Here is a 56,982-nt window from a genome sequence, read left to right as displayed (position 1 = left end):
TTTCGCAACTTTTTCAGAAAAATCGTAATACATTTGGAACACAAACTTTTCATCAGCTGCTTGGTCTTTTAATTCAGAATAGAGACTCGAATTTGTTTGAATTTCATGATAGGTCCATGCACGGAGCTTTGGATCTTCCGAAATAGCTTCTACAAGAATATCAACAGCACCTACAAGACAAGCTTCAGGCGTGTCAAAACCTTCACAAACAAAATGAGTTGCTTGATTTTCCAAATCTGCTACGTTTTGTAAAATAAGACGTGCTAGTGGGAATAATCCAGCTTCACGAGCTATTGTGGCCTTTGTGCGACGTTTTTCTTTATAAGGTAAATACAGTTCTTCCACATCCGCTAACTTTTCTGCTTCTTCAATCGCTTGACGGAGCTGATCGGTTAATTTCCCTTGTTCTGCAATCTTTGCTAAAACCGTCGCCTTACGCCCAGCCAGAGCTGTTAAAGCCTTGTCACGATCAATAATTGATTTGATGACCACTTCGTCGAGGTTTCCTGTTGCTTCCTTACGATATCGGGCAATAAAAGGAATGGTATTTCCCTCTGCAGTGAGCGTCAAGACCGTATCAATTTGTTTTAAACTAACACCCAATTCTTGGGCAATTTTCAAATATTTTTCTTCCATAGACACTATTATAGCACGAAATCGGCCTTGGTTGACAACAGAAAAAAGAGCTTTTAAATTCTCTTTTACCTCAGGTTTGTGACTCCTACTAGAAATTTTGGGGGAATTTTATTTGAATGGAATCGTGTCTAATTCTTGAAAACCATACCATATTTTTATACAATGAGAACGTTAGAAAAAGAGAGGAGCACTATGTTGATTGTATTAGCCGGAACGATTGGAGCAGGAAAAAGCTCATTAGCTACAGCTCTCGGAGAACATCTTGGAACCGATGTTTTTTATGAAGCCGTTGATCAAAACCCTGTTTTGGACTTGTACTACCAAGATCCTGAGAAATACGCATTTTTATTACAGATTTACTTTTTAAACAAACGATTCCAATCCATTAAAGAGGCCTACCGAGCAGATAATAATATTCTAGATCGTTCTATTTTTGAGGATGAGTTATTTCTAACTCTTAATTATCAAAATGGCAATGTCACAAAAATGGAGCTAGAAATCTATAAAGAATTATTAGCAAATATGTTGGAGGAACTAGAAGGGATGCCTAAGAAATCTCCAGATTTATTGGTTTACATCGATGTATCTCTTGAAACCATGTTGAGTCGAATCCAACTGCGTGGTCGCTCCTACGAACAGGTAACAGCAAATCCTGAACTTCTTGAGTATTATAAACAGGTCCATTCTGCCTATCCAATTTGGTACCAAGATTATAAAGCCTCTCCTAAAATCCGAATTGATGGAAATCAGTTCGATTTTGTAAACAATCCACAAGATTTAGAAACTGTGCTTATGACAATTGATCATGAATTACACCGTTTGGGGCTTTTAGAAAAATAATTCTCTAAATAGAAAACAATCCAAGCAATCATAGCTAGGATTGTTTTTTTATTATAAGCGTGTGTATCCTGGAATACGTTTCATCACTGATTCAATAACAACTGCCCCAATTAACAGGGATAACAATTCACCTAAACCTGTAGTTAGCCAAGTCAAGAAGAAAGGTGCTTGATACATGATGTTTAGTTCTAATGCAATGGTAAACATCGTTGCAGCAAAGAAAAATGAAAAATAGAAAAATGCTTTGTTCATCCAGCCATTAAAAAGATATTCTTTTTTATAGCGTTCAAACAGAAGGACACCGATACTTACAAAGAGTAAGGTAGAGAGTCCACCAACCAGTAGATCAACAACCCCATATACCATCAGATTGGAAATCATACATCCAATTGTCACAGCAAGAATATATTTTTTATGATAAAAACCTAAAAAATTCAACATTTCTGAGATTCGGAACTGTACAGCACCAAACGAAATGGCATTTAAAGGTGGGGTAACAGTTAGTGCAATATAAATTGCAGCAACAAGAGCAACTTCCGCCAAATCACGGGCGGACCATTTAGATGTATTCATCCTGATTCTCCTTTAGCAAAATGCTTGTAATATGCTTGGGTAAAGTGAGTAAGCCCCAAGGGTTGTTGCACATAACTATCAACAACGTTGATAAGTATAGCATATTTTATAAAAAAATGATAGACTTGACGTATGAAAAATATTATGAAAAAAACATTCCAGAACGAAGTTATCCTTTATTTAATATTTGGTGTTGCTGCAACCTTAGTGTATATGGTCGCCCGGATCCTATTATTTGCCTTTCTCAATCAGGTAGTCCTTGTTGCTTTTCTTGCTAATGTTATCGCCATATTGTTTGCTTTTATTACAAATGACCAAATCGTCTTTCGGCAAGAATCTAGGGGATGGAAGAAAAGATTTCTTAAGTTTGTATCTGCCAGACTTGTTACTATGGTACTAGATATGCTTCTGGCATTTCTCTTAGTACAGGCTTTCCCAGGCATTATCGGTCAATTTGTAAACAATGACCTTTCCCTTGTCAATGCCATTGCAACACTCTTCTCACAAGTCTTAGTGATTGTACTCAATTATGTTTTGAGTAAACTGTTTGTATTTAATAGTAAGAAATGAGGCTCCAACTGGAACCTCATTTTTTACTAAAAATGAAGAAAAAATATACGACTGTCAAACTTCATATAAAAAACGAGCACCCTCCAACTAGAGGTTACTCGTTTTTTTATATTTTGATTTAGCACGCTTAAAGATTGAAACAATATCTCCGTCTCTTGACTGGATATCACCTAATTTTAATTTGTGAACACTTGCATTAACGACTGCACCTATGATTAGAATCTGGGCCATAAAAATAAACCAGACCATAAATACAAGAAATATTGCTGCTGTTGCCGAACGGAAATCTGATAATTTATTTGCATAGTTATCCAAATACAGTGAAAACAACTTACCAGTTGTTGCCATAATAAATAGAACAAAACCAGCCCCAGGGAAAACATACCAAATTTTAGGTATCCGAACATTTGGCGAAAAATAATAGAACATAATCAGTGCCGCAAACAGTGCTAGGTAGGCAATCGGTTGTGTTTGTCCTAAAATAATATCCAACCAACCATTTTCCAGATTGAAATATTTATCTATATAAGAAAAAATGGCTTGACCAAATGTCACACTCGCTATGCTCAATCCTATGATTATTTGCAAACCAATCCCCAAAAAGATACCTACTAGCCGACCAACAATGACATCACGATGATTTTCCATACCATATGCCTTATTAACAGCCTTTTGTAAAATCATCATACTATTTGAAAGGGTCCATAAAGTCGTAAGAATAGCAATACCTAACCAAGAACTTGAGGGTTTAGTTAGAATATTGGTCACAAAATTTGAAACAGTCGGATAGATTTTTTCAGGAATAAATTCTGCTAATACTGATAGAATCGCATCCACATCAAAAGGAAAATAAGGCAATAAATTGGCTAAGGTCAACAGAATCGGAAAAATGGAAATCAGAAGATAATAAGCTACCGCCACACTCGTTATCTCAATTTCCGCCGATTTGTAATAGGAAAAAAAGGTTGAAAAGAATGTTTTCAGTCCTTCTAGTTTTTTGAATTTGCTCATTCATTCAACCTCATACTTTCCTTCTCTAATTGATTTATACTCAATGAAAATCAAAATCAGACTCGCTCCAAAGGTTTGGGGAACCGTTGGAGGTTGTAAATTGAGCAAACGTAGTTCGTGTCGATATGATGCAAATAGAACCCTGTTACTTTTTTATTTAAAGGTAACAGGCTGAAAGGCTCCACTGGAGCCTTTCACTCATCAAATCAAGTCAACAACGTCGGCTTTTGATTTTCGAAGAGTATTAATACGTTCCTTCTTCACCTTGACTAGTCAAGATAAGTGGACCATCTTTTGTAATCACAAATTGGTGCTCATATTGACAAGATAAGCCACCATCAAGTGTTTTGTGAGCCCAACCAGTCTTCATATCCGTATTGATTTCCCAAGTCCCAGTGTTTATCATTGGCTCGATAGTCAAAACCATGCCTTCACGCAAGCGAAGACCACGACCCTTTGTTCCATAGTGGGGAACCATTGGTTCCTCATGCATGGTTGGACCAACGCCGTGACCCACCAAGTCACGAACAACACCGTAGCCAAGACCTTCCGCATATTCTTGAATGGCTGCGCCAATATCACCGATACGATTGCCAACAACGGCTTGCTCAATACCGCGGTACAAACATTCCTTGGTTACATCCATCAAGTTTTGCACTTCTTCAGAAACCTGACCGACTGCATAGGCCCAACAAGAGTCTGCTACTCCACCACGGTAGGTTTGAGTGATTTTCTTCATAGCCTTGACATCATTAAAGTTGAGCTTAGAAACATCAACTACCGCTTTGTCTAAGGGCTCACTCAAAACCATATCAACCTTCAATAAGTCACCTTCTTTTAGCTCGTAGTGACGTGGGAAAGCATGAGCAACTTCATCATTCAATCCACAACACGTCGCATAAGGATAGTCCATTAATTCACCATCAACTCCAATTTGAAGTGGCAGAACATTTTTCTCCTTACATATTTTACGAACATACTCTTCCACTTCCCACATGTCCACACCTGGCTTGATGATGTCACGTAATCCAATATGGATTCCTGACAAAACTTCACCAGCTCGACTCATGGCATCGATTTCTCGTTGTGATTTAATTGTAATCATTGATTTTCCTCGTACATTTCTAAATTAAAATCTGCCTTTTTCAAGCTAAATTTCAAGTAATTTCTCATTTTATGACTATAACGGTCACTTCCACGATAGTGGTTAATTTGCACAAAGCCAGCTTTTCTAGCCACCCTTTGACTAGCCACATTTTCCTCATGAGTGATAATTACCAACTCTTTTAAGCCAACTTTATAAAAAGACAGATACACTAAATTTCGTACTGCCTCTGTCATCAACCCTTGTCCCCAGTGGTCCTTTTTAAGAAAATAGCTTAGCTCCGCAGTTCGTAAATGTTCATCCAACTTTTCTAAACAAAGAGCACCAATCATTCGACCAGAGTTTTTTTCTATTAATGCCCAATTTCCTAATGGCGAACGGATAAATTTTTCAACCATTGTCGCAACAGCAATCTCTTTGTCCTTCAAAACTGGAAAAATAAATGGAAGATTCTCAGCATGCGACACTATTGTATAAAAATCCTCACCATCCTCGTAAGAAAATGGTCGCAAAACGAAATGATCCGTTTCAAAACATGCAAATTTAGCTAACTGTATCCAAAGTGTCATAGTGTACCCAAGGGACTGAGAATTGCTCCCATCCCCAATATATTTCATTTATTTAATCATTACATTCTAAAGATGCAATTCTCTACTAGATCAACTAGTCCTCAATCAACTGAATATCTGCACCAAGCTCTGTCAACTTTTCAATAATATTTGAGTATCCACGCAGAATAAACTCAATATTTGTAATTTCTGTTCGACCTTGAGCCATTAGACCAGCAATAACCATCGCCGCACCAGCCCGTAAATCTGTTGCTTTAACTGAAGACCCTATTAGTTGATTGGGACCTTCAAAGGCAATATGATTGCTTCGTGTTGAAATTTTTGCTCCAAGATTAGCCAATTCCTGCACGTGTCCAACACGTTTTTCATAAATTGTGTCCACGATAGTTCCGGTACCTGTAGCTTTAAGGAGTAAGGGGGTAATAGGTTGTTGCAAGTCTGTCGCAAAACCTGGATAAGGGGAAGTTTTGATATTGACAGCCTTTAATGTTTCTTGTTTTTCAACAAAAATACTGTCTTCAGAGATTGTCATGCGCACACCCATCTCTTGCAGTTTAGCGATGTAACTCTCCAAGTGTTCGTATAGAACATTATCTACAGTAATTCCTTCACCAACTGCAGCAGCTAAGGCGATATAAGTCCCTGCTTCGATACGATCAGGAATAACTTGATGGCGAGTTCCTTTAAGGTGATCTACACCATCTATTGTAATAATATCTGTACCTGCCCCGCGAATACGAGCCCCCATATTGTTTAGCAGAGTTGCCACATCAATGATCTCAGGTTCACGTGCTGCATTTTCAATAACAGTACGACCTTTCGCTTTAACAGCAGCTAAAATCGTATTGATTGTTGCGCCAACACTGACAACATCCAGGAATATATGAGCCCCTTGAATCCGTTGTCCATTGGTTGCTAGGCGCATATGTTCACCCTCATAGTTTGTCTCAGCTCCCATAGCAGCGAAGGCTTTAAGGTGCAAATCAATCGGACGTGGACCTAGATCGCATCCACCAGGTAAGCCAACGACTGCTTTCCCATAACGGCCTAAAAGAGATCCGTAAAAATAATAGGATGCACGCAGACTATTGATTTTCCCAAATGGCATTGGCATATCTTGAACACCACGTGGATCTATTTCCAAAGTCTCTCCATCTCGCTTGACGGTTGCCCCCATCGTCTCCATGATATCAATTAAGCTATCAACATCCGAAATAGCAGGAACTCCATCCAAAACGACAACATCCTCTGCAAGAATAATGGCAGGAATTAAGGCAACGACAGAATTTTTGGCACCACTAACCGTAACAGTCCCTTTCAATGCCTTCCCACCATTAATTACAATTTTTCTCATACTATCATTCACTTTCTTAGATTGCCCTTTGACCTAACACATCAATAGGTTGATGGTTTTTTATCAGAATACGTATAAAAAGACATACGTTTCATTCTAACACAAAGTCAGTGAAAAATCTAGTTTTACAGTATTTGAAAACGGACCTGGCATTGGAGCCTGGTCCGATCAACTAATGGATAATTGTTATCATTCATTAAAAAGTTGTTGAATTCTAAATTCAGCATCAAGTAGATAGTTCTCTAATTCCTCACTCGTCAAATAAGGCACTCGACCATAAAAAACATGATCAATGACTTGTGCATCATTACTGTTGAAGAGCCAATCTGAAGTTAGAAATTTCATGGCCTGATCTATCGGTGTCAGACTTCCATCCGCATTTTGTGGTTGCCCTTTAGTAGTAAAGAAAACAGCTTTCTTTGTTGAGAAGAGCTTGCGAGGCTCATCAGATTCAAAACTATAAGCAAATCCGTGCTGAAATACACGATCTACATAACCCTTCATTATCGCAGGCATACCATTCCACCAACTTGGAAAAATATAAACAAGCAAATCACTCTCTGCAATCAGATCCATTTCTGTTTGGACATCTGGAGGAAAACTAGTTGCTTCTCGTACAAATTTTCCATTTTCAATGTGAATAGTATCTTCTCCTCGAAGAACTGGATCAAAACCCAATTTATACAAATCTCGGACAGTTACTTCTGCTCCATTTGCTACCAAGGCCTGCGTTACTCTATGAACGAGGGCGTGGGTAAAACTTTCTTTTCACGGATGTGCAAAAACAAGTAAGGCTTTCATAAATATCCTCACCCAAATAATAAATATGTACCTACAAGATAGCTGCTTTCAACTCTTCTACCTTATCCAATTTCTCCCATGGAACATCAATATCCGTACGTCCCATGTGACCATAGGCTGCAGTTTGTTTATAAATTGGACGTTTTAGGTCAAGCATTTGAATAATACCAGCTGGGCGCAAGTCGAAAATCTGACGAACAGCTCCTTCTAATTTGCTCTCAGCTACTGTACCTGTACCAAATGTATCGATACGAACTGAAACTGGGTGAGCAACACCGATAGCGTAGGCCAATTGAACCTCAGCCTTTTTAGCCAAACCAGCTGCTACGATATTTTTAGCGATGTAACGCGCCGCATAAGATGCAGAACGGTCCACTTTGGTCGCATCCTTACCAGAGAAGGCGCCGCCTCCGTGGCGAGAGTAACCACCATAGGTATCAACGATAATCTTACGACCTGTCAGACCAGAGTCACCTTGAGGTCCACCAATAACAAAGCGACCGGTTGGATTGATAAAGTATTGTGTTTGGTCATCCAAATATTGAGCTGGAATGATTTCCTTTATCACACGTTCAATGACATCCTGACGAATTTGCTCTTGACTGACTTCCGGATCATGCTGGGTCGAAATAACGACTGCATCCACACGAACGGGTTGGTTGTCTTCATCGTATTCAACTGTTACTTGTGACTTAGCATCCGGACGGAGATAAGCAATTTCACCAGATTTTCTCAACTCAGCCAAACGACGCACCAATTTGTGACTAAGTGAAATTGGCAATGGCATGAGTTCAGGAGTTTCATCAACTGCAAAACCAAACATGAGCCCTTGGTCACCTGCACCAACTAAATCTAATGGATCTAGACTAGCATCTTGACGAGCCTCCAAGGCTTCATTAACACCTTGCGCAATATCTGGAGACTGCTCTACAAGTGATGGATGAACTCCTACTGATTCTGCCGCGAAGCCGTATTCCCCTTTGGTGTAGCCAATCTCCGCAATCGTATCACGTACAACACGATTAATATCTACATAGGCAGTGGTGGAAATTTCACCAAACACATGAACGCTACCAGTGTAAACAGCCGTCTCAGCTGCCACGTGCGCCTCAGGATCTTGTGCTAAAATAGCATCCAAAATCGCATCTGAAATCTGGTCTGCAATCTTATCCGGATGACCCTCCGAAACAGATTCAGACGTAAACAATTTACGTTCTGACATAAAAATGTCCCCCTTAAAATAAATTGTTATCAAGGTTACAAAGAACTAGTAGGAGACTAGTTCTTTGCGAAAGACTTTTGTCTTGAGCAAAGTAAAATTTCCAGATACATAACGAGAAAGCGATAACTTCTAAGTATGTCTGCGAAAGTTAACTAGTCTGATAACTACCTTTTCGGGACTTAATAACGTTTCTAGTATAGCATATATTCAGTATCTATCCTAGCATTTTCTAAAAAATAAAGAGGGAGTGGGAAAGAACTCGACCAGTCCAAAAAGAGTCACCAACGAGACTTTATTTCTAGTTGTTGAGCTAACACAGTCTATTCCCAGACATCAATTTTTGTGAGCTGACTGCCGTCAGCTTATATCTCCCACTTTAAAAGGTCTCCCAGACCTTTTAAACTCCCACCCCCGCACAGCTCAAACTGTCTGGGAGACAGTTTGAGGTTGGAGATAAAGCGAACTTTGTACGCAACAGTCGTAATGGTCAGATTTGGAGTGTGAAACACGAACTGCTGAGATTTGCTGTGCAAATCTTATCTCCTACCTTTAACAGTCTCCCAGACTGTTAAAGCCAATCAACCACTGCGCTGAGATGTTGACACAAACTCTGAGAAGCGAGGTTGGACTTTCTGCCCAGCCTCCTAAAGTCTAAATAAACTCCGCATCAGCAATCGCCTGTTTCACCACCTCTAACGGTAGATGAACAAGCTCACACCCTTTTTCATCATATAAATACCGCGCATAGTCATCCATACGGTATTCATTAATGTAGACCACCCGCTTGCAACCTACTTGAAGCAATTGTTTGGAACAATTGAGACATGGAAAATGGGTCACATAGGCAGTAAAACCTTTTGGAATTCCCCGCTCCGCTCCTTGTAAAATAGCATTAACTTCCGCATGCAAGGTCCTAACACAATGACCATCAATCATGAGACATTCCTGATCCAAACAATGTTCAGTTCCTGAAACAGACCCATTATAGCCTGTCGCAATAACCTTATTATCCTTAACCAAAACCGCACCAACCTTGGCTCTCTTACAGGTCGCCCGATTTGCAATCAAAAGTGCTTGTGCCGCAAAATACTCATCCCAAGCTAAACGATTTGTTGACATAAGACCTCCTAATCCACCATTCCATAAATTTCAGCTAAGTCTTGGGCTGTAATGATACCAATGACATCCTCCGGAGAATCTATTTTCCCACTCTTTTGACGACTCACAAGAATGGTCGTACGCTTACGGCCCTCAAAATAATTGATCACTTGATAAAGTGTTTCTGAGGAAGGGAAAACGATAACCTGAATACTATCTTCTTCAAAAACAAGAACATCTGCTAAACTGGCTTCCACCAATTTCTCACGAATAGAACCAGCCTCTTTACTGGCTTTGGCTAACCAATTGGTCAGTCCCTTGTCAGAAACCAAACCTTGATAGGCTCTTCCCGAAAAAATCGGAAACTTAGAAAAATGCTTACGATCTACAATTTCTAAAGCCTTTATTAATTTATCCTGAACATCAAAAACAATTGGTTTGATTTTTTGTGTCCTTTGTAAATAATGAGCAATGGTAACTGGCTCTTGGTATTGGGAAATAACTTTTTCCAACACATCAATCAATTCTTGTGACGGCTGAGCCACCTCTTTCAGTCCTGTTCGTTTTTCATGAACCATTAAATTCCGTAACTGACGGGCAACATAAAGTTTGTCCCAATTTGCCTCAATGGGATTATGGGGGCTTAGTTCTTTAGCCTTTGTTAACATCGAACCAACGTCAGCATAGTCTCCATCTGCTACACCACAGACTTTCCTTAAAACCTTATCCAGGTCATTAAATAACTCTAAAAAACGGGTTTCATTCATATTAGTCTACCATTAGCGATTTCAAATAAGCATCCACCATCCGCTCAGTCGCATCAACTGAATCCAAATGAGTTCGTTCATAAGAGTGACTAGACTCAATACCTGCTCCCAGTAAAGCATGCTTAACATCTGCACCCGCACGCATAGCAGCCGATGCATCCGAACCATAGTAAGGATAGATATCCAGCTTATATGGAATTCCCTCTCTCTCAGCAAGAGAAACTAAATGCTGACGAAGTTCATAGTGATAAGGACCTGAAGCATCTTTTACACAAATCGAAACCGTGTACTCGTCCGTCTGCTGGTCATCACCCATCGCTCCCATATCTACAGCCAGATACTCCACAACCCGATCTGGCAAACTTGAATTAGCACCATAACCAATCTCTTCGTTATTTGAAAAATAAAAATGAGTGGTATATGGTAAAACAATCCCATCTTCTTTATAAACCTTCAACAAATGAATCAAAATAGCTGCAGAAACCTTATCATCCAAATGGCGGCTCTTAATAAACCCAGTTTCTGTCACAATTGTTCTTGGATCGAAGGAAATAAAATCACCAACTTCAATCCCCAAGGTACGCACTTCGTCAGCAGTGGTCACTTTTTCGTCCAGCCGGATTTCCATATTGGTCTGGTTGCGCTCTGCTGTACTAGCATCACGATAGACATGGACAGACGTTTGATGCATAAGAATGGTACCTGTGAAGGTCTTACCATTTTTAGCACAATGTATCAAGCAGTTTTCACCTTCAATCGAAGGATAACCAAAACCACCCACCAAATCCATTTTTATACGACCATCCGGTTTGATTGCCCGAACCATAGCTCCCAATGTATCCAGATGAGCTGTCAAAATACGGTGCTCCTCATCATTTTTCCCCGGTACCGTTACCAAAACACCACCTTTTGGTGTTTTAGTCGCCTCATAACCGAAACCTTCAATCTCTGCTTTGATGTAATTCATAATATCCGTCGTATATCCAGTTGGTGACGGAGTTTGAGTTAATGTCACGATGTAATCAAGTGTCTTCATGAAAACCTCCTTATTTGTAATCTATTATATCACGTTTTAAGCGATTTTTTTGCTATAATGAAGTTATGAAAACATATCAAAAAATATATCTTCTTTTGAAAGAAAAAGAGGACTACATAAGCGGTGAAGATATGGCTCAGGAGCTAGGCATTTCACGAACATCCATTTGGAAGGCTATTCGCCAATTAGAAACCCTCGGTTTAACCATTGAAGCAGCCCGAAACCGTGGCTATAAACTGGCTGAAGGGGACTTACTCTTACCTGAATTGATTGCACAGGAACTTAACCTTCCAGTCCATCTCAATGGAAGCAGTGACTCCACCCAACTGGATGCCAAGCAAGGCATTGAACTAGGACATAGTAGCCCAGCCCTCTACCTTGCACCACACCAAAATAAAGCAAAAGGACGATTCGGTCGACCATTTTACGCCTCAAAATCTGGTGGTATTTATATGTCACTTCGTCTATCGCCCAACGTCCCATTTCTTGCATTCAAACCATACACTATATTAGCTGCGGCTGCTGTGGTAAAAGCCATCCAGTCCCTCTGCGACTTGGATGTTCAAATCAAATGGGTCAACGACATCTATCTTGGACGCAAAAAAGTGGCTGGAATCTTAACCGAAGCAATTTCTTCGATGGAAAGTCAAACAGTAACTGACGTCATTATCGGTGTCGGCATCAATGTTCATATTGACGATTTCCCAAAAGAACTACACCATATTGCAGGCAACCTTTTTGAGGAACAACCACCCTTTACCCGCAATCAACTCATCATAGCCATCTGGAAAGCTTTTCTTGAAACAGATGAACATGAATTAATCACACTTTACAAAGAAAAATCACTTGTTGTCGGTCAACAAGTGAGCTTTGTAGAAAATCAAATTGAATTTAAAGGCAGAGCAATCGCCGTTACAGATACAGGTAATTTAGTGATTCAACTAGAGAATGGAAAAGCAAAGACAATCTCCAGCGGGGAAATCAGTCTTACTTCTTGGACTGCTTCTCCACCAGTTGAATAAATTTCGTTACTTTATAGGCAAAACGGAGGTTTCGATAGCCAATATAAGCATAAATTCCAGCTATTAAATAATCGCCTGTCAAAATAGAGGCATTCATAAAGTATACTGCTAATATTGTCGTAATGGCTAAAAAAAGAAATTGAGAAAGTTTCATAAAGTAGATTATACCAAAAAATCAGTCCTTCAGCTGATTTTTTATATGCTTTCTATGTAAAATTATGACTCTGCAAAAACAAAAACACCAAAATGTCAGGTGCTTTTGTAAGGAGATTATGAAAAATATTTAGGATTAATCATAGTATAAATCATCCAAACAGATTGCGCATCCGGCCAGAGACCGATATTGCTGTAGAAGTGGTCAAACCAAGCGCTCAATCATTTCGAATTTCAACTGCGTCGGCCAGAAATCCAAATTCTTCTGGAACTGGGCTGGTTTCGGTTTCAATTTCTTGTGTTTTTTGCCCTTTTGCCTTAGCCGAAAATTCTGCTCGTATGCTAACCCAATCCTCTTGAGCAATGGCTAAAATCTGTGGCGAAAAACCAGCTGCCTTGCTGAGAATGTTTCCAAACATAGTGTTGAGATTATCACGTTTCATAGTCTGTTCGGCATTGAGTGGGGACTCAAAAGCAAGTATAGCATGGTTTTCATTCGCAGCGACTGGTTGAGAACCAACAAGCAAGGCACGATCTGCTCCAGATAAGCTTTCGATGATTTCTCCCCATGCATTTTGCAAACGCGTCAAATTTTCACGCGCCAAGGCTGGATTTTCCATAGCTTCCTGCAAAATAGCATGAACCTTGCTGGTATCCAATCGGTACTTCTTCGGAGCCTGTGGCTTGCGTGAAACTGGCTTAATAGCACTTGGTTGACTAGATAATTGACTTAGTTGTTTCTGCAAATCCGCAACTTGTTCTTGAAGATGAGCAAGTTGGCTGACCAAATCAGCTGGCAGCTCTGCGATTGCTCCCGAAGGTGATCCTTCTTCTGCCAAACGAATTGTCATCATCTCCGCATAAATTTTCGGTTGAGGGCTAGACTTGATGTCTGACAAACCTTTTGTCACCATCTCAATCATCGTAAAAATCCGATCCTGAGCCAGAGCTAGATTTTCCGTAAAACCAGTGGTCAAATGGGTATTTTCACCACCCGTCTGTACAATGAGGAGATCCCTCAAATAATGCAAGAGGTCTGTGGCAAAACGGCTCATACTCTTTCCTTGATCAAACAAGGTTTGTAGATGTCCAAGTGCTGAGGCGCTATCTGCCTGACGGAGACTAGCCACATAATCATCCAAGGCACGTAAGCTGATGGAACCTGTAATTTCCTCAGCAATATCCACAGTTACCTGCTGATGTTGACTAAGACTCAATGCCTGGTCCAATATGGACAAGGCATCCCGCATCCCACCTTCTGCCCGACGTGCAATGATGGTCAATGCTTGTTCATCAAAGGCAAGGCCTTCCTTGGTCAAAATTGCAGCCAAGTGCTCCTGAATGTCCGTCACCTTGATGGACTTAAATTCAAATCGTTGCACCCTTGACAGAATGGTAGCAGGAATCTTGTGCAATTCCGTAGTTGCTAGAATAAAGACCACATTCTCCGTTGGTTCTTCTAGGGTTTTCAATAGTGCGTTGAAGGCCCCTGTAGACAACATATGAACCTCGTCGATGATATAGACCTTATAGGTTGCAAGACTAGGCGCATAGGTCGATTTATCACGAATATCACGAATCTCATCTACACCATTATTGGAAGCTGCATCAATCTCAATGACATCTTCCAAACTTCCTTCCGTAATCGCTTGACAAATATAACAGTCGTTACAAGGTTCACCATCAACCTGATTGGGGCAATTCATGGCCTTGGCAAAAATTTTCGCAGCCGATGTCTTACCCGTTCCACGAGGACCAGAAAAGAGATAGGCATGGCTAATTTTCCCCTGCTCAATAGCTTGCTTGAGCGTCGTTGCGACCACCTCTTGCCCCACCATCTCCCCAAAGGTCTGGCTTCGGTACTTCCTATATAAAGCTTGGTACATTAGCGTTTTTCTCCAAACATAGCAAAATTCCAGTCCGTCTTCTCCACTAAGAGTGCGACGAACTGCTCAAGGTATTCCTGGTCAATGGTATCGTAATCAGCGACCAACCTAGAATCCAAGTCCAAAACGCCCAATAATTGGTCGTTTTTCACCATTGGCACCACAATTTCCGAAAGAGCTGTCGCATCGCAGGAAATATAATTGTCATGCAAACGAACATCCTCTACGATAATCGTCTGGCGTTTAGAAGCTGACTCACCGCAGACTCCTTTTCCAAGTGCAATATGAACACAGGAAACGCCACCCTGAAAAGGTCCCAAAATCAATTCACTACCATCATACAAGTAAAATCCTGTGAAGACAGAGTTTGGTAGAGCTTGATTAAGTAAGGCAGAAGCATTTGATAGATTGGCTAAAGCATTGGTTTCACCCTCTAAAAGAGCCTCCAATTGGGCCAACAATAATTGATAGTTTGAAATTTTTTCTTGTTTTGTCATACCATTATTATAGCATAGATAGAGGAACTTTTATAGTTCGAGCAATACAGAAAAAGGCTTTCGCCTATTTCCACATCCAGTATATCAACAAGGCGTCAATCAAGACACCTACGGCCCAAGCTAGTTGAAAATACTTTTTCTGAGTTTTATGACGAAAATGGGTACCGCCAGCCCAAGCACCTAGACCACCACCAACATAGGTCATCAACAACAAGGTCTTTTCTGAAATTCGGTAAGAACCCTTTCTAGCCTTTCCCTTGTCAAGTCCATAGACCAAAAAAACGATCAGGTTCCAAATCATTAAGAACAATGCAAATCCCTGCTTTACAGACATATCCCCTCCATATCAGTAACATTTATTCCTAACTTTATCACATTTAAAATCGAAGAGCAAGAAAAAAACGACTCAATAAATGAATCGCTTTTTATAAATTTTGAATCGTATTTTGTAGCCATTGTAACTGTGATTGATTGCGTTCAATGGCCCGTGACAGAATTAAATATTGCCCATAAGGAACACATTCACCATCAGTTCCCAAAAAAAGTTCCTCTTTTCGTTTTTCAAGATGACGCAAATGCTTTTCAATAACCTGAATCTGATAGGTTAATAATTCGGAAACTCTAGGATCTGAGCGATCTTCTATAAAATACATTTTTAAAGAAAAGATATCTTTTTGGTGAGGTGTAGATTCATTTGGAATCGCAAGCCATTGTTCCAAAACTTCTCGTCCTTTTGCAGTTAATTCATACTGCTTTTCTTTTTCGTTTCCTGGAACTGCATGGCAAGTTATCTAACCATCTTGAGTCATCCGTTTAAGTTCAGGGTATACTTGACTGTGAGCTACTTGCCAAAATTCTCCTAAATCTCGTTGAACAAAGTCAGTAATCTCTTTTCCAGTAACCCTACGGTTGCAAGTTGCTACTATTCCTAAAATGATATGGGGTAAAATTCTGTCTTTCGGCATTCTAACCACGCTCTCTTAAAATACTCTCCACCTTTGTATTGATTAAGTCGATGGCAACTACATTTGAAACACCCTCTGGTATCACGATATCCGCATAGCGCTTAGTCGGCTCAATAAACTGGTGGTACATAGGTTTTACAACAGTTGTAAATTGCTCTATGATACTATCTAAGCTACGGCCACGCTCCTCCATATCACGTTTTATACGGCGGATAATACGAATGTCATCATCAGTATCCACAAATACTTTGATGTCCATTAAATCCCGAAGACGTTTGTCTTCCAGTACTAAAATTCCCTCTACAATAAATACATCCTGAGGTTCTTGACGATAAGTCCTTTCTGACCGTGTATGCTGAGTATAATCATATATCGGAATATCCACTGAACGCCCAGCCAGTAATTCATTCAAATGATAGATCATCAAGTCTGTATCAAAGGCTAGTGGATGGTCATAATTGGTCAATATCCGTTCTTCAAAGGTTAAGTGGGACTGATTTTTATAGTAGGAGTCATGCTCAATCATTGAAATACGTGCATTTGGAAAGTTATTTAAAATGGCACGAGAGACACTTGTTTTACCTCCACCTGAACCACCGGTAACGCCAATTATTATTGGTTTTCGAGTCATTATCATCTCCTTCTTTCTCAAGTTTGACACCTTTTTTTCATTACTATTTTATCACGAAACATGCTATAATGGAAAAAATAATACAATAGAAATGAGACATTATGATTGATTTTGGCATAATTGGCACTTCTCCTATCACTCATCAGTTTATCAAAGCAGCACTTCAAACGAATAAATATCAATTTAGAGCTGTTTTTTCTCGAAACCATGATACAGCTGAATCCTTTACAAAACCATATGAAAAGGTAGATTTGTTTACTGATTTTTCATCATTTTTATCTTCTGAAATTGAACTTGTCTACATTGCTAGTCCAAATTCCTTGCACTACCAGCAGGCAAAGGCCGTACTCTTGGCTGGAAAACACGCTATTGTTGAAAAGCCAATGGTATCAACTCCAGCAGAATTTGAAGATTTACGCCAAATTGCCTCTGAAAAAGGGCTATTCTTGTTTGAAGCAGCTCGAAACTTTCAAGAAGAATCCTTTCAGACGATTCGACAATTCTTGGCAGATAAATCCATTATCGGTGGGCATTTTTCTTATGCCAAATATTCTTCAAAAATGCCTGAATTGCTAGCTGGAAATACTCCGAATATCTTTTCAGCTGATTTTTCAGGTGGCGCACTCATGGATCTTGGCGTCTATGCTGTTTATGCTGCCATAGGTCTTATCGGTGTCCCACATACAGCTCGTTACGTAGCCCAACAATTACCATCTAGTGTTGATTTAAATGGGGTTGGGCAACTAGTCTATGAAAACTTTACTGTGGGTATTCAAGCAGGAAAAAATATGACCAGTCATCTACCTAGCGAAATCTATACTAGCGAGGGTACTTTGACCTTAAACGCTTGTCAGCATATCAGCTCTGCTATTTTTACAAAAAATAATGGGGAGCAATACCAACTCCCTCTTGCTTCGAAGGACCAATCAATGATTGAAGAAGCCATGCATTTTGCACAAGTCATCGAAGAGGCAAATCACCCATTGGCAGATCAGTGGTTAGATGTTGCTTCAGATGTTCACCGGACCCTCTATCTGATGCGTCAAGACGCAGGAATTACATTTAAGGCGGATACTCATGAAAACTAATTTCCCTTCTGTATGGCAAGAAATGCTGGAAAAAGCTGGTTTTGATAGCTTGACTGATATTCAACAACAAGCATTTGAGCCGATTTTTACAGGAAAAGACTTACTTGCAATCAGTCCAACTGGAACAGGAAAGACCCTAGCCTACCTCTGGCCAAGCCTACTTGCTCTTACCCCCAAAAAATCCCAGCAATTATTGATTCTGGCTCCAAATACAGAATTAGCTGGGCAGATTTTTGAAGTGTGTAAAGGCTGGTCCGAAGCTATCGGATTACAAGCACAGTTGTTCTTAGCAGGATCCAGTCAAAAACGACAAATTGAACGATTAAAAAAAGGGCCGGAAATCTTAATTGGTACACCTGGTCGCGTGTTTGAATTGATTAAATTAAAAAAAATAAAGATGATGAATATCAATACCATCATCTTAGACGAATTTGATCAGCTATTCTCTGATTCTCAATATCATTTTGTAGAAAAAATTATCAACTATGTTCCTCGCAATCATCAATTGATCTATATGAGTGCAACTGCTAAATTTGATCGGCAAAAGATTTCACCTACTGTTGAAACAATCGATTTATCGGAGCAAAAATTAGACAATATTCAGCACTATTATCTGATGGTTGAAAAACGTGATCGACAAAACTTGTTGAGAAAATTTGCAAATGTGCCAGATTTTCGAGCATTGGTCTTCTTTAATAGCTTATCTGATCTTGGTGCAACTGAAGAACGACTAAACTACAACGGAGCCAATATAATTTCTCTCGCTTCTGATGTCAATGTCAAGTTTAGAAAGGTCATTATTGATCGATTTAAAGACCACCAGATCCAGCTCTTACTAGCCACAGATTTAGTAGCTCGTGGGATTGATATCGATAATTTAGAATGCGTCCTCAATTTTGAGGTTCCTTTTGACCAAGAAGCCTATACACATCGGGCTGGTCGAACCGGTCGAATGGGTAAGGATGGAGTGGTTATTACCCTTGTTTCAAATCCAAATGAACTCAAACAACTAAAAAAATATGCTTCTGTTCAAGAAGTTATCTTAAAAAATCAAGAGCTATATAAAGTATAATCTTTTCACTTTCTATTGGTGCGACGCTATTTATCAACTGGATAACCATCAATGTAATACACAATGAACATCAAAAGAGTCCCAGTTTCAGCTATCTGGGAAATCTTAAAGGCTGGAAATATTGCAAACTGTGTTCATATCATTAAGCCGACGATGATATTACACTGTTACTTTCTCATTTCCATCTCACCGCTACTCTTACCCAAACTGATAAAATCCAAAAAAGAACAGAAGTTCAATCAAGCTTCTGTTCTTTTGTTTAGTTATTATTGCGTTGGCATAGTTGCCGATTGTTGATCATAATAAACAAACTGTGTATTTAGATTAGTACCTAAACTTTCTGAAACGGTGACCATACTGTATCCTTGAGAAGTTAAAAAACGCAATACCGAATCCAAGCTCTTAACAGTTTCCTTATGAATATCATGCATCAAAATAAAGGAACCAGGACAAGCATTTGACTTGACTTGATTTAAAATCGCCTGCGGATTGTGTGAAGACCAGTCTAGTGTATCTACATTCCAACAGATGGATGGAAGATTCATAGCGTTTGCGACTTGCTTATTTACTGCACCATATGGAGGACGTACCAAACGTGATCGCTGACCAACTGCTTTTTCTATAGTAACTTGCGTTTTTTCAACCTCTTGACGAATGGTATCCGGAGAAAGTTTGGTTAAATTTGGATGACTCCAAGTATGGTTTGCAATCTCGTGACCTTCAGCTTTCATCCGTTGTAAAATCCACTCATTTCCTTCAATATTTTGCCCGATGACAAAGAAGGTAGCCTTCGCATTGTATTTCTTCAACAAATCCAATACCACTGGTGTCGTTGAGGAATTCGGACCATCATCAAATGTTAGAGAAATATTTCTTGCAGTCTTTCTTCGTTCTAATTCTTCTAACTCTTGCAAATATTCTTTATAACCTGCCACATCTGCTTCAGATAGATAGTTACTGTTTAGAACAGGGTATAACTCCGATATGGGAATTGAAAGCGTGGTTTCTTGACTACCTTGTACGATTTTTACCTTTAGTTGGCTATCTTCATATGAGAATGGTAAACGGTCCAAATCAATGTCACCCATCAAGTTTAGTAGTTGTGTTTTTTCGCTGTCTGACAAAGAGCTTTGATCTAGCTTTTCTTTTAATTTATTAGTTAAAATCTCTCTCGCGGCATCAGAATCTGTAAAAAAGCGTTTCAACGTGAAGAGTTGCTGATTTTCAGTAAGCAAGAGCTCCCCGATGGATTCTTCGCCATCCTTCTCAATTTCAAGTGTCGAAAGATGATATTCCTCGCTTTTGATTACCAGAGCCCGAACCTTTCTAAAGTTAGTTTTCCCAAGCTGGCTACTGACCAAAAATATTCGATTAATATTACCCGTAGGCTTAGCTTCCCCTAATTTTTGATGAACATACTCTACCATTCTATTCTCAACTAAACCAATTTTCTTGCCAGCATCATCGGTTGGAATGGAAGCAACAACATGAGTGGAGCCCACATTTCCTGTTCTCAAGTTCGTTTGACCATGCTTTAAAAAGACACGTTCCTTTCTTCCAATGAACTGGGTTATTTGATTTTCTTGAACACGATGGTAAATCATTAAACTAAAAAAACAAATCATACCAACCAACAGTAGATTGGTTAGTATCAGTAATAATTTCTTCAAGCGAGATTCCTCTTTCATATACACTTAAATCTACACTATAATATACTTTATTTCTTATCAAGTTGTAACCCCAATCAAAGCAAAAAAATCAGCCCCATTCTCGTCAAAATGTTAACAATCGGTGCTGATTCTTTAGGTATTTCTTGATTAATCCGCTCGAATAACCTCCACACGGTATCCATCAGGATCTGTAACAAAATAATAACGACCTGGACTTCCTGGCAAGCCTTTTATATCTGTCGTTGGATAGCCCAATGCTTTGTGTCTCGCATTGTCCCCTTCTAAGTCATCCGAAGAAAGAGCTAGATGTGAGAAGCCATCCCCTACGATATATGGACCATGATCATAATTGTAAGTCAATTCAATCTCAAAGTCATCCCCTTCAAGTGCTAAGTAAACCAAAGTAAACTTGTGCTCTGGATAGTCCTTGCGACGGGTTTCCTTAAATCCAAATCCCTCTTCATAAAATTTTTGAGATGCTTCTAGGTTTTCAACACGCAAACATGCATGTAGCATTTTTTTACTTGCCATAATAAATTCCTCCGACCATTTAATACCACCAGTATACCATACTCTCTATGAAAAATCCGATATTCAAAACTAAAAAAAACCTGAGCGAACTCAGGCCTTAGATGAATTATGCTTCCAAGTAGTACTCTTTCACAATGTTCAAGTTTTCATCCAATTCGAATACAAGTGGTGGGAAGTTTGGAATTTCCACATCCATGATTTCGTCATCAGACAATCGTTTGATGTGTTTTACAAGGGCACGGATTGAGTTACCATGAGCACCTACGAACACGTTTTTACCGTCTTTCAATGCTGGAGCAATTTTATCTTCCCAGAATGGAAGAGCGCGCTCAAGCGTAACTTTCAAGTTTTCTGCATCTGGAATAACTGAGTCATCAAGATGTGCATAGCGACGGTCAGTGTGTGCTGAATACTCATGATCTTTAGCCATTTTTGGTGGCAAAGTATCATAAGAACGACGCCAGATGTGCACTTGCTCATCACCAAATTCAGCAGCAGCTTCTGCTTTGTTCAAACCTGTCAAACCACCGTAGTGACGTTCGTTCAAACGCCAAGTTTTTTCAACTGGTACCCATAATTGATCTGCAGCTTCAAGAGCCAAGTTTGTAGTCTTGATAGCACGTTTCAAAACAGATGTATAAGCAAGGTCAAATTCGATACCTGCTTCTTTGATTAATTTACCAGCATCAATTGCTTGTTGTGTACCTTTTTCAGACAAATCAACATCAGCCCAACCAGTGAAAAGGTTAGCTTTGTTCCATTCAGACTCACCATGGCGAGCAAAAACCAATTTTACCATTATATGGATTCTCCTTTAAATTTTGAGGTTCCCCTCTTGTACTTTTCTATTTTACACGAATTGGTCAGAAAATGCTAGTTTTTCCACAATCTGTTTACGCTTACATTTTTCTTTCTTGAAAATTCAGTCGTAGACCTAGCTTTCTTCTTAGGATTTACGAAAAAAAGTGATATAATGGTTAGGCTGAGCACGACTGTTCTGATTAGATTTCAAGGAGAATTCATGAAGAAAGTAGCTATCGTGTCTGCATTTCGATCTGCTATCGGCAGTTTTGGAGGCAGTCTAAAAGATATAAACATTGCTGAACTTGGCGCACAGGTTCTCGAAGCAGCTTTACAAAACAAACAAATACCAGCTGACGTTGTAGATGAAGTTATTTTTGGCAACGTCCTTTCTGCTGGTCACGGACAAAATATTGCACGTCAAATTGCTTTACGCGCGGGTATTCCAGAGACCACTTCTGCTTATGTGGTCAATAAGGTCTGTGGCTCTGGACTCAAATCAGTCCTTCTTGCGGCTCAATCCATCCTTCTTGGCGATAACGACGTCGTTGTTGCTGGTGGTATCGAAATCATGAGTCAGGCGGCCTACTTATCCAAATCAAGCCGTTTTGGGAGTAAGTTTGGTCATATTACCTTGGAAGATTCCATGTTAAAGGATGGTTTGACAGATGCCTTCAATGACTATCACATGGGTATTACCGCTGAAAATGTTGCCGAACGCTATCATGTCAGTCGCGAAGAGCAAGATGCATTTGCCCACACCAGCCAAGAAAAGGCTGCAAAAGCTATCGCTGAAGGGCGTTTCACTGAAGAAATTGTTCCAATTAGGCTGAACAGTCGAAAAGGCGAAACTATTTTTGCCACAGATGAGTATCCTCGTCTGACGCCAATTGAAAAATTGGCAACACTCCGTCCAGCTTTCAAAAAGGATGGAACTGTCACCGCAGCCAATGCTTCTGGCATCAACGACGGCTGTGCTGTCTTGGTACTCATGTCTGATGAGAAAGCAAGTGAGCTAAATATTCAGCCACTTGCTTATATCGAAGCATACGCAACTAGCGGTTTAGATCCCGCATTGATGGGGCTTGGACCTATTACTGCTAGCCAAAAAGCGCTACAAAAACTGAATAAAACAGTCGAGGATATCGATCTATTCGAACTCAACGAGGCATTTGCAGCCCAATCAATTCCAGTTGTCAAACAACTCGGCATTGATCCTGCAAAAGTCAATGTCAATGGTGGAGCAATCGCACTAGGTCATCCAATTGGAGCAAGTGGCAGCCGGATTTTGGTTACCCTAATCCATGAATTAATCAAGCAAAATAAAGAGCTCGGACTCTGTTCACTCTGCATTGGAGGGGGACAAGGAATTTCCCTCATCATTTCCAATGCTCAGACAAACTAACCTAACCAATAACAAAGGAAACATTATGAACATCGGTATTGATAAAATCGGTTTTGCGGCACCTGATTATGTTTTAGATTTGGCAGATTTGGCCCAAGCCCGCAATGTTGACCCCAATAAATTTAAAATTGGTCTTCTTCAATCAGAAATGGCTGTAGCTCCTGTTACTCAAGATATTATCAGTCTTGGTACAAAGGCTGCTGAAGCCATTCTAACGGAAGAAGATAAACAAACTATTGATATGGTTATTGTCGGTACAGAATCTAGCGTAGATCAAAGTAAGGCAGCAGCTGTTACCATTCATGGATTACTCGGCATCCAACCTTTTGCCCGTTCCATCGAGATGAAAGAGGCTTGTTACGGTGCAACTGCTGGCCTGAGCCTCGCTAAAAGCCACATCTCTCAATTTCCAGAATCTAAAGTCTTGGTTATTGCCAGTGATATTGCCAAGTACGGAGTTGCATCAGGTGGCGAACCTACACAAGGTGCCGGAGCTGTTGCCATGTTGGTAACCGCAAATCCACGTATCTTGGTTCTCAACAACGATAACGTCTGTCAGACACGTGATATCTATGACTTTTGGCGTCCAAACTATGACAAGTTCCCACGTGTTGATGGTAAATTTTCAACTGAACAATATACCGATTGCTTGACAACAACTTTCGACTATTATCGACAAAAAACAGGCAAAACACTTAAAGACTTTGCTGCCATGTGCTTACATATTCCATTCTCCAAGCAAGGCCTTAAAGGATTGCAAGCTATTGCTCAGGATGAAGAAACTCTTAGTCGCTTGACCGAACGTTTCCAGGAAGCTATCGTCTACAATAAAGTCGTCGGCAACATCTACACTGGCTCTATTTTCCTCTCTCTTCTTTCCCTTTTGGAAAATAGCAGAGCGTTAGAGGCAGGGGATCAAATCCTCTTTTATAGTTATGGTAGCGGTGCTGTATGTGAGATTTTTAGCGGATCCCTTGTTGAGGGTTATCAGAACTACTTAGAAGAGAATCGTTTAGAACAACTCAATGAGCGTACAAAACTCAGTGTAGAAGAATATGAACAAGTCTTCTTTAAAGAAGTGTCTCTTGATGAAAACGGAACATCTCTTGACCTACCAGTAGACCAAAGTCCCTTTGCCCTTATCAAAGTGGAAAACCACAAACGTATCTATCGTAAATATAGTCGAATGAATTAGCTTTCAGACAAGGAACTGAGGTGTAGGCAGTACTAGAGTACGGCAAGCCGAAAGTGACGATGTATCAAAGCTAATTCAAATGACTATAGAAGCCAAAATGGCGCCCTTTGGCTCTCACCAAAGGGCGCTTTCTTGTAGAAAGAGGAACCTATGTCAACTTTTTCCGGATTTTATAAAAAATCACGCCAAGAACGCATTGATATTCTCCAACAGAATCGTTCCCTATCCGAAGATAGCTTAGACATTCTATACAAAGACGAAAACCTTCCAGAAGCAATTGCAGGAAAGATGGCAGAAAATCATCTAGGAACATTTTCCTTACCTTTTTCTGTACTCCCAGAACTCCTAGTGGATGGACAGACTCGTTCTGTACCCATGGTCACTGAAGAACCTTCTGTGGTTGCAGCTGCGTCTTTCGGAGCCAAAATCATCGCTAAATCTGGCGGTTTTACAACGACTATTCATAACCGTATCATGATTGGACAAGTTGCACTCTACGCTATTTCGGACCATAGCAGAGCGACACAGGCGATTCTTGACCAGAAGGAGAGTATTTTAGAAACTGCCAATCAAGCACACCCTTCTATTGTTAAACGAGGGGGCGGTGCAAGAGAATTGACTGTTGAGAGTAAGGACGAGTTTTTGATTGTCTATCTTCAGGTTGATGTACAAGAAGCCATGGGAGCCAATATCCTCAATAACATGTTAGAAGCTATTAAGGATGACTTAGAAGAGCTCAGCAAGGGACAGGCTTTGATGGGAATCCTCTCCAACTATGCAACGGAGTCACTGGTCACCGCCCAATGTCATATCACCATCTCAAGTCTGGCTACCAGCTCTGCCATTGCTCAAGAAACTGCTCAAAAAATAGCCCTGGCAAGCAAACTGGCGCAAGTGGACCCTTATCGTGCTGCGACACATAACAAAGGGATTTTTAATGGTATAGATGCTGTCGTTATCGCTACAGGAAATGACTGGCGGGCAGTCGAAGCCGGGGCCCATGCTTATGCCAGCCGTGATGGACAATACAAGGGCCTTTCTACTTGGTCCATTGATGACGATCACTTGGTCGGCTCCATCACTCTACCTCTTCCGATTGCCTCTGTCGGTGGCTCTATCGGGCTCAATCCAAAGGTAGCAGTTGCTTTTGACCTTCTCCAACAACCAAAAGCACGCCAATTAGCTTCTATCATCGCTTCTGTCGGTCTCTGTCAGAACTTTGCTGCCCTGCGTGCTCTTGTTACTTCAGGGATTCAGGCTGGTCACATGAAGCTTCAGGCAAAATCCCTAGCGCTACTTGCTGGTGCCGTAGAACATGAAGTAGACCAACTAGCCCAACTTCTGCGGAAAGAAAAGCACAGCAACCTAGAAACTGCTCAAAACTTATTAGCAAAAATGAGAGAACATTAAAAAAGAGGGACCCCCCTCTTTTTTAATTTATTATTTGCTCCATACGGAACTTTTGTGGTTTCATTCCTTGGCGTTCATAAAAACGGACAGCTCCTTCATTGTCAGCCCATACATCCAAGGTAAGATTGTGGCACCCCTGCTCCTTAGCATAGGAAAGAGCAAATTCATACAGTTGCTCACCAATTTTTTGACCACGGACAGAGCTGGCTACACACAAATCATCAATGAATAAGGTCTTGATTGGTTCTAAAACATCACCGCTTGTAGTCTTAAACTCACAAAATAAATGCCCAACCACTTGTCCCTCTAGTTCAAAGACAAAAATAGGCTTATCTGGATTTTCCAAAAGTGCTACTAATTCAGCCTCAGAAAATTTTTGACCTCCACTTTTAAAAATATCTGGTCGTGCCTGGTGATGCACCTGTAAAATATCTTGTAATAATTCATTTAAAACTGGAATATCAGATGGTCTGGCTTTACGGATTGTCATAAAAAACCTCCCCTTTTTTATATTTTCTATTATAGCACATGTATAGCACATGTTTATTTTTTAACAAAATAGGTCTGCAGACCGATGAAGAATCTGAAAATTCATGTATACTATAAGTGTATCCTAAAATTTTTCATAAATCTCCAAAAAGAATCAGCCCGCCAAGGCTGGTTTTTTTATTGTATTAAAACGAGAATGTGTAATATAGAAAATTACCAAAATTTCGCCCTTCTTTGACGCAAAAGGCTTTTGCTTCATCTCAAACCTCCCAGAGTCACTCCCCTGACTCTTTGACGCAAAAGGCTTTTGCTTCATCTCCAACCTCCCAGAGTCACTCCCCTGACTCTTTGACGCAAAAGGCTTTTGCTTCATCTCCAACCTCCCAGAGTCACTCCCCTGACTCTGGGAGCCCCAAAACACAGAAAAAAGCCCATCACACAAGCTAGAAAGCTTGATATGACGGGCTTTTTCACGTTATTCCTCGCTCTTTTATTTCTAGGCGAGGGATAAAACAGTCTATCCCCAGACTGTTTTATTTTACTGCATCCTTAAGAGCTTTACCAGCTTTGAATGCTGGAACTTTTGAAGCTGCGATTTCGATTTCTTTACCAGTTTGTGGGTTGCGACCTTTACGTGCTGAACGCTCACGAACTTCAAAGTTACCGAAACCGATCAATTGTACTTTTTCACCAGCTGCGAGGTAGTCAGCTACCGCTCCAAATACAGCATCAACAGCTGCTGCTGAATCTTTTTTAGTCAATGAAGTTGCTTCTGCAACTTTTGCAATCAAATCTTGTTTATTAGCCATTTGCTAAGTCCTCCAATTGTTTTCGAGTTATTACTCACCTTAATATAGTACCGGATTTTGGGCATTTGGTCAAGTTTTTTCTATCATCTTTGCACTTTTCTATAGATATCAATAACGATCTGGTCATTGTATAAATCAATCGTATTCACTTTTCCATAAAGTCCAAATTTATTCTCAATAGCAGGTAGTTGAATCTGAATCGTCGCGTTTTCAGCATCTATTTTTACAATATCCGGTAGTTTATAATTTTTTTGAAGATAGGTTAACACTTCTCCTTTTGGTAATGAAAGAGTCCCTGCTGAAATTTCTTGTACTGCTAAAGAAATACTACCATCTTCTAAACGACTGGGAAAAAAGTAGATATACAAAGGAATATCCATCCCCAGAAGCTGATAATCGCCTTCAAAAATCGCTAACTGGCTTGTCAAGTAAACCTTATATTGAAAGGTGTCTGTTTGATACTCTTTCAAATACTCAGCAATGGTAGCATTTAACTGCTCCTTATTGGTCTCAAAACGACCAACCTTTGCATCTTCACTATTTGTTGGAACCAACTTTGTTAAATCCTCACGCTTACTCTCCATACGACTGATCACAACAATACTTGTTCCTAAAACCATAGCAAGCAGGATTAAAAAAAGCCATTTCCAACTATTTATTTTTCCATTCTTCTTTTGTGACACGAATTTTCTCCATTACTGCTTGCTTTATAATTTCATATCCCGTGTTATTAGGGTGAAAACTGTCTTCCCCATATAGTAAATTATTTGCTATCTTAGAAGTATTCACACTAACTCCTTGTTCCCCTTCTAAGCCCTTATACAATAAATCATTGATAGGCACAAAGTAAACCCCTGAGAATTTCCGAGTTCGTGATTCTGTTTCTTGATTCCATTTATCCACAACCAATTGCATATCTGTCAGTTCCGGAAAATTCAAATAGAAGGGATTATAAATTCCAATAACATAAATAGGAAGGTTGGGATTCTTTTCACGAGCACGACGAATAATCTTTTCAAGCCGTTTACCATACTCTGTTGCTGGTTTATCAAAAGTTGAGACATCCAAATTGGTAAAATTTTTTAATATAACCTTCCGCAAATCATTGCCACCAACAGTAAGGGTCATCACATCTGCGTCTTTTAATGCTTCTGCTAAATCTGAGTCCTCTTTCATTCGCTTGTAAATCTGGCTACTAGTATTGCCTGAAATCCCAAAATTTCGGTAGGTCACCTGATAACCAAACTCATTTGTAAATGAGTTTGCTAGTAAAGTAGCAAAACCTCCCTGACCAGTTGTATCACCAACTCCTTCTGTCAACGAATCACCTACGGCAAGATAGTAAAGGGATGGTTGTTCGACTTTTGTACTATCTTCTGCAGTCAACTTTGAACTAGCCTTTGGAATTACCAAATTTGCGAGGAAAATAGAAAGCAATAAACTCAGAAAAAAGAAAACAAGGGCCTGAATAATTTTTCGATTATTCATAGTGCACTAGAATGGCCCAAGCATCTTCCCCTGTATGGGTCTGAATGATAGAACCTGTTTCTAAAACTGAAATGGGAGCTTGAACATAGGGCTGTAATTTTTCTTTCATTTCATTAGCAAACTCTGGGCCACCTGCATAGGAAATACCAATTTCAGCAATTTTCTTATCCGCAATCTTATTGATAAACTCATCGAGCCATTTTTTAAACGTTTTTGCTCCACGTCCCTTAACAACTGGCTCTAGCTGATGGTTTTTCATTTCCATAATCACACGAATATTAAGTAATGAACTGATTAGTCCTGTAACACGACCAATTCTACCACCTTTTACCAAGTTTTCAAGAGTGGAGACACCAATATAGAGCTCCGTTTTTGTCCGCACTCTTTCAATAGCTGCAAGAATCTCTTCTTTACTGGCTCCCTCTTTTGCAAGACGAGCTGCTTCAACAACTTGGAACTTAGCGGCTTGGTCAGTAAACGTTGAGTCGACAACTGTCACATCTACTCCCGAAAGGACTCCTCCTTGACGAGCTGCTTCAACAGTACCGGATAATGCATGTGACAAAACAATTGCAATAATCTGACTACCATCTTTTGCCAAGTCTGAAAATGTCTCTGCAAATAAACCAACCGGTGGCTGACTGGTCTTGGGCAAATTTTTTGAATTTCTCATCAAGTTTAGAAATTCGCCTTCTTTCAAATCGCTATCTGAGTACAAAACTCCGTCTATCAAGACAGATAATGGCACTACCGTAATCCCTAATTCTTCCACCAGTTGCGGTTCAATAGTGGTGCTCGAATCCGTTACAATCTTGACTGTTGACATAATCTTTTCCTACATTTCTCATCAAATTACTGTTTCTATTATATCAAATATTGTATTAAAAATGAACTAGGAGAAACGAAAATGACGACTAAATACTCGAATAAAGAGTGTTTTTAGTCATCATATCATGAAAAATCACAAGATATCTAGCGGAAAAATGTTTTATGAATCGTTAATGATCCCATCACAAATACCAACAAAGCACTTGCATAATAACCAACTGGCAATTGTTGTAACAACTCTTTTGACAACTGAGCAATCTCTCCCAAAGGAATACTGTAAAGATATATAACAAGAATTCCAAGAAAGAGAGTCAACAAAGAATTGATTATTTTTGAATGGATAAGCTGAAAGGTTAGAAGCAAAAATAGGATGACTGCAAGAATTGTCACAATTGGATATTGGCCAAAAAACTTCCAACCATTTATTTGGACAACTGAATAATTCGCTAGATCTAAAGCACTAGAAAATGGTAAAAACAAACTAATACCGAACAAAAGTACACAGAAAAGTTCCAATCGTTTCATCCAGCTCACCTTCTATCTGTTTTATTTTAATGGCATAATTGCCTTTTGCACACTCAGTTTCAAGAGGAAGAAACTCCATTTTGTTGAGATTCCTCTAATGAAACTCCATGTCGTTTTAGATAAAAATTGACTCAAGTATCTTTTGCATATATTTTATTACATTTTTATATCTTTGTAAAGCGTTTTTATTCATCTTTTTGTATTTTATAATGCCAAAATATCATTCTCAATCTATCAACGAGTTAACGTTTTCCATCCCACTCCTGATAAAATTGTTGCAAATACAGTTCCAGAAAATCATGGCGGCCTTGAGCTAGGTTTTTCCCTGTTTCAGTATTCATCAAGTCTTTTAACTTCAGTAGTTTTTCATAAAAATGGGTAATAGCAGAGCCATTAGTGGAACGATATTCTTCTACCGTCATATCCTCACGCACCTTTAAATTTGGAATATGAATCACCCGATTTTTATTGCCAGAGTAAGCCATTGTCCGAGCAATTCCTATTGCACCTATCGCATCCAAGCGGTCAGCATCTTGTACAATCTTACCTTCTAAACTAAGGGGCCTCTGATGAGCTTGCCCACCTTTAAAGGACATATTTTGAATAATATCCATAATCGCTTCAATATCAGACTCGGAACAACCTTGATGAGATAGTAGCTGACGAATGTTTTCCAATTCTTGTTTCTCATCATCAACTAATTTATCATCAGCTAAGTCATGAACCAAGGCCGCTATCTGACAGATAAATAGATTTCCACCTTCCGCTTCTGCTATTCGCTCAGCCATATTTCGAACTCGGACAATGTGCCACCAATCATGACCACTACCTTCTCCTATCATTTTTTCTTCAACATATTTTGCGACGTTTTGTACAATTTGTGCCTGATCCATAACTTCCTTCTCCAAAAAAGAGACTGGAAATCCCATCCAGCCCCTATTATACTAATGAAAACATAAATAAAAATATAGTCATTTGAATTGCTCTAAAAGCTAATACATTCGAATATATTTTTTCCATCCATTACTTATTTAGTAGTTGCTTAGCTTGCTCTCTCGCAGCATCAGTTACCCTATCTCCTGCCAACATCTTCGCAATTTCTTCAATTCGTTCTTCAGGACTGAGCAAACGAACCCTTGAGACCGTAGAATGGTCATCCGATACTTTTTCAATGTAGAATTGGTAATCAGCAATAGCAATGACTTGTGGTAAATGTGAAATAGCCAACACTTGGCCAAATTGTCCAATTTTATGGATTTTTTGGGCAATAGCCTGTGCCACACGACCTGATACACCTGTATCAACCTCATCAAAAATAATGGAGGTTTTGCCTTCTTTTCGAGCAAAGGCTGATTTGATAGCCAACATCAATCGAGACAGCTCACCACCTGATGCCACTCTAACCAGGGGTTTAAAATCTTCACCGGGGTTTGTAGAAATATAAAATTCTACAGCTTCATTTCCTTCGCTATTAAACTTCCCTTTCGTAAAGCGAACCTGAAATTGTGCTTTATCCATATAAAGGTCCTGCAACTCTTGACGAATAACATACTCTAATTGTTGAGCCAAAACATGTCTGGCTGAACTTAATTGGTTGGCCAAGGAAATCACATCTTTTTCCAATAACTTGACGTGATTTTCAAGATCTTCATCAGAAACAGTATTTCCCGTCAAGAGATTGTATTCTTCTGTGATTTTTTCAAAATAGGCTAAAACATCATCAACTGTTCCACCATATTTTTTTGTAATCGTGTTGAGCAAGTCCAGACGGCTCTCCAGTTGTAGGAGTCGATTGCCATCAAAATCCAAAGCATCAACAATATCACTTAACCGTTTTGCCACATCTTCCACAACATAATAGGCTTCCGTCAAACTTGTAGAGAGCAATTTATATTCCGGGTCAAATTCTTCCAAACTTTGTAAATCGCTCATAGCCGAACGTAGATTATTTAAGCTAGAAAATTCTTCATTATCCAAAAGAGCATAGGAATTAGCCAAGGTATCCGCAATCTGTTTGTGGTTCAATAGCTTATCCCGCTCCTGTTGAAGTTGTCTATCTTCACCCACCGCTAAATTAGCTGCCTCGATTTCGGCAATTTGGTACTCCAGCATTTCAATCCGAGCCTTATGCTCTTCCTCGTTCTTACGCTTCTCAGCAACTCTCTTTCTCAGTTGACGATAGGCTTCAAATTGTGTTTGATAGTCTTCTTTTAAGTTCCAAAACTCATCATCCCCGAAACTATCCAGCAGTTGAATATGGTATTGGGCTTTCATGAGTTCTTCTTGGTCATGCTGACCATGGATATCTACTAAATGTTGGCCAATTTGCTTCAAAACAGATAGGTTTACCATTTGCCCATTTACACGGCTAACGGAACGCCCATTTTGAAGGATTTCGCGGCGAATAATCAACTCATCTGCCACCTCAATCCCTTGGTCAGTCAAAATCTGCTTCACTGCTCTGCTATTTTCAAACGAAAAAGACCCTTCAATTTCAGCTTTCGGAGCTCCATGTCGAATCACATCTGTCGTTGCACGCGCACCCAGCATCAAATTCATCGCATCAATAATAATGGACTTCCCAGCACCAGTTTCACCAGACAAGATGGTCATCCCTGTTTCAAAATTTAATGAAACATGCTCAATAATCGCGAAATTTTTTATCGAAACCTCTAGTAACATGGTCTACCAACTTCTAATGGATTGAACTATTTGAGGCATCTTATCACTGTCCTTTAGAATGATTAAAATGCTATCATCATCTGCAATGACACTAAAAATATATTCTTCGAACTGCTCCAAAATTTGGCGCTTGAAAACTGCAGTACTGCCAGGAACCAAGACCAAATTTAGCATCTGCCCCATGGAATCATACTTTAATAGGTTTGATGTCTTATTCTTTTGCCCACTACCCTTTGATAAGCCGTAAATATAGCCCTTATCCTTAGCAGGTACCTTAATAATGCCCAATTCCTTAATATCACGAGAGACCGTTGCCTGTGTGGCATGAACACCCATAGCTTTAAGTCGGTCAACAATTTCTTCCTGTGTATCAATCGGAAATCGAACTACCAAATCTTTAATGACTTCTAATCGTTCTCGTTTATTCATCCTTTTTAAATTCCTCGTGTGCTTGATAAACTACTTTTGTTAATTCCTCTTTGGCAATCGTACTTGGTTGAATGGATTTCTCTAGGTGAGCCAGGAATTCAATATTCCCATGACCTCCTTGAACTGGAGAGAAACTAAGTGCCTTCACTGAATAGCCATTTTCGACAGCCATTGCTGTAACATCTTCCAATACTTTCAAGTGAACGGATTTATCCTTGACAATGCCATTTTTCCCAATCTGCTCACGTCCTGCCTCAAATTGTGGTTTGACCAAGGCTACAACCTGACCACCATCCACTAATATACGATGGAGTGCTGGCAAAATCAGACTCAGTGAAATAAAGCTGACGTCAATGGATGCAAAACTTGGTTGACCAAGTTCGAAATCTCCCAACTCAGCATAGCGGAAATTGTACTGTTCCATACTAATCACGCGCTCATCCTGACGCAATTTCCAAGCGAGTTGATTGGTACCGACATCTACTGCATAAACCTGCTTAGCACCAGCCTGCAACATAACATCCGTAAATCCACCTGTTGATGCCCCAATATCAATTGTTGTTTGCCCCTCAACCGATAATTGGAAAACCTGCAAGGCTTTCTCCAATTTGAGACCACCTCGGCTGACATATTTGAGTTTTTCCCCCTTTAGTTTAAGTTCGATTCCCTCATCAATCTTCTCACCGGGTTTATCGTAACGTTCACCATTGATGACAGATACGACCAATCCAGCCATAACACCACGTTTGGCCTGCTCTCTCGTCTCGAAAAGCCCCTGTTTATAAGCTAATACATCTACTCTTTCCTTAGCCATTAATTCGTAAACTTTCTATGATTTCTTTGATTTCTTTTGTTGAAAATGGGACTAGTTTAGCCACTTGATCTAGCTCGCTGATTGCTTGATTCAGAGTGTCCTCTAGAAAAACTTTTGAGGCTTCTAAGCCCATTAGGGCAGGGTAGGTAGATTTCTCAGCCAATAAATCTTTTTGGGGTGTTTTTCCGATTTCCTCAAAAGTGGCTGTCACATCCAAAATATCATCCCGGACTTGAAAGGCTAGACCGACAAGCTGACCAGCATTTTGCAAATGGTGGATAACCGTATCTGTCTGACCAGCAATCAAACCAGCTGCTACAAAAGGAAATGTCAATAATTTCCCAGTTTTATTGGCATGAATGGTTTGTAATTGCTCCAAGGACAGAGACTGGCCTTCACCAGCCATATCCAACACTTGGCCAGCAACCATTCCAAAGGTCCCAGATGCCTGAGAAAGCTCTCTCACGAGAGCAACGATTGTCTCAGCAGGTAAATGAACTTGAGCCAAAAATCCAAAAGGATCTAAAAAGAGACTATCACCAGCTAAAATTGCAGTTGCTTCATCATAAGCCTTGTGATTGGTCAAACGTCCACGACGGAAATCATCATCGTCCATAGCAGGCAAGTCATCATGAATTAAACTCCCAGTATGAATCAACTCTACGCATGCTGCCACTTGATAATGAGCAGGCTGCAACTCTATCCCAAAAGACTCCAATACAGTCAACAAGAGTAGGGGGCGAATCCGTTTGCCACCAGCTTGTAGCGAGTAAAGGACCGATTGGTTGAGTCGTTCAGCCACTTGAGGCTGGTAAAAGTCAGCCATGGTTTCCTCTAGGATATGCAATTTGTTAGCTACCATTAACCAAGCTCCGCTTCACTACCATCCGCCTGCATGACCTTAACCAAGGTCTTTTCAGCTTCTGCTAACGTCTTTTGTAGCTCTTTCGATAGGACCATCCCTTTTTGAAACTCAGCCAGCGCTTCTTCCAAAGCCACATCTCCTCGTTCCAATTTGGTTACGATTCCTTCTAATTCAGCTAAATTTTCTTCAAATGTTTTCGTCTGTTTGGACATGCTTTACCTCCACATCAAGTTGACCATTCTTCATTTGAATGGTTAGATTCTCGCCCATTTGTACGTTTTCTACACTATCTATGACTCGCCCATCTTGTAAAACCATCGCATAGCCTCGAGCCACAATACGGCTAGTATCCAGCATGGTCAAGGCCTCAATCAATTTATCCGCCTTAGCCAGTTTATGGTTATAGATGTTCGTCATATTGTTTTTCAAGAGTCGTTCCTGCTGGATGATTCTCTCTTTGAAGCTCTCTACTTTACGACCAAGTTGCATCCCTAATAGCCGCTGATTTAGCAAGAGACTAGCCTGTTTCTGCTGGCTATATACTTCTTTCATACGCATTTGCAATTGATTGGTCAAGCGGTCTAATTTTTGTAAATAACCATCATACAAGCGTTCAGGCTGACGAAACATGACTGACTGGCTAATTTTTTCAAGCTGACCTCTTAAGAATTTCAATCGATTTCCCATGGCCTGATAGGCTCTATTTTCCTGCTGATTGAGATAGCCCAGTAAGTCTGCCTTAGTCACAGGTGTTGCCAATTCTGCTGCAGCTGTCGGGGTGGCTGCTCTGCGGTCTGCTACAAAATCTGCCAAGGTTGTATCGGTTTCATGACCGACACTAGAAATAATAGGAATACGGGATTCAAAAATTGCCCGAACGACTACTTCCTCATTGAATGCCCAGAGGTCCTCAATTGAGCCACCACCACGACCAACAATCAGAACATCCAAGTCATCCCGTTCATTGGCTCTTTGTATATTGGCAACAACCTCCTGAGCAGCACCATCTCCTTGAACCTTTGTAGGATAGAGAATGATTTCCACTCCAGGAAATCGCCTGCTGACTGTCGTAATAATATCCTGAATAACAGCTCCGCTCGGACTAGTAATGACCCCAATTTTCTTGGTAAACCGAGGCAACTCCTGCTTAAACTCTTGCTTGAACAATCCTTCCTGTGTCAGAGCTTGTTTCAGCTGTTCAAACTTTATTGCTAAAGCACCAACACCATCTGGCTCAGCTTTCTCAATGACAATGGAATAAGAACCACTCGGTTCATAAAGCTGGACACGTCCGACAGCGTTGATTTTCATTCCCTCTTCAAGTTCAAAGCCCAACTGTTTATAAACACCCGCCCACATCGTCGCCTGAATGACCGCCTTATCATCCTTGAGCGAAAAATATTGATGGGAAGGTCGTTTGCGGAAGTTAGATACCTGACCTGTCAAGTAGACCCTCTCCAAGTACGGATCTCGGTCAAATTTTAATTTCAAATACTTCGTTAGATGACTAACCGATAAATATTCAACCATGCCCACTCCTTCTGTCAGTATCGTACTATTATACCAAATTTCGCACTATTATACAGAACCTAACCCACAAATTCCAAACGCTTTCACGTGTTATTTTCGGTATTTTACTATATAATAGTTTATGAAAGATTAGAAGAAATGATATGGAGAGTTTCTGGGGAGGATATATGAAATTAGATAATTTACGAAAAAGTTCCAATATTGAGGACCGACGAGGCCAATCTAGTTCTGGCTCGTCCTATTCGTCAGGTTCATCGGGAGGAAACGTCTTATTAGGCTTATTGTTTTCACGTCTCGGGTGGAAAGGAAAATTGCTAGTCCTCATCCTACTATTAGCATTCGGTGGAATGTCTAATTTAGGTGGATTGCTCTCTCCTTCTACTGGAACGAATTCTTATCAGTCCAGTCAAGTCACCACCACAGGTACAAATGTGTCTGATGCCGATGCTGAATTTATGAGTAAGGTGTTAGGCTCAACAGAAGATTTTTGGACCCAAGAATTTGAAGCCAATGATTTAACCTACTCAGCACCTACCATGGTTTTCTATACCGATCAGACCCAAACGGGCTGCGGTATCGGATCTGCTCAAGCTGGTCCATTTTACTGCTCAGCTGACCGTAAAATTTATATCGATACATCATTTTACCAAGAATTATCTAGCAAATACAAGGCGTCTGGTGACTTCGCGATGGCCTATGTCATTGCCCACGAAGTTGGACACCATGTCCAAAATGAATTGGAAGTTCTTGGGGCATACCATCAAAAACGAGCACAATTATCAGATGAAGAAGGAAATGCCCTGAATGTTCGTCTCGAACTGCAGGCTGATTACTATGCTGGGGCTTGGGCTAAATATGTAGATGGTCAAGGTATACTAGATGCTGGGGACATCGACGAAGCCATGAATGCAGCTCATGCTGTCGGCGATGATACCCTACAGCAAGAAGCCTATGGCCGCACCGTTCCAGACAGTTTCACCCATGGAACCTCCGAACAACGAAAAAAATGGTTTAACCTTGGGTACACCTATGGTGATCTTGCCCATGCAGATACATTTTCAGTAGAAAATCCCTAATAAAAATCCTCAATCATCTGTGCATGATTGGGGATTTTTGATTTATTCGTTTGTTTTTATCTCATCCATAAAAGTTGAAACTAGTACTTTTCACTTCTGACGCAAGCTTCATATGTCTGTTCCATCAGCATGGTAATGGTCATTGGACCAACTCCTCCTGGGACTGGTGTGATGTAGCTTGCAACTTCTGCTACCTCATCATACTGGACATCACCAATCAGCTTGCCATTTGCATCTCGGTTCATACCAACATCAATCACCACTGCCCCTGGTTTGACAAATTCCTTGGTAACAAAATGTCCACGCCCAATGGCAACGACAAGAATATCAGCTTGTCTAGCTAATTCTGGCAGATTTTTTGTCCGAGAATGAGCAATCGTGACAGTCGCATTTGCATCTAAAAGTAACTGCGCCATCGGCTTTCCAACAATGTTTGAACGACCGATAACCACAGCCGTTTTTCCTTCTAGCTCGATCTGATATTCTTTGAACATCTCCATAATCCCTGCTGGTGTTGAAGGAATCATAACTGGATGTCCTGACCAGAATTTCCCCATATTAGTCGGATGGAAACCATCTACATCCTTATCTGGATCAATTGCCAATAAAACCTTTTCCTCACTGATATGGACAGGTAAAGGCAACTGGACTAAAATACCATGCCATTCAGAATCTTGATTATAGCGTTCGATTAATGCCAAGAGCTCCTTTTCAGAAATCGTATCTGGTACTCGTACTACTTCGCTCTTAAACCCTGCTGCTAAGGCTGAACGTTCTTTATTCCGGACATAGACCTGACTTGCTGGATTTTCACCCACTAAAATCACTACAAGTCCCGGAATCAATCCTTTTTCTGCCTTCAATTGAGCTGTTTTCTCTGCTAAAGCTGCTTGCATTTTTGCTGCTAATGCCTTACCATCAATGACTGTCATTTCAATATCTCCTCTAGTTTTTTTCTATTATATCGTAAAACCATTCGTCTGACTATGGACGATTCCTTGAAAATCCAACATATAGAAAAACTCCGAACGTTTTCGGAGTTATCCTGTTGTATCTATCGTTATAGGATTTTCGATAAGAAATCTTTCGTCCGTTCTTCTCTCGTGTGTTCGAACACATCTTCAGGAGTTCCATCTTCAACGATTACTCCTCCATCCATAAAGATGACCCGATCAGCAACTTCTCTTGCAAAACCCATTTCGTGGGTTACAATCACCATGGTCATGCCCGATTTAGCCAAATCCTGCATAACCGATAAGACCTCACCGACCATCTCAGGGTCCAAGGCAGACGTAGGCTCATCAAAAAGCAAAACATCTGGATCCATTGCCAATCCGCGAGCAATTGCAATACGTTGCTGTTGCCCACCTGATAAACTCTGTGGATAAGCAGTCGCCTTCTCTGGTAGCCCAACCTTAGCCAGTAGGTCCATGGCTTTCTTCTCAGCATCTGCCTTCTTCATTCCCTTTGTCTTAATTGGTGATAAGGTAATATTTTCCAAGACTGTCATATTAGGGAAGAGATTAAATTGTTGAAATACCATCCCCATTTTTTCACGCATCTTAAAGATATCATTTGACTTATCAGTGATATCGACACCTTCAAATGTAACATTTCCCTTAGTAGGCACCTCTAAAAGGTTCATTGTCCGTAGAAATGTTGATTTCCCAGAACCTGATGGACCGATAATTACAACAACTTCTCCCTGTTGGATGTCCAAATCAATACCCTTTAACACTTCATTATCTCCGAAGTATTTGTGCAAACCCTTAATAGAAATAATAACCTCTGCCATATCAATGTCCCCCCTTATTCAATTTTTTCTCAAAGTATTGGATGCCCAACGTTAACACACTTGTCACAATCAAATAATAGAAGGCTGCAAATAACAAAGGCTCCGTTGTAATGTAAGTTGACGCAGAGACCGTAGTCGCTCCATTCCACAATTCAACAACGCCGATTGTTGATAAAAGGGAACTATCTTTTACAATTGTTACAAATTCATTCCCCAAGGCAGGTAGGATATTCTTGATAGCTTGAGGCATGATGACATAGCGCATAGCTTGATGAGGACGGATACCAAGTGAGTAGGCTGCTTCCAATTGTCCCTTCGGAACAGCATTAATCCCCGCACGTACTGTTTCGGATACATAAGCCCCTGAGTTCATCGATAGAATAACTATCCCTGGAATCAGGCGAGACAAATCGACTGATAAAATACCTAACTGAAAAGTTGGAGCAACTAAATGAGTCATGGTAAAACCAATCATAATCTGTACAACCATAGGAGTCCCACGGAAAATCCACACATAAATATTAGCAAACCAGACAAGTAATTTATATTTACTCCGTTGTGCAAAAGCCAATAAAACACCCAAAATACTACCAAAGACAACAACAAATACAGCGATAATAAGGGTAACTAATACACCATAATTAAAATAAGCCCAATAATCAGGCAAAAAAGAAAAATTCATATCTCCACTCCTCAAAAGACGTATACTACAATTATATCATTTTCGAATAAATATGCAACTGCCTAGATTAATTATTCACAAAAGAAAAAGCACCGGTGGCGCTTTTAACTATCCTGTATTTAGTACAACAATTCGTAAATTTCCATTGCAATTAAGTCAATGCTGTCAAACGTATACGTCTCACGAGCAGCAACATCACGTAGGGTAAATACTGAACCATTTTCTTCGTCATAGCTGTAGGCAACTTCTGCAACGACAACACCATCACGTTCAAAATTACGTTTCATGGTACCACCATCACTGGCCATGGCTTCAAGACGATTGATAATTCTCACCAAATGTGATTCCATATTCATTCTCCTCTTCTTAATATAGAAATATTCTACCATAATTTTGTGAAAAAGTCTTATTTTTACGTAATTTTCTTCCCCCAATTTTTAGTAAAAAGAAATACTAGAATGCATATCAGTTTCTTGCATTTTCTCCAAAACTTGATATAATTAAAATAGAACTGACCTTTATTGACTATTCAATAAAGACCTTACTTCGTGGAAATTCATCTGATTGCATAATTGTATGTGATTCAATCTATACACAATATTCTAACATTCAATTAGGAAAATATGAGATTAATTTTCACAGGTTTTTGTAATGTTACTATTAGAAAAGAGGTAATTGAATGCTCTGTACAAACTGTAAAATAAATGATGCTACCATTCATCTCTATGCAAATATGAATGGCAAACAACAAAAAGTTGACCTTTGCCATAATTGTTATCAAATTATGAAAACAGATCCAAATAATGCTGTTTTACGTGGCTTAGGGGACTTAACTAATCCAAACAATATGGATCCCTTTAGTGAATTTTTCAATCATTTAGGTGGTTACCCTGGTAATACCCCAGCTGGTAAGAATCGAGATCAAACACCTCCTACTCAATCTGGCGGTGGCAACGGTGGTGATCGATTCAATCAACCAAATGCTGGTCGAACCCAAACAGTCCCGCAACCAAATGGATTGCTGGAAGAATTTGGGATTAATGTTACTGAGATTGCACGACGTGGAGATATTGACCCCGTTATTGGACGCGATCAAGAAATCACTCGGGTGATTGAAATTTTGAACCGTCGCACCAAAAACAACCCCGTTCTTATCGGTGAACCCGGTGTTGGTAAAACTGCAGTCGTTGAAGGACTAGCACAAAAAATTGTAGACGGGGACGTTCCACATAAACTTCAAAACAAAGAAGTCATTCGATTAGACGTTGTCAGCCTTGTTCAAGGAACAGGAATCCGAGGTCAATTTGAAGAACGCATGCAAAAACTCATGGAAGAAATTCGGAACCGACGTGAAGTTATTCTCTTCATTGATGAAATTCATGAGATTGTCGGAGCTGGTTCTGCAGGAGATGGGAACATGGATGCGGGCAATATTCTAAAACCCGCCCTCGCTCGTGGTGAAATGCAACTGGTTGGTGCTACTACTTTAAATGAATACCGCATTATTGAAAAAGATGCAGCTCTTGAACGTCGGATGCAACCTGTAAAAGTTGACGAACCAAGCGTTGAAGAAACAATCACTATCTTAAAAGGTATTCAGAATAAATACCAAGACTACCACCATGTAAAATATTCCCCTGAGGCAATTGAAGCTGCGGCCGTATTATCCAACCGCTATATTCAAGACCGATTCTTACCTGACAAAGCGATTGATTTGCTAGACGAAGCTGGGTCAAAAATGAACTTAACCTTGAACTTCGTGGATCCTAAAGAAATTGACCAACGGATAATTGATGCCGAAAATCGTAAAGAACAAGCAACTCGTGATGAAGATTACGAAAAAGCTGCCTATTATCGTGACCAAATTGCTAAATATAAAGAAATGCAAAAGGCAACGATTAGTGAGGAGGATATTCCTCTCATTACCGAAAAAGAAATTGAAGCCATCATTGAACAAAAAACAAATATCCCCGTTGGCGAGCTGAAAGAAAAAGAACAGTCTCAATTGATACATTTGGCAAGTGATCTCAAAGCGCATGTCATTGGACAAGACGATGCTGTTGATAAGATTGCAAAAGCAATCCGTCGCAATCGTGTAGGACTTGGAGCACCAAATCGTCCAATTGGTTCCTTCTTATTCGTAGGACCTACTGGCGTCGGTAAAACAGAATTATCAAAACAATTAGCCATTGAGCTCTTCGGTTCAGCGGACAGCATGATTCGATTTGATATGTCTGAATATATGGAAAAACACGCAGTTGCAAAACTAGTCGGTGCCCCTCCTGGATATGTGGGGTATGAAGAAGCTGGCCAACTAACAGAAAAAGTCCGTCGCAATCCATACTCACTCATTCTCCTTGATGAAGTTGAAAAGGCGCATCCAGATGTGATGCACATGTTCCTACAAGTTCTTGATGACGGTCGACTGACAGATGGACAAGGGCGAACAGTAAGCTTCAAAGATACCATTATCATTATGACTTCAAATGCTGGTACAGGTAATGTTGAGGCCAGCGTGGGATTTGGAGCCGCTATGGAAGGTCGTACACAATCTGTTCTTGACCAACTCGGTAATTTCTTCACTCCCGAATTCATGAACCGCTTCGATGGAATTATTGAATTCCAACCACTTACAAAAGAAAATCTGCTCCAAATTGTCAGTCTCATGCTGGAAGACGTCAACCGTCGCTTATCTACAAACGGTATTCGACTACAAGTGACCGATAAAGTAAAGGAAAAATTAGTTGATCTTGGTTACGATCCTAAAATGGGTGCACGTCCCCTTCGCAGGACCATTCAAGACCAAATTGAAGATGCCATTACCGATTTCTATTTAGAGAATCCTAATGAGAAAGATTTACGAGGTGTCATGACCAATAATGGCACCATCCAAATCAAAGCTCAAACGCTAAAAGAAAAATAAAACATGCTAGCGGAGGCATCCGGATAGGTTGTCCCGCTCTTTTTATCTCCAATCCATAAAATTCAAAAAATTCCAACAAATACTTAAAGAAAAATTTAGGTTAAAATGGTATAATAATAAAAAGCCCCTATTAAAAGGAGAATACCATGTCAAATGCAATTTTCGGTGAAAAAAAGAATGGTGTACACTACACCAATCGTTATGGAGTCTATGCTGTTATTCCTGATGAGAAATTAGAGAAAATTGTATTGGTTCAAGCTCCTAATGGAGCCTGGTTCCTCCCAGGTGGAGAGATTGAGGAAGAGGAAAATCACCTATCAGCCCTAGAAAGAGAATTAATTGAAGAATTAGGCTTTACCGCTGAAATTGGACAATATTTTGGTCAAGCCGATGAGTATTTTTATTCCAGCCATCGTGATACTCATTTTTACAACCCAGCTTATATCTATCAAGTTACCAGTTACAAACAAGTTGGGGCACCATTAGAAGACTTTAATCATATTGCTTGGTTTCCTATTGAAGAGGCTATTAACAAACTGAAACGTAGTAGCCACAAATGGGGAATTGAACAATGGCAAAAGCTAGAATTAGCTCAAAAAAGACTGGATAAATAAACCCAAGAGTGCTATAATGTAGCCAAAGAGACGGAGGAAGTTTCGCATGAAGATTATCAATACGACGAATAGTCATTCTCAATTAGTGCAAAATCAACTAGCCAATACCGATGCCTTCCTAGTAGAAACCTATTCTGCAGGAAACACCGATGTCCTTTTTACACAAGCTCCACGACATTACGAGCTCCTTATTAGTAATAAATACCGTGCCATCCAACCAGCAGAAGTCAACAAAATTCTCGATTATTTTCTACGTCGGAAAGTTGATGAACGGATAATAGATAAGTCTGCCATTCAAACGATTCATACTGACCGCCTAATTGAAATGTCAATCCCTATTATTACTGAAGATTAAGAAGCTCAAGGCTTCTTTTTTTTTGAAAAAAAGCCTATCCAAAAATAGATAGACTTTTATACTTATGCTTCAAAACCTTGAGCTACTGCTTCCGCAAAGTTTTCTTCTACTACGCTTGCACAGTGGTCACAGATTGTTGCACCATAGCTACGCTCTACAACACTAGTATCAATGCGACGGCAACGATCACAAACTTCACCAGTTGCACGAGCAATAGTAAAGGCAAGATCATCAACTTCTACCGCTGATGCAGGAGCAACTTCGGAGGTAACTGTCAAATCAGATACAATCAAAAGTTGAGCAAGGTCAGCATTTAAGCCTTCCAAGAATGACTTGGTTTCAGCTGAGACATAGGCTGTCAAATGCGCTTCAAGTGACTTACCAATCACTTTTGCATTACGCGCTTCTTCCAAGGCTTTTTGTGCCTGAGTACGGAAGACCATAACCTTCTCCCAGTCAGCCAACAACTGCGCATCATTCGCAAAGGTTTCCACCTCTGGCATTTCCGCCAATTGTACAAATTCTTCTGGTTCGTGTTCCAAATATGACCAGATTTCTTCTGCGGTATGTGGCAAGATTGGGGTCAAGAGCTTGGTAATTTTCACCAAGATGTCATAGAAAACAGTTTGCATCTGACGGCGAGACAAAGATTTCGCACCATCAATGTAGACCACGTCCTTAGCAAAATCCAAGTAGAAGGCTGACAAGTCAAGCGTGACAAAGTTTACCACAGACTTGTAGATGGTCATGAAATCATAGCTATCGTAGGCATCACGGATTTGTGCTACCAGTTTGTTGAATTTCACCAAGAGGTATTGGTCAACTGAACGAAGCTCGTCATAAGCTACCGCATCGCTTGCTGGATTGAAATCAGAGGTATTAGCAATCAAGAAGCGGAGGGTGTTACGAATTTTCCTGTAAGTCTCAGAAACTTGTCCAAGAATTTCCATTGATACACGGACATCATTTGACGTATCAACTGAAGTCACCCACAAACGCAAAATTTCTGCACCAAATTGTTTTTCAACATCACTTGGTAAAATCGTATTACCAAGGGATTTAGACATCTTCAAGCCTTTACCATCTAGGACAAATCCTTGTGATAATACTGCTTTATATGGCGCATGACCATTGACTGCTACAGAGGTGATTAAGGAAGAGTTAAACCAGCCACGGTATTGGTCAGATCCTTCAAGATAAAGGTCTGCTGGATAGGCAAGGTTTTCACGAGCGTTCATGACACCATTCCAAGATGAACCAGAATCAAACCATACGTCCATGATATCTGTTTCTTTTGTAAATTCGCCATTTGGTGAACCTGGATGAGTAAATCCAGCTGGAAGAAGGTCTTTAGCTTCTGATTTCCACCAGATGATTGAACCATGCTCTTCAAAGAGAGCAGCAACGTGGTCCGTCACTTCCTTAGACATGATTGCAGTACCATCTTCTGCATAGAAGATAGGAAGTGGCACACCCCAAGCCCGCTGACGTGAGATGACCCAGTCACCACGGTCACGGATCATATTGTAGAGACGTGTTTTACCCCAACCTGGAATGAAGTTTGTTGCTTCGATTTGATCTAAAATTTCTTGACGGAATTTAGAAACAGAAGCAAACCACTGTGGCACTGCACGCCAGATAATTGGTTTCTTGGTCCGCCAGTCAAATGGATAAGAGTGATTAATCACTTCACTAGCAAGAAGCAAGTCTCCTAGTTTTTCTTTTACAGTTGGAACAACCTTGTCATAGAATTGCCCTTCAAAATCAGGACCAGCATTTTCCATCATCAAGCCACGTTCGTTTACAGTTACGGCCACCTCTAAATTGTATTTGATTCCGACATTATAGTCATCTTCACCAAAACCAGGAGCCGTATGGACAATACCAGTACCTGAATCTGTCGTTACATGATCACCCAAGATGACCAATTCATCCACTTCAGTATCCCATGGGTGTTCTGTGACAATATATTCAAACTCAGCACCCTTGTGTTTTGAAATCACTTCGAAGGATTCCCAACCAAATTTGGCTGCCAAACTATCAACCAAGGCTTCTGCCAATACATACTTACGGTCAGAACCTTCTGGCTGAACAAGTACATAATCAATATCTGCACCCATTGTCAATCCACGTGAAGCTGTAACAGTAAATGGTGTAGTTGTCCAAACAACGATATAGCTATCTGAATCCAGCACCCCCTTGCCATCTTTGACCTTGTTAGCATAGTAAAGGGATGTTGAATCAATGTCATGGTATTCGATTTCTGCTTCAGCAAGGGCAGATTCAGATGACCATGACCAGTAGACAGGCTTAGCACCGCGGTAGATATAGCCCTTGTCTGCCATAGCACCGAAGACACGGATTTGAGCTGCTTCGTAGTCTTTCGTCAAGGTGATGTATGGATTTTCCCAATCAGCAGAGATACCCAGACGCTTGAAGTCATCACGTTGCTTATCTACCTGACTTAAGGCATAATCACGACACATTTCAAGGTATTCAACCAAGTCCATCTCTTTCCGTTTAACACCTTGTTTTGCCAAGACTTGCTCAATTGGAAGACCATGAGTATCCCAACCTGGTACGTAAGGAGCTCGGAAACCAGACATCGATTTAGAACGGACAATGATATCTTTAGAAACTTTATTTAAGGCATGCCCAACGTGGATATTTCCGTTTGCGTAGGGAGGACCATCGTGTAGGTGGAAGGACGGTTTTCCTTCATTCAGTTCTTGACGTCGCGCATACAAGTTTGCTTCATCCCAAGCTTTTTGCCATTCAGGTTCGCGTGTTGGCAAACCTGCGCGCATAGGAAAGGCTGTTTTACCCAAATTGAGGGTTTCTTTTAGTTTCATCATAACTCCTTTATTTAACAATTAATTCCATTTTTATTTCTTGACCATGTAAACCGACTGGCTGAAAGCCAAATTTTTCTAAGATGTACCGCATTTTATGATTACCGATCACATGATTTACGGTAACCTTATGGCACTGCTGATCATCCCTAGCTCGTTGTAACACTTGCCGAATGACCTCCTTGCCAAAGCCCTGATTTTATACTTCTTGATCAATGAGCAAGCGCCAGATATAATAACTGTTTTCCATGGGCTGATAGGACAACAAGAGAAATCCCACTGTTAGCTTTCCAGATTTAACAGCATATGGAAATAGGTCTTCACTATCTCGATACAGCCATGCCTGAGCTAATGAATATTCAACTGACGCCACTCTGCGCTGATCTTTAGGTGCCACTTCAAGATCTAGCACCTGATCAAAATTATCTTTGTTTACCAGTTCTAATCGTACCATAAAAAATAAAAAAACTCCCGCCAAATAAGGACGAAAGTTCGTGGTACCACCTTAGTTCAGATAGAGTTTCCCCTATCCCTCAAGCATTCGTAACGTGAACCGACGTCTTTCCCTACTTCTTTCAGGAAAAATCATGCAAAGGGATTATCGCAAGAAAGGGATTGTAGGGCTTCCACCGTCTCCTACTCGCTAAAAATATTTCTATTGATAGTGTCTTTGCTCTCAGTTATTTTTCATCAATTGACAAGGCAATTGTTTCATTTTCTTCAAATGCTGTTGCTTGACGTGTCAATTCTGCAATTTCTTCTTCAGAAAGTTGTAAGGTATAATCCAAGTGATTCTCTTCCACAGGTGCTTTTTCATCAAGCACTTTTACCAATACTTCTCTAAAGGCTTCATCGCTTGTTTGGATGTAAGATGCAGTTGGTCGTAAAATAACCTCCCACTCAGGTGAGTTTACCAATGACAACTGACTTTCGATTGTTGATTTCAAGCGCTGATGGAACACACGTGTTTTATTTTTCAACTCTTCTGTTTCAACCGCCACTTTTTTAGCACTATCAGTCGAAATACGAAGAATTTCATTTGCCTTATCTTTCGCTTCATGCAATAAGGTTGCCGCATCATAATCTGCTTGTTTAATGATATTTGCTGCTTGCTCCTCCGCAGCTTTTTTCACTTTTTCAGCAGTATCTTGAGCCAATAGAACGGATTTGCTTAACGATTCTTTCATTTCATCAAAATAAGCTAATCGCTCACGCAAACTCTTCAATTCCAGCTCTTGTTCGTGATTTTTACGAATTAACTCTTCATAATCACGCGTTACAATATCTAAAAAGTCATCAACTTCATTTGCATCATAACCTCGGAATTTTGTTCCGAAGGTTTTATCTTTTAATTCTAGTGATGTTAGTACCATAGTTCCTCCTAAGTTTTTACTATGTCTATCTTTAATTTTATCTTTCCTTGCTTAGAAAAACCTAAAAACTCATTTAATCGAATTCTACCGTATTTTCTCACACTAATCAATTGCCCAATTTCAACTGTCCGACTTGGTTGATCGGATTGGAGATAATCCAACTTTACATGCCCTGCTTCTATCAACTTATTCGCAGTAGAGCGTGAAAGATTAAAAGCAACCGCAACCAACTTATCCAGTCTCAAACTGGAAACAAGAACATCCTTTGAACGCCAGTCCTGTTGGTTCAATAATTGAACTGACAGCCACGAAATTTCTCGTACCTTGACAGGAACACGAGCAATTTTGGTGATAGACTGTTGAGCAATCTGTCCAAACTTTTCATCTAAAAACACCAAAAGCTGTTCTTCATTGACAATGATATCACCCAAGTATTCTCTTTTAATCCCCAATTGATTTAGAAAAGTTCCTAATACTTGAGAATGAGAAAGAGTATGAAACTTTCTTGAAAAAGATAAATCAAGAGCTGTTAGCCTAAAATCCTGAGTATCTATTTCATAGTAACTTGGAGCAATAATGACTCTCGAATGTTCAGTTGGCAAGAAGTCACGACTTGACAAAGTTTGTAATTGATAGTAATGCGCAATTTTAGATACAATATCATCTTGTCGGGGATGTAGAAAGTGCGTTAATCTATAGGAATATGTATCTTCAACTTGCTGACACATATCCATTATTTTCTCAACGAATTCCCTTTCTTCCTTGGCAAAATGTTGCATTATTTGTTTATCATTTTTCATGATTAAGCTAGCAAAAGCAGGATGCGAATCAGTATCCGTGTTCCAATGTTGAGTGCAATCATTGCAACCATAACTGTCCAATCCAAGCCCATGAACTGTAGATTGAGCCGTCTAAAGGGCTTTAACATAGGTGCCACAGCCCACTGAATCAAACGCCCCAATGGAGTCGCATAGAGATTGGGAAACCAGCTCAATAATGCATATGCCAATAAAAGATACGAATAAATTTCTACAATTTTTAAAATAAGAAAAATGAAAAATTGCATAAAATTTACCTCTTCATATCAAAATCAAATTGAGAATCTTGATTCGCACCGACATTTGTGTTACGGAGTTCCTCAATATGCACCGTTACATTTACAGGGGTTAACAGCCACATTGTATTTGAAACTTTCTTTAAATTTCCAGAAAGAACTGATCGTGCCCCATCCAAATAATCCAAACAACGGCGTGCCTGATGTTCAGACATGTATTGAAAATCAATTAAAATACTTGCATTATCCAACAAGAGATTAACCATTTCTGGTGCATCTTCATAACGTTTTGGAAACTTAATATCAATTGTTGATTTCAAATTACCTTGTTCGCTATGAGACATTAATTCTTGCTGACGATCATGTAAGCGTTGCAACCGCGACTCTGATCCACTGTTTGCATCCCCTCGTGATTCGCCACGACTTGGTCTTTCAACAGGTCTGCTGATTGGTTTTATTGTAGCAGCATGCATTGCTGGTCGTTTATTACCAGTAGAATTTGCTTGGTACTGTTCATCAACCTCGTTTGCATCTTCTACTTCAAAATAGTTAACTAAATTTTTAAATGTATCTTTAATTCCCATACCTACTTCATCCCCTATTCAGTAAAAAATGCAGAGCCTACACGGACAAAGGTTGCCCCATTTTGTATTGCCTGTACATAGTCACCGCTCATTCCCATACTTAATTCAGTAAATGGCATATGCGGTATGTTTCTCGCTGATAGTGTTTTCTGTATCTCATTCATTTTTGAGAAAATTTTGTTTAATTCTTCTGAATCAGCATCAAAAGGTGCCATTGTCATCAAACCAACAACTTCCACTTTCTCAAAAGGGATCAATTGAGGAATAACCTCCTCTAATTCATCAACAGAGAAGCCATGCTTACTTTGCTCACCTGAAATATTCAATTGTAAGAAGCATTTAATCGGTTTTTCTGCACGTTTATTGATTTCCTCAGCTAATTTGACTGAATCCAAAGCATGAAAGTAATCGACATAATTGATCACATCTTTCACTTTTCTTCTTTGAAGTGTACCAATCAGATGCCAAGTCAATTCTTGATCAGATAAGGCATGATACTTGTCTAAAAATTTATCAACACGATTTTCACCAATATGATGAATGCCTGTTTTAATCAATTCTCTAACAATAGAGCTGTCAACATATTTTGTGACAGCTATGACATTCACTGATTGACTAGGTCGATTTGCATTTTTCTCTGCTTGTTCAACAGTAGCAAACACATCATCTCTATTTTTTTGTAGATTCATTTTAACGATTTCTGAAAAATGGCGGTGTATCTAATTCGTCCTCATCCGCATCCATTGTAAATTTTTCAACGGAAACACCAGATTGTGGTTCTGCTTCTGTAGAACGGATTAAGTTTTCACGACGTAAATCCCATTCACCAAATGCTGATGCTTTTGGTGACTCAGGTTGAGTCACACCACGGCTAGCAGATGGCGTAGGATTAGTTGGTAAATCAAAATGCTGAGTGCGACGAGGTGCTACATGCTCTGATACACGTGAACGGCTAGCACGCTCTGTTGGTTCTTGACGAACACCAGTTGCAACCACAGTTACTCGGATTTCATCTTTCATTGACTCATCGATTGATGTTCCCAACCAAATATTGACACCTTGTCCAGCCGCTTGATTTACAATCTCTGAAGCTTCTTCGGCTTCTGTCAACGTCATATCGTAACCACCAGTTACGTTGACAATGACATCTTCAGCACCATCAATTGTTGTTTCAAGAAGTGGTGAATAAATCGCTTTACGAGCTGCTTCAACAACACGATCTTCACCCGTACCGATACCAATACCCATAAGAGCATTTCCTTTGTTTTCCATCACTGTCTTCACATCAGCGAAGTCCAAGTTGATCAAACCAGGATTCGTAATCAAATCGGTAATCCCTTGTACACCTTGACGGAGTACGTTGTCAGCCTCACTCAAGGCTTCCAACAATGGAGTTTTCTTATCAACAATTTCAAGCAAGTTGTTGTTTGAAATAATCAAGAGTGTATCTACTTGTTCACGAAGACCTTCAATTCCTTCAATCGCAAAGTTGCCACGCTTGTTTCCTTCAAATCCAAATGGACGTGTTACAACCGCAACTGTTAAAGCACCCAAATTTTTTGCAATGCGTGCAATCACTGGAGCTGCCCCTGTACCTGATCCACCGCCCATACCAGCAGTTATGAAGACCATATCAGCTCCTGAAAGAACATTGGTCAAAGCTTCTTCACTCTCTTCAGCTGCTTTGCGACCAACTTCAGGCTGACCACCAGCACCCAAACCACGAGTCAATTTAGGACCCAATTGGATAACTGTTTCTGCCTTTGAGCTACTCAATGCTTGTACGTCTGTGTTGGCTGCGATAAATTCAACACCAGCCACACCTTCTTCAATCATACGGTTGATGGCGTTACCACCACCACCGCCGACACCAATTACTTTAATGACAGCACCATGACTTGCTGCTGCTTCAAATGAAAATGCCATAGTTTTTATCACCTTTTCTATACTTATTCAAACATGCTACCAAACAAACCACGAAGACGATCTGTGAAATTGCTTCTTGTCGATGATTGTGTTTCATCATGCTCTTCTTCAAAATCATGAAGAGATCTTTCATTTTCCTCGTTGGTCTCAACAGGAATAGTCACCTCAGGTTGAATAGTTGGAACAACTCGAGGACGAGAAACAGTAAAATCAATAGGTTTTTGACGCAAATCAGCTTCACCATTTACTGCGCGCTGTGCAATCTTTTCAACTTCTTCTAAACCACCAACATATTCAACAAAACTAATCACGTTAGCAAAAGCAGGATTGCGGATACCAATTTGATTTGGAACAAAAAGTTTTGTATTAGCTCCCAATACTTCTTGGGCCAATTCTGCGATACCTGGTAAAATGGCACCGCCACCAACCAAGACAACACCGCCTGGCAAATCAAGAGCACGAGTACGTTCCAAATCCTGTCTTACTCGGTCAAAAATTTGACGAAGACGGGCTGAAATAACTTCTGATAAATAACGTTCTGTTACTTCAACAGGTGTGCTTTCTCCAATCACCTCAACAGTGAATTTTTCCTTATCACTTGCATTCTGCGGATATGCAATTCCGTAGTTGAATTTAAGGTTTTCTGCAATACTTTGTGACGTTGTCAATACCTTAGAAATATCCTTAGTGATGTAGTCTCCACCTTCTTGGTAAATATTCGTATAGTGCAACTCTTGATTTCTCATAACTGCTACAGTCGTTTGACCTCCACCAAGGTCAATCACAGTTGCACCAAATTCACGTTCTCCTTCATTTAAAACAGAGCGTGTAAGAGCAAGTGGTGAAATCACAATGTTCTCAACCTGAACACCTGCACGTTCAACTGTTTTTCGTAAGTTATGAAGAATGGTACGTGGTCCAGTATAAAGCATGCCACGCATTTCCAAACGAATCCCCATCATACCACGAGGATCTTTAATCCCTTGGAAACCATCTACAACGAACTCTTCTGGAATGAAGGAAATAACTTCGCGCTCAGGTGTCATACTCTTTGTTAAAGCAGACTTCACTACATTTTCAACATCTAAATCTGTAATTTCTTGAGAATCTGTTGTGACAGGAATCATCCCTTGGGTTGGTTCAATTTGCAATAGATTTGCTGGTAAACCAACATTTACTCTATCAATACGAATTCCTGATTTTTCTTCTGCTTGTTCTAGTGCTTTTTTTATCGCACCTGCCGCTACATCAATATTTACAATAATGCCATCCTTAACGCCAGCGCTTTTTACGCTACTAACTCCGATCACATTCATTTCATTATCTGTATATTCAGCCACCAAGACTTTAACGGAGCTTGTACCAATATCTAAACCCGTAAAAAAGCCGCTTTTTACCATTCTATCCGTCCTCTCTTACTTTCAACTTTAACAAACATAATTCCAATTTTCAAAAAAAAGTGCAATTAGTCATCTTTTATTATATCATATCTTCTAGAAAAAAAGTGTCTCGAATGGCTTTTTCTAAGAAAATTTCTAGATTTTTATTGACTAGTTTTGACATATCGATAGATTCCTACTTCCATATCTATGACAGACGGTTCGACAATATCCAACACAATTTTTGAATAGTATGGCAACTTGGTATCAATTTCACTTAAAGGAACCAAAATCGTATTGCCATCTGTCATGGTCAAAGTCAATAAATCCGCTGTAACTTTGCTTGGTGTTAAAGTGATTTCTTGAATCTTGGAAGTAATTGTTTCATCCACCTTGGCCAGTTGCTCCGCAAGTGATTTGATTGATGCCTTATCTGTCAATTTTACTAAAAGATAGGTTTCAGGAAGTTGATCTGCTGGGATTGCTTCGCTAGCTATTTCTCCACTGGAAAGAATCCGATAATATTGACTGTTTTCTTCCAGATAACCTATCAACTTATACTCTTTAACGTGAATAGTAAAGGCATTTGGAAAACGATAGGCTATGGTTGCTTCAGAAATCTCAGGACTCGCTTTTTTGATGTTCTCAGCATAATTTTTTGCATTCAATGCTATCGTAACAATATAATCCTGATTCGAAATCAAACTGAGCTGTTCCACTTCTTGGGCAGTTAACCGCTCATTCCCTTGTACGGAGATGATCTTGTCCTTACTAAATGGTGTGATAAAATACAGCGAGAGCAAAAACAGAACCAAACTACCCAGCAAAACTGGGATTGCTTTTAAAAGGGCCATTCTAGGAAGTGGATCCTTTTTCTTTAAAGCCACCGGCTCTTGTTCTAATGCATCATCCATTATTTCAGTTGGTGTTTCATTCGTTTTCTTGTTTTTTTCCCAGCGTTTTAGGAAGCCATCTTTTTTCTTTTCCGATTCATCTACAGGAACAAAAACTTCTTCATCTTGCTGATTTTGTTGCTCCAAATAAGCTTGATGCCGTGATTTCCATTGTTCAAAGAAGGCACTTTTTTCATCATCTGAGGCATCCATTGTCGGAACAGAGGATTCTAAATCAAGTGATGGCTCTGAATTCTTATTTTCTACCAACTCTTTCGGGTCTTTTTCATCCATACCTCATCTACCTTCCTATATCTTCCATTAACAAGCGATAAAAACTATCAACTGACTGTATTTCAGTAGATTGTTCCATATTTTGGATATAAAAGTCTTTGTTTTCTAGCAAAGCTTCCACCTCAGACAACAAGGTATCAACTGTAAATTGCTCCTCACTAATTTGTCGAGAGTAACCTTTTTTCTCCGCGTACAGAGCATTTTCAATCTGATCTCCACGACTTGCTTGACGGCCGAGTGGAACGATGAGATGCAATTTTTTCATTGCAATCAATTCAAATAGGGTATTGGAACCACCACGTGTCACCACGACATCCGCAAAATCCATCAAGGGTTGATAAAGCTCCGTAATATAATCTACACGATAGATATGTTTATCCAGTTGGTTGAGTCGTGCATCGCCAGTCAAGTTAATAATATTGAAACCTTCTGTCAATATCTTAGCATGCTGGCTGATTAAATTATTAAATACCTTAGCTCCACCAGAACCACCAATAAATAATAAAGTCGGTAATTGTTTGTCAAAATGGCTTAGGATTTCAGGTAATTGGATTGGGATAACCTTGTCTGTATGCTGCCCGACCTTGGTCACTGCCCCAACGTGTTTTACTTTTGCCAGTTCTGATGGTTGCTCAAAGGTACTATACATTGTCGTCGCAAACTTATAGGCAATTTTATTGGCTAGTCCCATCGACAAATCAGATTCGTGAATAAAGACCGGTACTCTTAACAAGTTTGCTGCGATTACTGGTGGTACAGAAACAAAACCACCTTTTGAAAATAGGGCTTGAGGACGAATTTTGGCAATAATCGCAATGGATTGAAGAATGCCAAACCCAACCTTGAATACATCCAACACATTTTGGAAAGAGAAATAACGACGCAGTTTCCCAGTAGCGATGGAATGAAATTGGACATCTAAGCCAGAATTTTTAATTTGCTCATACTCAATCCCATTTCGATCCCCAATATAATGCACTTCCCAACCATCTTTGATGAAACGAGGGATTAAAAGGAGATTGAGCGTCACGTGTCCAACTGTTCCTCCACCTGTAAAAACAATTTTTTTCATATTTTATTTACTTAACTCCTCATAGGTTTGTAGGAATACATCGCCACGTACCTCAAAATTAGGATACATATCCCAACTTGCATTTGCAGGGCTCAAAAGGACAACATCCCCTGGTTCAGCAACTTTAAAGGCCTTACGAGTAGCATCCGCAATCTCATCAGCCGAGATATAGTCAACACCAGCTTTTTCAGCAGCCCGTTGCACACGTGGTGCTGACTGACCTAAGATAACCATCTTCTTCAAGCCTACAAGATCTGGTACTAATTCATCAAATTCATTGCCACGATCCAAACCGCCCGCAATCAATACTACCTTTTGATTATCAAATCCTGAAAGAGCTTTTTGAGTCGCTAATATATTGGTAGACTTGCTATCGTTATAGAATGACACATTGTTTATTTTACCAACAAACTGTAGGCGGTGTTTCACACCACCAAATGCAGACAAACTCTCTTGAATCGCCTGATTCGTTACTCCCAAAATCTTGGCAACTGCAATGGTAGCCAAGGCATTTTCGATATTATGAGCTCCTGGGACACCCAGCTGATCTGCGTCCATGACATATTCACCCTTGAAGTACAATTTTCCATCAGCTAAATATGCACCATCCACCTCTTCCAAGGTTGAAAATGGCACAACATTGGCTTTGGTATGTAGAGCCAATTCTTTGATTTCAGCTTGATTGACGTTCAAGACAATGAAATCCTCTTCTGTCATTTGACGTTGAATCATCCATTTCGCAGCCACATAGTCTTCAAAAGTCCCATGGTAATCAATATGGCTTGCAATCAAATTTGTCAGTACTGCAATATGAGGTCTGAACGATTCTGTTCCCATTAGTTGAAAAGAAGACAACTCCATGACCAAAGTATCGTCCTTTGTTGCAGTCTGTGCCACAGATGAAGCGGGATAGCCAATATTCCCACATAATTTAGCAGGTTTGTGTCCAGCATTTAAGACTTCAGCAATCATAGTGGTTGTAGTTGTTTTTCCATTAGAGCCAGTAATGCCGACAATTGGAGCCTCTGAAATCAAATAAGCCAATTCAATCTCAGTCCACACAGGAATTCCTTTTTGCAAAGCCTTTTCAACCATCGGATTATCATAGCGAATACCTGGATTTTTCACAACAAGCGCAAAATCTTCATCCAGTAAATCCAAGGGATGACTTCCACAAATGACACGAATCCCTTCTTCTAACAATGATTGTGCCGTCGGATTTTCATCAAATGGTTTTCCATCATTCACTGTCACAATCGCACCCAATTTATCCAATAAACGAGCAGCTGATTCACCAGATTTTGCCAATCCCAAAACTAATACTTTTTTATTTTTAAACTCTTCAATCATTTTCATATACTTTACCTTTGACTTTCTAACACTCTATTTTACCTTGAAATAGCACCATTTTCAAGACATAGGGGTAGAAAGTCTATGTCAATTAGGTAACAACCCGTCACCAAATAGTAACCTTTACGAAATTTGATAAAATCAAAAAAGAGGGAGTGACCTTCCCTCTTTACATAGATGATTTTTATTTCAATCGGCTCTATAATTTCTGTAGTGGATAAATCCACCATTGAAATTATGGAGCCTTTTTGAGTATATACAAAGAGTCCCATATGACCTATAATGAAAAGTGCTCAAACTATCATTTTAGAAAGACTCATATGGAACAACTAAATCTTATCACAAATTTTCTCAGAATTAAAGACAAAAATATCACTATCACTGATGAATATG

62 protein-coding genes, 1 pseudogene and 1 riboswitch (1 of these 64 only partly in view) are annotated in these 56,982 nt (G+C 39.9%); of the genes and pseudogenes, 12 read left to right on the top strand and 51 right to left on the bottom strand.

All coding sequences use genetic code 11. The annotated features are described in order from the left end of the window. Positions 1–636 carry the 5' portion of a Tex family protein gene (locus ACPC57_RS04200; RefSeq protein ID WP_434066383.1) on the bottom strand. Its footprint begins 1,494 nt before the window's first position, so only the first 636 of its 2,130 coding nucleotides appear in the window; it begins with the start codon at positions 634–636; the stop codon falls past the left edge of the window. Positions 637–828: 192 nt separating this feature from the next. Between ACPC57_RS04200 and ACPC57_RS04195 the strand changes: the two genes are divergently transcribed. Then, a complete protein-coding gene (locus ACPC57_RS04195) occupies positions 829–1,476 on the top strand; it encodes a deoxynucleoside kinase (RefSeq protein WP_274504202.1) in 648 nt (215 codons plus the stop codon). 51 nt (positions 1,477–1,527) lie between these two features. On the opposite strand, the gene ACPC57_RS04190 is transcribed toward ACPC57_RS04195, so the two are convergent. Further along, on the bottom strand, positions 1,528–2,049 hold the full coding sequence (locus tag ACPC57_RS04190) for a QueT transporter family protein (protein WP_024392496.1): 522 nt from the start codon (positions 2,047–2,049) through the stop codon (positions 1,528–1,530). Next, positions 2,047–2,153: riboswitch (PreQ1 riboswitch) on the bottom strand. It overlaps the preceding gene by 3 nt. Positions 2,154–2,181: 28 nt before the next feature. Here ACPC57_RS04190 and ACPC57_RS04185 point away from each other — a divergent pair. Next, on the top strand, positions 2,182–2,619 hold the full coding sequence (locus tag ACPC57_RS04185) for a GtrA family protein (protein ID WP_434065670.1): 438 nt from the start codon (positions 2,182–2,184) through the stop codon (positions 2,617–2,619). 87 nt (positions 2,620–2,706) lie between these two features. Here the strand turns inward: ACPC57_RS04185 and ACPC57_RS04180 are convergent, their stop codons facing one another. The 9 genes and pseudogenes from ACPC57_RS04180 to ACPC57_RS04140 form a co-directional block, all read right to left on the bottom strand. Beyond that, positions 2,707–3,630, bottom strand: coding sequence for a YihY/virulence factor BrkB family protein (locus tag ACPC57_RS04180; RefSeq protein WP_434065671.1), 924 nt, complete (start codon positions 3,628–3,630; stop codon positions 2,707–2,709). Between the two features lie 244 nt (positions 3,631–3,874). Next, positions 3,875–4,735 carry a methionyl aminopeptidase gene (locus ACPC57_RS04175; protein WP_434066382.1) on the bottom strand — a complete coding sequence of 287 codons (861 nt, stop codon included), beginning with the start codon at positions 4,733–4,735 and terminating at the stop codon, positions 3,875–3,877. Then, positions 4,732–5,304: a GNAT family N-acetyltransferase gene (locus ACPC57_RS04170; RefSeq protein ID WP_434066381.1), complete on the bottom strand. Its 573-nt coding sequence runs from the start codon at positions 5,302–5,304 to the stop codon at positions 4,732–4,734. The genes ACPC57_RS04175 and ACPC57_RS04170 overlap by 4 nt, the downstream gene beginning before the upstream one ends. Before the next feature lie 94 nt (positions 5,305–5,398). Further along, a complete protein-coding gene (locus tag ACPC57_RS04165; protein ID WP_434066380.1) occupies positions 5,399–6,658 on the bottom strand; it encodes a UDP-N-acetylglucosamine 1-carboxyvinyltransferase in 1,260 nt (419 codons plus the stop codon). A gap of 189 nt (positions 6,659–6,847) precedes the next feature. Then, positions 6,848–7,459, bottom strand: a pseudogene (locus ACPC57_RS04160) (NAD(P)H-dependent oxidoreductase). Between the two features lie 31 nt (positions 7,460–7,490). Further along, entirely contained in the window at positions 7,491–8,681 is a 1,191-nt protein-coding gene (gene metK, locus ACPC57_RS04155) for a methionine adenosyltransferase (RefSeq protein WP_434066379.1), read from the bottom strand. 651 nt (positions 8,682–9,332) lie between these two features. Continuing rightward, the gene (locus ACPC57_RS04150) at positions 9,333–9,800 is read right to left on the bottom strand and encodes a deoxycytidylate deaminase (protein WP_217374125.1); all 468 of its coding nucleotides are present in this window, start codon (positions 9,798–9,800) and stop codon (positions 9,333–9,335) included. A gap of 8 nt (positions 9,801–9,808) precedes the next feature. Beyond that, positions 9,809–10,546 carry a hypothetical protein gene (locus tag ACPC57_RS04145; RefSeq protein ID WP_434066378.1) on the bottom strand — a complete coding sequence of 246 codons (738 nt, stop codon included), beginning with the start codon at positions 10,544–10,546 and terminating at the stop codon, positions 9,809–9,811. A gap of 1 nt (position 10,547) precedes the next feature. Beyond that, positions 10,548–11,582: a M42 family metallopeptidase gene (locus ACPC57_RS04140; protein WP_217374127.1), complete on the bottom strand. Its 1,035-nt coding sequence runs from the start codon at positions 11,580–11,582 to the stop codon at positions 10,548–10,550. Between the two features lie 65 nt (positions 11,583–11,647). Here ACPC57_RS04140 and birA point away from each other — a divergent pair, with 65 nt between their 5' ends. Further along, entirely contained in the window at positions 11,648–12,604 is a 957-nt protein-coding gene (birA, locus tag ACPC57_RS04135; RefSeq protein ID WP_217374128.1) for a bifunctional biotin--[acetyl-CoA-carboxylase] ligase/biotin operon repressor BirA, read from the top strand. Here birA and ACPC57_RS04130 read toward each other — a convergent pair. From ACPC57_RS04130 to udk, 7 genes are all read right to left on the bottom strand, one after another. Beyond that, on the bottom strand, positions 12,570–12,701 hold the full coding sequence (locus tag ACPC57_RS04130) for a DUF3272 family protein (RefSeq protein WP_434066377.1): 132 nt from the start codon (positions 12,699–12,701) through the stop codon (positions 12,570–12,572). The genes birA and ACPC57_RS04130 overlap by 35 nt on opposite strands. 274 nt (positions 12,702–12,975) lie before the next feature. After that, on the bottom strand, positions 12,976–14,643 hold the full coding sequence (gene dnaX / locus ACPC57_RS04125) for a DNA polymerase III subunit gamma/tau (RefSeq protein WP_434066376.1): 1,668 nt from the start codon (positions 14,641–14,643) through the stop codon (positions 12,976–12,978). After that, complete coding sequence (locus ACPC57_RS04120; RefSeq protein WP_130554990.1) at positions 14,643–15,140, bottom strand: GAF domain-containing protein; 498 nt, start codon at positions 15,138–15,140, stop codon at positions 14,643–14,645. The genes dnaX and ACPC57_RS04120 overlap by 1 nt, the downstream gene beginning before the upstream one ends. Positions 15,141–15,204: 64 nt before the next feature. Further along, the gene (locus ACPC57_RS04115) at positions 15,205–15,474 is read right to left on the bottom strand and encodes a DUF1294 domain-containing protein (protein ID WP_130554991.1); all 270 of its coding nucleotides are present in this window, start codon (positions 15,472–15,474) and stop codon (positions 15,205–15,207) included. Positions 15,475–15,565: 91 nt separating this feature from the next. Then, positions 15,566–15,859: a hypothetical protein gene (locus ACPC57_RS04110; RefSeq protein ID WP_434065676.1), complete on the bottom strand. Its 294-nt coding sequence runs from the start codon at positions 15,857–15,859 to the stop codon at positions 15,566–15,568. Between the two features lie 72 nt (positions 15,860–15,931). Beyond that, positions 15,932–16,105, bottom strand: a complete 174-nt coding sequence (locus ACPC57_RS04105; RefSeq protein WP_434065677.1) for a PadR family transcriptional regulator — start codon at positions 16,103–16,105, stop codon at positions 15,932–15,934. Between the two features lies 1 nt (position 16,106). After that, the gene (gene udk / locus ACPC57_RS04100) at positions 16,107–16,736 is read right to left on the bottom strand and encodes a uridine kinase (protein WP_434066375.1); all 630 of its coding nucleotides are present in this window, start codon (positions 16,734–16,736) and stop codon (positions 16,107–16,109) included. 101 nt (positions 16,737–16,837) lie between these two features. Between udk and ACPC57_RS04095 the strand changes: the two genes are divergently transcribed. Further along, complete coding sequence (locus tag ACPC57_RS04095; protein WP_434066374.1) at positions 16,838–17,824, top strand: Gfo/Idh/MocA family protein; 987 nt, start codon at positions 16,838–16,840, stop codon at positions 17,822–17,824. Further along, the gene (locus ACPC57_RS04090; RefSeq protein ID WP_434066373.1) at positions 17,814–18,896 is read left to right on the top strand and encodes a DEAD/DEAH box helicase; all 1,083 of its coding nucleotides are present in this window, start codon (positions 17,814–17,816) and stop codon (positions 18,894–18,896) included. The genes ACPC57_RS04095 and ACPC57_RS04090 overlap by 11 nt, the downstream gene beginning before the upstream one ends. A gap of 266 nt (positions 18,897–19,162) precedes the next feature. Here ACPC57_RS04090 and ACPC57_RS04085 read toward each other — a convergent pair whose 3' ends face one another. From ACPC57_RS04085 to ACPC57_RS04075, 3 genes are all read right to left on the bottom strand, one after another. After that, positions 19,163–20,566, bottom strand: a complete 1,404-nt coding sequence (locus ACPC57_RS04085) for a polysaccharide deacetylase family protein (protein ID WP_434066372.1) — start codon at positions 20,564–20,566, stop codon at positions 19,163–19,165. A 147-nt stretch (positions 20,567–20,713) separates the two neighbouring features. After that, entirely contained in the window at positions 20,714–21,097 is a 384-nt protein-coding gene (gene gloA, locus ACPC57_RS04080) for a lactoylglutathione lyase (protein WP_274504212.1), read from the bottom strand. A 106-nt stretch (positions 21,098–21,203) separates the two neighbouring features. Then, entirely contained in the window at positions 21,204–21,896 is a 693-nt protein-coding gene (locus ACPC57_RS04075; RefSeq protein WP_217374138.1) for a phosphoglycerate mutase, read from the bottom strand. A gap of 222 nt (positions 21,897–22,118) precedes the next feature. Between ACPC57_RS04075 and ACPC57_RS04070 the strand changes: the two genes are divergently transcribed. The 3 genes from ACPC57_RS04070 to ACPC57_RS04060 all read left to right on the top strand — a co-directional run bounded on the left by ACPC57_RS04070 (position 22,119) and on the right by ACPC57_RS04060 (position 25,908). Continuing rightward, on the top strand, positions 22,119–23,303 hold the full coding sequence (locus tag ACPC57_RS04070) for an acetyl-CoA C-acetyltransferase (protein ID WP_434065680.1): 1,185 nt from the start codon (positions 22,119–22,121) through the stop codon (positions 23,301–23,303). 25 nt (positions 23,304–23,328) lie between these two features. After that, positions 23,329–24,498 (top strand): hydroxymethylglutaryl-CoA synthase, encoded by a 1,170-nt coding sequence (locus ACPC57_RS04065; RefSeq protein WP_217374140.1) that lies wholly within the window; start codon positions 23,329–23,331, stop codon positions 24,496–24,498. Positions 24,499–24,648: 150 nt separating this feature from the next. After that, complete coding sequence (locus ACPC57_RS04060) at positions 24,649–25,908, top strand: hydroxymethylglutaryl-CoA reductase, degradative (RefSeq protein WP_434066371.1); 1,260 nt, start codon at positions 24,649–24,651, stop codon at positions 25,906–25,908. Between the two features lie 22 nt (positions 25,909–25,930). Here ACPC57_RS04060 and ACPC57_RS04055 read toward each other — a convergent pair whose 3' ends face one another. From ACPC57_RS04055 to xseA, 13 genes are all read right to left on the bottom strand, one after another. Further along, the gene (locus ACPC57_RS04055) at positions 25,931–26,398 is read right to left on the bottom strand and encodes an N-acetyltransferase family protein (RefSeq protein WP_434066370.1); all 468 of its coding nucleotides are present in this window, start codon (positions 26,396–26,398) and stop codon (positions 25,931–25,933) included. 532 nt (positions 26,399–26,930) lie between these two features. Further along, complete coding sequence (locus tag ACPC57_RS04050) at positions 26,931–27,206, bottom strand: HU family DNA-binding protein (RefSeq protein WP_024385016.1); 276 nt, start codon at positions 27,204–27,206, stop codon at positions 26,931–26,933. 83 nt (positions 27,207–27,289) lie between these two features. Continuing rightward, on the bottom strand, positions 27,290–27,889 hold the full coding sequence (locus ACPC57_RS04045) for a YpmS family protein (protein ID WP_217374143.1): 600 nt from the start codon (positions 27,887–27,889) through the stop codon (positions 27,290–27,292). Next, positions 27,858–28,694 carry an SGNH/GDSL hydrolase family protein gene (locus ACPC57_RS04040; protein ID WP_171989196.1) on the bottom strand — a complete coding sequence of 279 codons (837 nt, stop codon included), beginning with the start codon at positions 28,692–28,694 and terminating at the stop codon, positions 27,858–27,860. Before ACPC57_RS04040 ends, ACPC57_RS04045 begins: the two co-directional genes overlap by 32 nt. Next, positions 28,687–29,520, bottom strand: a complete 834-nt coding sequence (locus ACPC57_RS04035) for a DegV family protein (protein ID WP_434065939.1) — start codon at positions 29,518–29,520, stop codon at positions 28,687–28,689. The genes ACPC57_RS04040 and ACPC57_RS04035 overlap by 8 nt, the downstream gene beginning before the upstream one ends. A gap of 146 nt (positions 29,521–29,666) precedes the next feature. Then, positions 29,667–30,047 (bottom strand): hypothetical protein, encoded by a 381-nt coding sequence (locus tag ACPC57_RS04030; RefSeq protein ID WP_434065938.1) that lies wholly within the window; start codon positions 30,045–30,047, stop codon positions 29,667–29,669. 242 nt (positions 30,048–30,289) lie between these two features. Next, positions 30,290–30,940, bottom strand: coding sequence for an HD domain-containing protein (locus ACPC57_RS04025; RefSeq protein ID WP_217374147.1), 651 nt, complete (start codon positions 30,938–30,940; stop codon positions 30,290–30,292). Between the two features lie 130 nt (positions 30,941–31,070). Continuing rightward, on the bottom strand, positions 31,071–32,729 hold the full coding sequence (gene recN / locus ACPC57_RS04020; RefSeq protein ID WP_434066369.1) for a DNA repair protein RecN: 1,659 nt from the start codon (positions 32,727–32,729) through the stop codon (positions 31,071–31,073). Between the two features lie 3 nt (positions 32,730–32,732). Next, a complete protein-coding gene (locus tag ACPC57_RS04015; RefSeq protein WP_130554553.1) occupies positions 32,733–33,158 on the bottom strand; it encodes an arginine repressor in 426 nt (141 codons plus the stop codon). Then, positions 33,151–33,972 carry a TlyA family RNA methyltransferase gene (locus tag ACPC57_RS04010; protein ID WP_130554554.1) on the bottom strand — a complete coding sequence of 274 codons (822 nt, stop codon included), beginning with the start codon at positions 33,970–33,972 and terminating at the stop codon, positions 33,151–33,153. Before ACPC57_RS04010 ends, ACPC57_RS04015 begins: the two co-directional genes overlap by 8 nt. After that, positions 33,965–34,834 (bottom strand): polyprenyl synthetase family protein, encoded by an 870-nt coding sequence (locus tag ACPC57_RS04005; RefSeq protein ID WP_130554555.1) that lies wholly within the window; start codon positions 34,832–34,834, stop codon positions 33,965–33,967. The genes ACPC57_RS04010 and ACPC57_RS04005 overlap by 8 nt, the downstream gene beginning before the upstream one ends. Then, positions 34,834–35,049, bottom strand: coding sequence for an exodeoxyribonuclease VII small subunit (locus ACPC57_RS04000; protein WP_130554556.1), 216 nt, complete (start codon positions 35,047–35,049; stop codon positions 34,834–34,836). The genes ACPC57_RS04005 and ACPC57_RS04000 overlap by 1 nt, the downstream gene beginning before the upstream one ends. Beyond that, a complete protein-coding gene (xseA, locus tag ACPC57_RS03995) occupies positions 35,024–36,367 on the bottom strand; it encodes an exodeoxyribonuclease VII large subunit (RefSeq protein ID WP_434066368.1) in 1,344 nt (447 codons plus the stop codon). The genes ACPC57_RS04000 and xseA overlap by 26 nt, the downstream gene beginning before the upstream one ends. 167 nt (positions 36,368–36,534) lie before the next feature. Here xseA and ypfJ point away from each other — a divergent pair, with 167 nt between their 5' ends. After that, entirely contained in the window at positions 36,535–37,443 is a 909-nt protein-coding gene (ypfJ, locus tag ACPC57_RS03990) for a KPN_02809 family neutral zinc metallopeptidase (protein ID WP_217374153.1), read from the top strand. 80 nt (positions 37,444–37,523) lie between these two features. Here ypfJ and ACPC57_RS03985 read toward each other — a convergent pair whose 3' ends face one another. From ACPC57_RS03985 to ACPC57_RS03970, 4 genes are all read right to left on the bottom strand, one after another. Beyond that, positions 37,524–38,375, bottom strand: a complete 852-nt coding sequence (locus ACPC57_RS03985; RefSeq protein ID WP_130554559.1) for a bifunctional methylenetetrahydrofolate dehydrogenase/methenyltetrahydrofolate cyclohydrolase — start codon at positions 38,373–38,375, stop codon at positions 37,524–37,526. A 128-nt stretch (positions 38,376–38,503) separates the two neighbouring features. Continuing rightward, positions 38,504–39,238, bottom strand: a complete 735-nt coding sequence (locus ACPC57_RS03980) for an amino acid ABC transporter ATP-binding protein (RefSeq protein WP_217374154.1) — start codon at positions 39,236–39,238, stop codon at positions 38,504–38,506. A gap of 1 nt (position 39,239) precedes the next feature. Further along, the gene (locus ACPC57_RS03975; protein ID WP_217374155.1) at positions 39,240–39,920 is read right to left on the bottom strand and encodes an amino acid ABC transporter permease; all 681 of its coding nucleotides are present in this window, start codon (positions 39,918–39,920) and stop codon (positions 39,240–39,242) included. A gap of 119 nt (positions 39,921–40,039) precedes the next feature. Next, positions 40,040–40,270 carry a DUF1797 family protein gene (locus tag ACPC57_RS03970; RefSeq protein WP_130554562.1) on the bottom strand — a complete coding sequence of 77 codons (231 nt, stop codon included), beginning with the start codon at positions 40,268–40,270 and terminating at the stop codon, positions 40,040–40,042. Positions 40,271–40,599: 329 nt separating this feature from the next. Between ACPC57_RS03970 and ACPC57_RS03965 the strand changes: the two genes are divergently transcribed. The 3 genes from ACPC57_RS03965 to ACPC57_RS03955 all read left to right on the top strand — a co-directional run bounded on the left by ACPC57_RS03965 (position 40,600) and on the right by ACPC57_RS03955 (position 43,812). Then, a complete protein-coding gene (locus tag ACPC57_RS03965) occupies positions 40,600–42,843 on the top strand; it encodes an AAA family ATPase (RefSeq protein WP_434066367.1) in 2,244 nt (747 codons plus the stop codon). A gap of 146 nt (positions 42,844–42,989) precedes the next feature. Beyond that, a complete protein-coding gene (locus tag ACPC57_RS03960) occupies positions 42,990–43,457 on the top strand; it encodes an NUDIX hydrolase (RefSeq protein ID WP_217374157.1) in 468 nt (155 codons plus the stop codon). 46 nt (positions 43,458–43,503) lie between these two features. Next, entirely contained in the window at positions 43,504–43,812 is a 309-nt protein-coding gene (locus tag ACPC57_RS03955; RefSeq protein WP_217374158.1) for a DUF1827 family protein, read from the top strand. Positions 43,813–43,874: 62 nt separating this feature from the next. On the opposite strand, the gene ileS is transcribed toward ACPC57_RS03955, so the two are convergent. From ileS to murD, 13 genes are all read right to left on the bottom strand, one after another. Beyond that, positions 43,875–46,664 (bottom strand): isoleucine--tRNA ligase, encoded by a 2,790-nt coding sequence (gene ileS, locus ACPC57_RS03950; protein WP_434066366.1) that lies wholly within the window; start codon positions 46,662–46,664, stop codon positions 43,875–43,877. A gap of 10 nt (positions 46,665–46,674) precedes the next feature. After that, positions 46,675–46,830, bottom strand: coding sequence for a GNAT family N-acetyltransferase (locus ACPC57_RS03945; RefSeq protein ID WP_289648223.1), 156 nt, complete (start codon positions 46,828–46,830; stop codon positions 46,675–46,677). A gap of 33 nt (positions 46,831–46,863) precedes the next feature. Continuing rightward, a complete protein-coding gene (locus ACPC57_RS03940; protein WP_434066365.1) occupies positions 46,864–47,118 on the bottom strand; it encodes a hypothetical protein in 255 nt (84 codons plus the stop codon). A 226-nt stretch (positions 47,119–47,344) separates the two neighbouring features. After that, the gene (locus ACPC57_RS03935) at positions 47,345–48,037 is read right to left on the bottom strand and encodes a DivIVA domain-containing protein (protein ID WP_434066364.1); all 693 of its coding nucleotides are present in this window, start codon (positions 48,035–48,037) and stop codon (positions 47,345–47,347) included. Positions 48,038–48,045: 8 nt separating this feature from the next. Further along, on the bottom strand, positions 48,046–48,837 hold the full coding sequence (locus ACPC57_RS03930; protein WP_277837688.1) for an RNA-binding protein: 792 nt from the start codon (positions 48,835–48,837) through the stop codon (positions 48,046–48,048). A 2-nt stretch (positions 48,838–48,839) separates the two neighbouring features. Further along, positions 48,840–49,103 carry a YggT family protein gene (locus ACPC57_RS03925; RefSeq protein WP_434066363.1) on the bottom strand — a complete coding sequence of 88 codons (264 nt, stop codon included), beginning with the start codon at positions 49,101–49,103 and terminating at the stop codon, positions 48,840–48,842. A 5-nt stretch (positions 49,104–49,108) separates the two neighbouring features. Then, entirely contained in the window at positions 49,109–49,675 is a 567-nt protein-coding gene (locus tag ACPC57_RS03920; protein WP_434066362.1) for a cell division protein SepF, read from the bottom strand. 14 nt (positions 49,676–49,689) lie between these two features. Further along, positions 49,690–50,364, bottom strand: coding sequence for a YggS family pyridoxal phosphate-dependent enzyme (locus ACPC57_RS03915; protein ID WP_217374163.1), 675 nt, complete (start codon positions 50,362–50,364; stop codon positions 49,690–49,692). 1 nt (position 50,365) lies between these two features. Next, positions 50,366–51,601: a cell division protein FtsZ gene (gene ftsZ, locus ACPC57_RS03910; RefSeq protein WP_217374164.1), complete on the bottom strand. Its 1,236-nt coding sequence runs from the start codon at positions 51,599–51,601 to the stop codon at positions 50,366–50,368. Between the two features lie 23 nt (positions 51,602–51,624). Next, a complete protein-coding gene (gene ftsA / locus ACPC57_RS03905; protein WP_434066361.1) occupies positions 51,625–53,001 on the bottom strand; it encodes a cell division protein FtsA in 1,377 nt (458 codons plus the stop codon). Between the two features lie 143 nt (positions 53,002–53,144). Further along, positions 53,145–54,167, bottom strand: coding sequence for a cell division protein FtsQ/DivIB (locus tag ACPC57_RS03900; protein WP_434066360.1), 1,023 nt, complete (start codon positions 54,165–54,167; stop codon positions 53,145–53,147). Between the two features lie 7 nt (positions 54,168–54,174). Then, positions 54,175–55,239 (bottom strand): UDP-N-acetylglucosamine--N-acetylmuramyl-(pentapeptide) pyrophosphoryl-undecaprenol N-acetylglucosamine transferase, encoded by a 1,065-nt coding sequence (locus tag ACPC57_RS03895; protein ID WP_434066359.1) that lies wholly within the window; start codon positions 55,237–55,239, stop codon positions 54,175–54,177. A gap of 3 nt (positions 55,240–55,242) precedes the next feature. Next, entirely contained in the window at positions 55,243–56,595 is a 1,353-nt protein-coding gene (murD, locus tag ACPC57_RS03890) for a UDP-N-acetylmuramoyl-L-alanine--D-glutamate ligase (protein ID WP_434066358.1), read from the bottom strand. Positions 56,596–56,982: the final 387 nt, after the last annotated feature.

The sequence above is a fragment of the Streptococcus sp. VTCC 12886 genome, from assembly GCF_049893425.1.
Lineage (GTDB): Bacteria > Bacillota > Bacilli > Lactobacillales > Streptococcaceae > Streptococcus > Streptococcus suis_AA.
The sequence above is the reverse complement of the archived record's forward strand: the minus strand, read 5'-3'. Positions and strand labels throughout refer to the sequence as shown.

What these genes read in the sequence shown, in the direction of transcription:
- ACPC57_RS04145 (WP_434066378.1), bottom strand. Translation starts at nt 10,546, where the DNA reads ATGAATGAAACCCGTTTTTTAGAGTTATTTAATGACCTGGATAAGGTT.
- ACPC57_RS04105 (WP_434065677.1), bottom strand. Translation starts at nt 16,105, where the DNA reads ATGCCGAAAGACAGAATTTTACCCCATATCATTTTAGGAATAGTAGCA.
- ACPC57_RS04030 (WP_434065938.1), bottom strand. Translation starts at nt 30,047, where the DNA reads ATGAAACGATTGGAACTTTTCTGTGTACTTTTGTTCGGTATTAGTTTG.
- ACPC57_RS03915 (WP_217374163.1), bottom strand. Translation starts at nt 50,364, where the DNA reads ATGAATCTACAAAAAAATAGAGATGATGTGTTTGCTACTGTTGAACAA.
- ACPC57_RS03965 (WP_434066367.1), top strand. Translation starts at nt 40,600, where the DNA reads ATGCTCTGTACAAACTGTAAAATAAATGATGCTACCATTCATCTCTAT.
- ACPC57_RS04120 (WP_130554990.1), bottom strand. Translation starts at nt 15,140, where the DNA reads ATGACAAAACAAGAAAAAATTTCAAACTATCAATTATTGTTGGCCCAA.
- dnaX (WP_434066376.1), bottom strand. Translation starts at nt 14,643, where the DNA reads ATGTACCAAGCTTTATATAGGAAGTACCGAAGCCAGACCTTTGGGGAG.
- murD (WP_434066358.1), bottom strand. Translation starts at nt 56,595, where the DNA reads ATGAAAATGATTGAAGAGTTTAAAAATAAAAAAGTATTAGTTTTGGGA.
- ACPC57_RS03955 (WP_217374158.1), top strand. Translation starts at nt 43,504, where the DNA reads ATGAAGATTATCAATACGACGAATAGTCATTCTCAATTAGTGCAAAAT.
- metK (WP_434066379.1), bottom strand. Translation starts at nt 8,681, where the DNA reads ATGTCAGAACGTAAATTGTTTACGTCTGAATCTGTTTCGGAGGGTCAT.
- ACPC57_RS04150 (WP_217374125.1), bottom strand. Translation starts at nt 9,800, where the DNA reads ATGTCAACAAATCGTTTAGCTTGGGATGAGTATTTTGCGGCACAAGCA.
- ACPC57_RS03900 (WP_434066360.1), bottom strand. Translation starts at nt 54,167, where the DNA reads ATGGATGAAAAAGACCCGAAAGAGTTGGTAGAAAATAAGAATTCAGAG.
- ypfJ (WP_217374153.1), top strand. Translation starts at nt 36,535, where the DNA reads ATGAAATTAGATAATTTACGAAAAAGTTCCAATATTGAGGACCGACGA.
- ACPC57_RS04000 (WP_130554556.1), bottom strand. Translation starts at nt 35,049, where the DNA reads ATGTCCAAACAGACGAAAACATTTGAAGAAAATTTAGCTGAATTAGAA.
- ACPC57_RS04035 (WP_434065939.1), bottom strand. Translation starts at nt 29,520, where the DNA reads ATGTCAACAGTCAAGATTGTAACGGATTCGAGCACCACTATTGAACCG.
- ACPC57_RS03935 (WP_434066364.1), bottom strand. Translation starts at nt 48,037, where the DNA reads ATGGTACTAACATCACTAGAATTAAAAGATAAAACCTTCGGAACAAAA.
- ACPC57_RS04170 (WP_434066381.1), bottom strand. Translation starts at nt 5,304, where the DNA reads ATGACACTTTGGATACAGTTAGCTAAATTTGCATGTTTTGAAACGGAT.
- ftsA (WP_434066361.1), bottom strand. Translation starts at nt 53,001, where the DNA reads ATGGTAAAAAGCGGCTTTTTTACGGGTTTAGATATTGGTACAAGCTCC.
- ACPC57_RS04190 (WP_024392496.1), bottom strand. Translation starts at nt 2,049, where the DNA reads ATGAATACATCTAAATGGTCCGCCCGTGATTTGGCGGAAGTTGCTCTT.
- recN (WP_434066369.1), bottom strand. Translation starts at nt 32,729, where the DNA reads ATGTTACTAGAGGTTTCGATAAAAAATTTCGCGATTATTGAGCATGTT.
- ACPC57_RS03940 (WP_434066365.1), bottom strand. Translation starts at nt 47,118, where the DNA reads ATGGTACGATTAGAACTGGTAAACAAAGATAATTTTGATCAGGTGCTA.
- ACPC57_RS04090 (WP_434066373.1), top strand. Translation starts at nt 17,814, where the DNA reads ATGAAAACTAATTTCCCTTCTGTATGGCAAGAAATGCTGGAAAAAGCT.
- ACPC57_RS04075 (WP_217374138.1), bottom strand. Translation starts at nt 21,896, where the DNA reads ATGGTAAAATTGGTTTTTGCTCGCCATGGTGAGTCTGAATGGAACAAA.
- ACPC57_RS04055 (WP_434066370.1), bottom strand. Translation starts at nt 26,398, where the DNA reads ATGACAATCCGTAAAGCCAGACCATCTGATATTCCAGTTTTAAATGAA.
- ACPC57_RS04005 (WP_130554555.1), bottom strand. Translation starts at nt 34,834, where the DNA reads ATGGTAGCTAACAAATTGCATATCCTAGAGGAAACCATGGCTGACTTT.
- ACPC57_RS04095 (WP_434066374.1), top strand. Translation starts at nt 16,838, where the DNA reads ATGATTGATTTTGGCATAATTGGCACTTCTCCTATCACTCATCAGTTT.
- gloA (WP_274504212.1), bottom strand. Translation starts at nt 21,097, where the DNA reads ATGGCAAGTAAAAAAATGCTACATGCATGTTTGCGTGTTGAAAACCTA.
- ACPC57_RS03925 (WP_434066363.1), bottom strand. Translation starts at nt 49,103, where the DNA reads ATGCAATTTTTCATTTTTCTTATTTTAAAAATTGTAGAAATTTATTCG.
- xseA (WP_434066368.1), bottom strand. Translation starts at nt 36,367, where the DNA reads ATGGTTGAATATTTATCGGTTAGTCATCTAACGAAGTATTTGAAATTA.
- ACPC57_RS03980 (WP_217374154.1), bottom strand. Translation starts at nt 39,238, where the DNA reads ATGGCAGAGGTTATTATTTCTATTAAGGGTTTGCACAAATACTTCGGA.
- ACPC57_RS04060 (WP_434066371.1), top strand. Translation starts at nt 24,649, where the DNA reads ATGTCAACTTTTTCCGGATTTTATAAAAAATCACGCCAAGAACGCATT.
- ACPC57_RS04195 (WP_274504202.1), top strand. Translation starts at nt 829, where the DNA reads ATGTTGATTGTATTAGCCGGAACGATTGGAGCAGGAAAAAGCTCATTA.
- ACPC57_RS03930 (WP_277837688.1), bottom strand. Translation starts at nt 48,837, where the DNA reads ATGAAAAATGATAAACAAATAATGCAACATTTTGCCAAGGAAGAAAGG.
- ACPC57_RS04025 (WP_217374147.1), bottom strand. Translation starts at nt 30,940, where the DNA reads ATGGATCAGGCACAAATTGTACAAAACGTCGCAAAATATGTTGAAGAA.
- ACPC57_RS03975 (WP_217374155.1), bottom strand. Translation starts at nt 39,920, where the DNA reads ATGAATTTTTCTTTTTTGCCTGATTATTGGGCTTATTTTAATTATGGT.
- ACPC57_RS04130 (WP_434066377.1), bottom strand. Translation starts at nt 12,701, where the DNA reads ATGAATGCCTCTATTTTGACAGGCGATTATTTAATAGCTGGAATTTAT.
- ACPC57_RS04185 (WP_434065670.1), top strand. Translation starts at nt 2,182, where the DNA reads ATGAAAAATATTATGAAAAAAACATTCCAGAACGAAGTTATCCTTTAT.
- ACPC57_RS03895 (WP_434066359.1), bottom strand. Translation starts at nt 55,239, where the DNA reads ATGAAAAAAATTGTTTTTACAGGTGGAGGAACAGTTGGACACGTGACG.
- ACPC57_RS03960 (WP_217374157.1), top strand. Translation starts at nt 42,990, where the DNA reads ATGTCAAATGCAATTTTCGGTGAAAAAAAGAATGGTGTACACTACACC.
- ileS (WP_434066366.1), bottom strand. Translation starts at nt 46,664, where the DNA reads ATGAAACTAAAAGAAACCCTCAATTTGGGTAAAACAGCCTTTCCTATG.
- ACPC57_RS03920 (WP_434066362.1), bottom strand. Translation starts at nt 49,675, where the DNA reads ATGGGAATTAAAGATACATTTAAAAATTTAGTTAACTATTTTGAAGTA.
- ACPC57_RS04040 (WP_171989196.1), bottom strand. Translation starts at nt 28,694, where the DNA reads ATGAATAATCGAAAAATTATTCAGGCCCTTGTTTTCTTTTTTCTGAGT.
- ACPC57_RS04065 (WP_217374140.1), top strand. Translation starts at nt 23,329, where the DNA reads ATGAACATCGGTATTGATAAAATCGGTTTTGCGGCACCTGATTATGTT.
- ACPC57_RS03985 (WP_130554559.1), bottom strand. Translation starts at nt 38,375, where the DNA reads ATGACAGTCATTGATGGTAAGGCATTAGCAGCAAAAATGCAAGCAGCT.
- ACPC57_RS03970 (WP_130554562.1), bottom strand. Translation starts at nt 40,270, where the DNA reads ATGGAATCACATTTGGTGAGAATTATCAATCGTCTTGAAGCCATGGCC.
- ACPC57_RS04165 (WP_434066380.1), bottom strand. Translation starts at nt 6,658, where the DNA reads ATGAGAAAAATTGTAATTAATGGTGGGAAGGCATTGAAAGGGACTGTT.
- ACPC57_RS04050 (WP_024385016.1), bottom strand. Translation starts at nt 27,206, where the DNA reads ATGGCTAATAAACAAGATTTGATTGCAAAAGTTGCAGAAGCAACTTCA.
- ACPC57_RS04010 (WP_130554554.1), bottom strand. Translation starts at nt 33,972, where the DNA reads ATGGCTAAGGAAAGAGTAGATGTATTAGCTTATAAACAGGGGCTTTTC.
- ACPC57_RS04115 (WP_130554991.1), bottom strand. Translation starts at nt 15,474, where the DNA reads ATGTCTGTAAAGCAGGGATTTGCATTGTTCTTAATGATTTGGAACCTG.
- ftsZ (WP_217374164.1), bottom strand. Translation starts at nt 51,601, where the DNA reads ATGGCATTTTCATTTGAAGCAGCAGCAAGTCATGGTGCTGTCATTAAA.
- udk (WP_434066375.1), bottom strand. Translation starts at nt 16,736, where the DNA reads ATGACTCGAAAACCAATAATAATTGGCGTTACCGGTGGTTCAGGTGGA.
- birA (WP_217374128.1), top strand. Translation starts at nt 11,648, where the DNA reads ATGAAAACATATCAAAAAATATATCTTCTTTTGAAAGAAAAAGAGGAC.
- ACPC57_RS04180 (WP_434065671.1), bottom strand. Translation starts at nt 3,630, where the DNA reads ATGAGCAAATTCAAAAAACTAGAAGGACTGAAAACATTCTTTTCAACC.
- ACPC57_RS04070 (WP_434065680.1), top strand. Translation starts at nt 22,119, where the DNA reads ATGAAGAAAGTAGCTATCGTGTCTGCATTTCGATCTGCTATCGGCAGT.
- ACPC57_RS04175 (WP_434066382.1), bottom strand. Translation starts at nt 4,735, where the DNA reads ATGATTACAATTAAATCACAACGAGAAATCGATGCCATGAGTCGAGCT.
- ACPC57_RS04140 (WP_217374127.1), bottom strand. Translation starts at nt 11,582, where the DNA reads ATGAAGACACTTGATTACATCGTGACATTAACTCAAACTCCGTCACCA.
- ACPC57_RS04015 (WP_130554553.1), bottom strand. Translation starts at nt 33,158, where the DNA reads ATGAATAAACGAGAACGATTAGAAGTCATTAAAGATTTGGTAGTTCGA.